Raw genomic sequence first — 57,671 nt, forward strand, 5'->3', positions numbered from 1 at the left:
ACAAAGAATGGTGGGATACGAAAAAGAAGCTGATGGGAGCCAGTTGGCAGCGGGATATGGTGACGAACAAAGAGGATAAGCGTGAATCACTGATGAAACTGGTTGGGCAGGAATTTGTCATCATTGATGACTTCGGCTGGCCGCGCAACCCGGACGGCTATAACAAGCTGGTAAAGCGTGTGGCGCAGAAAGCGGGAATCAGCGACATTCACCCGCACATGTTCCGACATACCTTTGTCAGCCTGCTCATGTCGAATCCTGACATCGGTGTTGCAACGGTTGCAGCTGAAGCAGGTCACGCCCAGCCGAGCACGACTTTAATGATCTACACCCAGCAATACAAAAAACGCCGGGAGTCGATACGCAATCAGTTGAGCCGTGAATTGTACGAAAAATAAAGAATCGCAGCCGTGTTATCTTAAAAAATAACATAGCTGCGTTCTTTTTATGGGCCGTGAGGGATTCGAACCCCCACTGAACCGGTTATGAGCCGGTGGCTTTAACCGTTAAGCTAACGGCCCTTATTATGATGAAGAAGTGCTGTTGATGGCCAAATCGCCAACTCATCGCCAAAGCAGAAATCTTGGCGATGAAGTTCAGCAAAAATCGCGGCACTTCATCATATTTGAAAGTAGAAATGATTGGGTCAGACGGTTATAATCCGTTATGAGCCGCCGACTCTGCCTGGCTGGGCTACCGGCCTACACAGATGTAACTAATATTATACCAGAAAAAGTCCGGTTTGCCAAGGGTGCGCGGGCGAAAAAATAGAAAAAAAGAAAAATTACGCATCCCTCAAATCACCGCGGCAGCGCCAGGTGGCGAAGAGGATGAACACAAAGCAGATGACCCAGGTCGTCGGTTCGCAGAAGCAGACGGCGCGGTAGCCACAGACCGGCACGAGCCAGACAGCAAAAATCACTTTGCCGATCAGCTCCAGGGCGCTGGCCAGCAGCGGCTCAATGGTGTGCTGGATGCCTTGCAGCATATTCCGTAAAATGACCAGCACGGCCATGGGCGGGATGATGGGCACGCTGATTTTCAAGTACAGCAGGGCATTGACAATAATGATTTCGTCGTCGCTGCCGGTCACGCCGCGGATGGCCGCCTCGCCGCAGAGGAAGGTAAACGCCATGATGAACACCCACCACACAAAATAGATGACCAGCGCGGCCTTTACGCTCTGCCAGATGCGGCTGCGCTTGCCCGCACCGAGGTTCTGGCTGCTGAAAGTCGCCACACTGATGCCAAGCGCACCGCCGGGGATAAAGTACAGTTCAGCCAGGCGGCGGGCGGCGGTCTGGGCCGCAATGTAGGCGCTGCCCAGCGCGTTGATGCTGCTTTGCAGGGCCACGCTGCCCAGGTTGTAGATGGCGCTCATCAGGCCCATACTCAGGCCCGCCCAGAACATATGGGTCACGGCATGGCGGGTCGTCTCTTTCAGCTGGGCCGGGCGGAACCGCAGTTCCGGGTAGCTGCGCAGGATGTACCACACGCCCAGCAGGGCGCTGATACCCTGTGCCAGCACGGTGGCGATGGCTGCGCCGCGCACGCCAAGGCCCAGCGGGCCCATAAAGGCCGCGTCCAGCCCGATATTCAGCACGGTGCTGAAGAGTAAAAACAGCAGAGGCGTGATGCTGTTGCCCACGGCGCGCAGCAGCGCGGCCTCCATATTGTAGAGCATCGTCAGCGGGATGCCCAGCAAAATTACGGTCAGGTAGGCGGCGGCACCGTCCCACGTTTCGGCGGGAACCTGCAGCAGAGTCAACAGCGCGCCGCGGCCCAGCAGGGAAGTAGCGGTCAGCACCAGCGAGATGCCCACCGACAGCGTGACCATCCAGCCCACGGCGCGGCGCATGCCATTTTCATCCCCGGCGCCGAAATACCTGCTGACCGTCAGTGCCAGGCCGTTGTTCATGCCGAAGGCAAAGTTCATGATAAGACCGTACAGTGCGGCGGTCGCGCCGATCTGCGCCAGTGCCGCCGCGCCCAGCAGGTGCCCGGCAAGGGCAGTGTCAGTCAAATTGTAGAACTGCTGCAAAAGGTTCGAACAGAACAGCGGCATCGAAAATTGCAGCACCAGGCGGAATGGGTCGCCCTGGGTCATATCCAGCACGCGGCTTTTGTGTGCGGTGGTCATGGGGGTGTACATCTCCTTTATGGGGCTTGCAGGGGTCGATGTCTGGCGTCGCCCCTACGGAAGAACAACTATTCTTTCACAATATTCTTTACCCAGACGCCCTTCTTCACCAGCACAAAGCCGATGGTGCATTTGATGATGTCCATGCCGTTCACAAACAGGTAAATTGTGACGATGTTCAGCCCGCTGAAGCGGGACAGGCAGTAGGCCATCGGCACGGACACAGCCCAGGTAAAGCAGCTGTCAAACAAAAATGTGATGAACGTTTTGCCGCCGGAGCGCAGCGTGAAATACTCGCAGTTGGCAAAGCCGTACAGCGGCATACACAGCGCCGCCATGCGGATCAGCTCGGTCGCAAGCAGGCGGATGGGCTCCTCGGTGTTGTAGATGCGGGGGATAAAGGGCGCACAAACGGCCAGCGCCGCGCCCATAATAACGCAGCTGGCAAGGCTCAGGGTAATCATCCGCCAGGCGGTGCGGCGGGCACCGGTCAGGCGGTCTGCGCCAAGCTCCTGGCCAACGACGATGGCTGTGGCGTTGCCCAGCGAGAGGAACACTTCATTAAAAATCTGTGCAATCGTGTTGCAGATGTTCAGCGCGGCCACGGCCTGGATGCCCCGCACGGAATAGCATTGCAGCAGCACGGCCTGACCTGCGCCCCACATCAGCTCATTGGCAAGCAACGGCATCGACCGGATAAAGATGCTTTTGACCAACACGCCGGGAATGGCAAGGCTGTGGTACACCCCGCGCATAAAGGGGTAGCGGTCGGCGCTGCGGTGGGCGCCGGTCGCGACGATGGCCAGCTCCACAAAGCGGGAAAGCACGGTGGCGATGGCCGCACCGGCCACGCCCAGCCGGGGGAACGGGCCAAGGCCGAAAATCAGCAGGGCGTTAAAGATAAAGTTCACGACCATCGCCAGCATACTGGCTTTCATCGGCAGCACGGTCTGGCCGCTCTCGCGCAGGGTACCGGCGTAGCACTGGGTCAGGCCGAAGGGCACCAGTCCCACAAGCATGATGCGCAGATACCCCCACGCATAGTCCAGCGTGGCGGCGGCATCGGCGGGGGAGGTATCGGCTGAAATATACGCTCCAATCAGCGCTGGCCCGGCAGCCAGAAACAGCATAATGGCTGCCGCTGTGATGGCGGTGGACACCAGCAGTTTAAAGCGGAAAGTGTGGCGCACGCCGTCCATATCGCCGCGGCCGTAAAACTGAGCGCCGAAGATGCCAGCGCCCGAGGTACTGCCCCAAATGGCGAGGTTATACACAAACAGCAGCTGGCCTACCACGGCAACGCCGCTCATGGGCAGGGTGCCCACCTGGCCCACCATGACGTTGTCCAGCAGGGAGACAACGTTCGTCAAGGTGTTCTGCACGATGATGGGCAGCACCACCAGCAGCACATGGCGGTAAAAGGCCCGGTCGCCCAGCAGGCATTCCCGCAGGGTCAGTTTTTCGGTTTTATCCATAAAAGCTCCTTTTTACATTGCACAAAAAAGGCTTCCCTATGGGGGAAGCTTTAAGGGAGCTACTTCCCCACTACATCCCAATGTTTATCGTTGTGGTTCAGCACCTCGCAGCCGTCCTCGGTCACAAGGACGAGATCCTCGACGCGGACGCCGAACTCACCGGGCAGGTAGATACCCGGCTCGATCGAGAAAATCATGCCGGGCTTGGCAACGGCGGTGTTGGCGCTGCTCACGTCGCCCTTCTCGTGGTCGGTCTGGCCGATGAAATGGCCCAGACGGTGGTTGAAGTATTCGCCATAACCCGCTTCGGCGATCAAATCGCGGGCGGCGGCATCCAGGTCGCACAGGCGCACGCCGGGCTTGATAAGTGCCTCGGCGGCTTCGTTGGCGCGGCGCACCAGGTCGTGTACGGCGACCTGCTTCTCTGTGGGCTGGCCGCAGAACCAGGTGCGGGTCATGTCGCTGCAATAGCGGTCCTTCACGCAGCCCATGTCAAACAGCACGCAGTCGCCCTCCTTCAGCACCGTGCCGTCCGGCTCGTGGTGGGGGTCAGCGGCGTTCGCGCCGAAGGAAACGATGGTGGTAAAGCTCGGGCCTTCGCAGCCGTGGGCGCGGAACTGGGCGTCAATGAACTCGGCCACCTCACGCTCAGTCATGCCGACCTTGACGTAGTGCTTCGCAGCCTCGTTGACTTCATCGTTGATGCGGGAGGCCTCACGCATGAGGCGCTGTTCCTCGGCGTCCTTGCAGGCGCGGCAGTCGTCGACGCAATCGCTGGACAGCACGACCTGCATGCCGGGGTGGGCCTCCATCAGCGGGATCAGGAACTTGGCGGGCCACTCTTTGTCGATACCCAGCGGATTCGCGGCGTTGACCACGGCGGCGATCTGGGCGACCGGGGCGTCGGTGTCAGTGTGCCAAACGGTCTTGCAGGGCGGGTTCGAGACATTGAACAGCTTGTTCAAAAACAGCACCGGCTCGCCGTCGGTGGGCAGGTAGAGTGCCAGCAGACGCTCATAGGGTTCCACGGCGACACCGGTCAGATACCACACGCTTTTGGGGTCGCAGACGATCATTTGGGTCAGGCCCTGTGCGCACAGTGCGGCACGAACCCGGTCAATACGTTCCATTTTCATAAGTTCGACAGTCCTTTCGTATGCTTTCCCACTTATAATAGGTAGATGAGCGGGATTTGTCAATATAAAAAATAAGCCCCAAAGTGGGATCTGGTGACGCTTACGCCCTCCGGCGCGTCGGCGGCCATGGGGGCATCTAGGTGAATTGCTCCTTTTCGCAGCTTGACATGGGGCTGCAACTGCCCTATACTGATATCATACAAGTTAAACCCCGGTTTAAGTCGAGGGGTTCTGCAAAAAAAATCAGGAGGCAACTATGGCTTATACGGTGGGCGAAATGGCAAAACGGCTGGGTGTGCCTGCATCGACACTGCGCTACTATGATAAAGAAGGGCTGCTGCCCTTTGTGGGGCGTTCCTCCGGCGGCATCCGCGTGTTTGAGGAAAAGGACTTCGAGTGGCTGCGCATCATTGAGTGCCTGAAAAAGACCGGTATGTCGCTGAAGGATATCCGCGAATACATCGAGCTTGCCATGCAGGGCGACGCGACGATCGCCCAGCGGTTGGAAATGTTCCGCAAGCAGAAGGCCGTGCTGGAAGCCCGCATGGCCGAATTGCAGCAGACGATGGACACGCTGGACTATAAGTGCTGGTTCTATGAGACCGCCAAGGCCCGCGGCACGACAGATGGCATCAGCGATTTGCCGGATGCTGACCTGCCCGAGAACCTGCGCCCGGTGCGTGAACACCTGCGGGAAGTGGCGGAATGATGGCCGAATCAAAACGACCCGGCAGGGGAAAGCACACCTTTGGCCGCGCTGAAGGACAAGGGCTGCACCGACAACTGCGACAGCCCCATCATGGCCTTCTTTGAGGGCATTGTGCCGTTTATTACAACTCACCTGAAAAAATCCCGCCGCGGACGCCATATTTAGTGGCCCGACGGCAGCCAAAACGCCAGAGCACAGCAAAAATTCCGTAAAAATCACGTTTTCGGTGTTAAGCACAGCACATTTCCAAACGCCTCCCCATGTGGGAGACATTTTTTGTGCGGAAAAACGCTCCGCCCCAATAGCACACAATTTGCCCCGCTTAGCCACGTTAAATTTTACAAAATCCCCCTGTAAACCCGCAAAACCGCCCAAAATCGCACCCTGCACCACCGCAAAATATGCACGGTTAAATATTCACCAGAAAACGACTGCAAAATTTGTCGTAAATGCACATATTTTTATAAAATAACGCAGAAATGTGTAAAATAAAATGGCGATGCGACGGCATTATCGAACGGCACACGTTGCAAAGCAACAAAAAACTTTGCGAAAAAGGTACAAACCAGGCAACAAAATGGTTTTTGCTGTTTTGCTGTAACTTTATTGAAATTTGGTAAATTGTATGATATTATAAATTCACAGTAAAAGGACGGTTGAAGTCCTTCTGGAGAAATTGGAGGAATTATAATGTTCGAGAAAATTCGTAAAATGAAGAACAAGAAGGGCTTCACCCTCGTCGAGCTCATCGTCGTTCTCGTCATCCTGGCCATCCTGGCCGCCCTGCTGGTCCCCGCTCTGACTGGCTATATTGACCGTGCTCGCAAGGAAGCGATTGTTGCTGAAACTCGCAGTGTTGTCATGGCAACCCAGACGGTTGTTGCCGAAAAGTATGGCGCTAAGGCGGGTGATGTTACCATTGCTGATGCTGACAAGACGACGATTAAGAACCTGGCGGAGGTAACGGGTACTATTGGTGATATCGCCATTGATAAGGCTACGGGAAGCGATTACAATGGTATGGTTAAATCCGTTGTGTATACCCAGGGTAATTGGACTTGCACTTATACTCAGGGTAAGACTGATGGTACCAATGGTGCTTATGACGTTCAGCCGAAGGCCTGATAAAACACTTGACTGATTTTGTCCCACCGTCTCCCACCGACGGTGGGATTTTTTATGCCCATTTTCCCTTGCCGCACCGTAGGGGCCGGGCATGCCCGGCCCTGCCGTGTAAGGCAAGCATCCGCCCCCGGCAACGGTAGGGGGCGGCGTCCTCGACGCCCCGCAGGCCAGCACCCACCTTCCCGGAAAAACGTAGGGCGGCCGGTTCTCTGGCCGCCGCGGAGGGGGCAAGCCCCCCTCCCTACAAATCCATGGATAAAGGGACACCCACCGCATACTTGCGGGCCGGGCATGCCCGGCCCCTACACCGCAGAGGTGTTTTCAATCGCGCAATTATGGCGCACGGGCCGGGTGCCGCGTTCCCTTATCGCGCACCTTTAAAAGCGCACGCCCTTAAACTTCACTTCAAATTACACCCTTGCAAAATTCGTGCTGATGTGCTACAATTTCATAGCATACCGTTTTAGTGGGAAATCTTCCCGCCACCCCTGCATCACAAAAGGAGAGAGCCGCCCCATGTCCGAACGCCTTGTAGGCATCCTTGTGGATTCCTTTGGTAAAATATTGCTGCCCGGCCTGACCGTCACCATCCCGCTGACCGTCATTTCCTTCACGCTGGCGCTGATCATTGCCGTTGTGGTGGCGCTGGTGCAGTTTGCTCATGTGCCCGTCTTGCAGCAGATCGCCCGGTTTTACATCTGGGTCATGCGCGGCACGCCGGTGCTGGTGCAGCTGTTTGTCGTGTTCTACGGCCTGCCCGGCGTTGGCATCCTTATCGAGCCGTTCCCCGCCGCGGTGCTGGTCTTTTCCATCAATGAGGGCGCGTACTGCGCCGAGACCGTGCGTGCCGCGCTGGAAGCCGTGCCCCAGGGTCAGATGGAGGCCGGCCAGTGCGTCGGCATGAGCTATTTGCAGATCATTCGTCGTATCATCCTGCCGCAGGCCATGCGCACGGCGTTCCCCACGCTGGCCAGCTTTTTGATCGCCATGGTCAAGGATACCTCGCTGGCGGCCAACATCACCGTGACCGAAATGCTCATGACCACCCAGCGCATTGTGGCCCGCACCTATGAGCCGCTGGCGCTGTACATCGAGGTCGGCATCATCTACCTGCTGTTCTGCACTGTGCTGACCCGCCTGCAGGCCGTGGGCGAGAAGTACCTGAACAGCAAGGGCGCGCAAAGGAGTTAAGCTATGCTGGAAATCAGAAATTTGCGCAAGGCTTTCGGTGATTTACAGGTGCTGAAAGGCATTGACCTGGACGTGAACAAGGGCGATGTGGTCGCCATTCTGGGCGCAAGCGGCAGCGGAAAAACCACGATGCTGCGCTGCCTGAACTTTTTGGAGAAGGCAGACGACGGCACGATGACCTTTGACGGCCAGCGCGTGGAGCTGGCCCATGTGACCCGCACCCAGGTCAACGCCCTGCGCCGACGCACCGGGTTCGTGTTCCAGAACTACAACCTGTTCGCCAACAAAACGGCCTTGCAGAACGTCACCGAGGGGCTGATTGTGGCGCGGAAAATGCCGCGCAGGCAGGCCGATGAGATCGCCCGCGCCGCGCTGGTCAGGGTGGGCATGGCCGACCGTGCCGACTACTACCCCAACCAGCTTTCCGGCGGGCAGCAGCAGCGCGTGGCGATTGCCCGCGCCATGGCCGCAGACCCGGAGATTATTTATTTTGACGAACCCACGTCGGCTCTTGACCCGGAGCTGACCGGCGAAGTGTTGGCTGTCATGCGCAGCCTGGCCGAGGAAGGCCGCACGATGCTGGTGGTGACCCACGAGATGGGCTTTGCCCGCCATGTGGCGAACCGCGTGGTGTTTATGGATGGGGGCGTGATTGTGGAGCAGAACACAGCCGAGGCGTTCTTCAACGACCCGCAGCAGCTCCGCACCCGGGAATTTTTGCAGACATACAGACAAAGGAGCCAATTATAATGAAGAACCTTGCCAAACTGACCGCCCTGACCCTGACCGCCGCGCTGGCTCTGACGGCCTGCGGCAGCACCGCCGACAGCGCCGCCCCCGCCGAGAACATGGCGGACACCGCCGCGACCGAGGAGACCGGCGGCGACCTGTTGAGCCAGATCCAGGCCAACGGTACCATCACCGTTGCCATGGAGGGCACCTGGGCACCCTGGACCTACCACGACGAGAGCGACAACCTCGTCGGCTACGACGTTGAGGTCGCAACCAAGATCGCCGAGAAGCTGGGCGTGGAGCCGAAGTTCGTCGAGGGCGAGTGGGACGGCCTGCTGGCAGGTCTGGATGCGGGCCGCTATGATATCATGGTCAACGGCGTGGACATCACCCCCGAGCGCGCCGAGAAATACGATTTCTCGACCCCCTACGCCTACAACCGCACCGCCGTCATCACCCAGAAGGACAACGACAGCATCAAGACGCTGGAAGATTTGAACGGCAAGACCACCGCCAACACGATTTCCAGCACCTACGCCGAGCTGGCCGAGCAGTACGGCGCAACTGTGACAGGTGTGGACGACCTGAACCAGACCTTTGAGTTGCTGTTGAGCGGCCGCATTGATGCCACGCTGAACGCCGAGGTGACCTACTATGATTACATGAAGGAGCACCCCGACGCGAACGCGAAGATCGCCGTGCTGGCTGCGGACGCGAACGAGGTTGCCATCCCGATGCGCAAGGGCGACGAGACCGCCACCCTGCGCGCTGCCATCGACACCGCCATTGAGGAAATGCGCGCCGACGGTACGCTGAAGGAATTGAGCGAGAAGTACTTCGGGACGGATATCTCCACGAATGAATAAATGAAGTATCCCCCGCCGCGTTGAAACGGCGGGGGAATTTTTGTGTGGGGGAGATGGATGGAAAAACGGGAAATTGCCGGAAGGCTGCGGGCCGGGTATGCCCGGCCCGCGCTGCGTACCCGCAGTGGCATTTTGCACAAAGGGATGCGACCTTGTCTTGTGCGCTTTGCACTACATTTTTGGTAATCTTTTTGTTACAATTACAGATTTTGCGCCCAAAACGACAGGTTATGCAAATTTTGTGCCGCAAAGCCCCTTTTCTGCTACAATAAGGTCAGAACAAAGGCGGGGGCCAAAAGCCCCGCCTTAGAAGGAAAAAAGGAATATGACAAAACAACCCAAAGTTCGCAAGCCGCATCCCGTACTGCACGGGATCGGGCTGGCGAGAGCGGCATCTACCGTGACTCTGTCTACACTTGGATGACCGAGCAGGCTCTGCGCGAGACCTACCTGCGCCCCTTCCAGATGCTGGTCGAGGATTATGACGCGGTCGGCCTCATGAGCAGCTACAATCGTATCGGCGCTGTCTGGGCAGGCGGCAGCGAGGCGCTGCTGACCGGCATCCTGCGCGATGAGTGGGGCTTTGACGGCGCGGTCATCACTGACTACTGCGACCACCACAGCTACATGAACGGCGACCAGGCCCTGCGCGCAGGCGGCAGCCTGTGGATGGCGGGCTTCACCGGCGGCGAGATGGCCTATGAGACCGGCTCCAACAGCTATATGCAGGCTTTGCGCCGCGCCACCAAGGAGACGCTGTATATGTACCTGCATGTCCGTGTGACCAACCAGGCTTATGCTGACAGCATCGGCGATACCAGCGTTGTTCGCCACAACTTCACGACTTCTGTGTTCGGCTGGCGTCACCTTGTCGCCCTGATCGACATTGTGGCTGTTCTGCTCTTCGCACTGGCTGTCCGCGGCGTCGTCATTGACGTCAAGCTGCGCAAGGCGGCCAAGGCTGAAAAGAAAAACTAACCCCATGTGAGCAATGCGGGCACACCTGCGTGTGCGCCCACACTGTTATGTGTAAGGAGTGACTACCCCATGAAACACACAGATATTATAACCAAACTAAACCTTGAACAAAAATGCGCTCTGCTGTCCGGTGATACCGTGTTCACGACGCGGGGCTACAAAAACGCGGGCGTGCCGCCCATCACCCTGTCCGACGGCCCCAACGGCGTGCGCAAGCAGGCCGGGGCGGCGGATCACCTGGGGCTGAACCCCAGCGTGCCGGCCACCTGCTTCCCCACAGCCGCCACCGTGGCGTGCAGCTGGGATCCGGCGCTGGGCGAGGAAATCGGCCGGGCCATGGGCGAGGAGGCCGCCGCGCAGGAGGTCGCCGTTCTGCTGGGGCCGGGCCTGAACACCAAGCGCAGTCCCCTCTGCGGCCGCAACTTTGAGTATTTCTCCGAGGATCCCTATCTCTCCGGCAAGATGGCCGCCGCCTACGTGCGCGGCATCCAGTCGGAAGGCATCTCCGCCTGCCCCAAGCACTTCGCCGTCAACAGCCAGGAGCTGCGCCGCATGGCATCGGACTCGGTGGTGGACGAGCGGACGCTGAGGGAGCTGTACCTGACCGGGTTTGAGATCGTCGTCAAAGAGGCGCACCCCAAGGCCCTCATGTCCAGCTACAATCTCATCAACGGCATCTACGCCAACGAGAACGCCCACCTTTTGCAGGATATCCTGCGCGAGGAGTGGGGCTTTGACGGCGCGGTCGTGACCGACTGGGGCGGCAGTAATGACCATGCGCTGGGCGTGAAAAACGGCTCGACGCTGGAAATGCCCGCCCCCGGCGGGGACGCCGTGCGGGAGCTGCTGGCCGCCGTACGGTCCGGCAAAATTATCGAGGCCGATGTGGACGCCCGTCTGGATGAGCTGCTGACGCTGGTGCTGGACACCCACGCCGCCGTAGAACGCCACAGCCGCAGTTTTGACGCCGACGCCCACCATGCGCTGGCCCGCCGCGCGGCAGGGGAGAGTGTTGTGCTGCTGAAAAACGACGATGCCCTGCTGCCGCTGGCCGAGGGCACGCGTGTGGCGGTCATCGGCGACTTTGCCGAGACGCCGCGCTACCAGGGTGCAGGGTCCAGCGCCGTCAACTCCATCAAAGTGGACACCTTCTTGGATTGTCTGAACGACAGCGGTCTGTACAGTGTGGGCTTTGCCCCGGGTTTTGACCGCCAGGGAAAACCCGATGCCGCCAAGCAGGCCGAGGCCGTCGCCCTGGCCGCAGAAGCGGACGCCGTGCTGCTCTGCCTGGGACTGGACGAGATCAAGGAGAGCGAGGGCCTGGACCGCGCCGATATGAAGCTGGCCGACAACCAGATCGAGCTTTTGCAGGCCGTGCGCGAAGCCAACCCCAACACTGTGGTCATCGTGAACGCCGGTGCCTCGCTGGAAACGCCGTGGCTGGCCCACTGCAAAGCGCTGGTTTACGGCGCGCTGGGCGGCCAGGCGGGCGCGGGCGCGATGGTGGACGTGCTGACCGGCAAAATCAACCCCGGCGGCAAGCTGGCCGAGACTTGGGCCAACGCCTACGCCGACACCCCCGCCCGCGACCACTTTGCAGGCCCTGGCCGCACCGTGCAGTACCGCGAGGGACTGTACGTCGGCTATCGCTATTACCAGACCGCCGGGGTGCCGGTGGCGTTCCCCTTCGGCCATGGGTTGAGCTATACACAGTTTGCGTACAGTGACCTGCATGCCGACGCCCACAGCGCGACCCTGACCGTGACCAACACCGGCGACCGCGCCGGGGCAGAGATTGTGCAGCTGTACGTGGCCAAGCCGAATGCTGAAATTTTCCGCCCTGCACAGGAGCTGAAAGCCTTTGCCAAAGTGCAGTTGGCGGCGGGGGAGAGCAAGACCGTGACCCTGACGCTGGACGACAAGGCGTTCCGCTACTGGAACACCCGCACCGACAGTTGGGAGATGGAGGGCGGCACGTATGAGCTTCGCGTAGGGGCAAGCTCTGCGGACATCCGCCTGACCGCTGCGGTCGAGGTCATCGGCACCGACGCGCTGAACCCCTATGCCGGGAAGGCGCTGCCGCACTACCAGAGCGGCAAGGTGCAAACCGTGCCCGATGCCGAGTGGGAGACTCTGCTGGGCCGCCCTATCCCTGACGACCGGGTCGAAATTGACCGCAACATGACGCTGGGCGAGCTGAACCATGGACGCAGCCCCCTGGGCTGGCTGGTCTGGGCGGTGCTGACCGCGCTGCTGAACGCCAGTTACAAAAAAGGCAAGCCGGATTTGAATGTGCTGTTCCAGTACAATATGCCGCTGCGCGCACTGGCCAAAATGACCAATGGTGCCATCAGCATGGGCATGGTGGACGGTATCGTGATGGAAGTGCAGGGCTTTTGGGTTATCGGCCTGGTGCGAGTGATTTTTGAGGCCGTCAAGAACGTGATTTTGAACGCGCAGCTGGAAAACCGTCTGCGCAACAGCTGACAGGAGGTGCAGCCATGCAATTTTGGAATACCTTTGCGGCTAAGCACCCCGCCGCTGCCAAGTGGGTGCGTGAGGGCGGCTTGTTCGTCATCGTGTCAAACTTAATTACGGTGTTCAAATACTTGCTTTTGCAGTTTCTGCCCGCCGCATTCAGCAGCCTGCCGGTCGTGGATTTCGGCTGGCCGGGCATCCCGGTAACGCTCTTTGGCGAGACGTTCCAGTGGAATATCTTAGGGTATGATGCCGCCCACGGCGGCCTGCCCTACTTCTGCGCCTACATGATCGCGATGGTGATTGGCGAGTGCATCAACTTCCCGATCCAGCGCAATTTCGTGTTCCGCAGCAAGGGCAGCCTGGGCAAGCAAATTGCCTGGTATGTGGCGGCGTTCTGCATCATCACCTGCATCGTCAACTCCATCAACTGTGTTTGGGTGGCGGTGGCTGGCCTGCTGGTGCCGGACTTCATCTACAACATCGGCACGACGGTTTTGAACGGCGGCGTGTCCATGGTGATCTTCTTCTTCGTCAATAAGGTGATTTTCCCCGAAGGGGAGAAATAAGAAAAAGGCGCGTGTGCGAAAACTTCTCGCACACGCGCCTTTTCTTGGCTTCCCCCAAGGGGGAAGGCTTTTATTCTACTGCCTCCACCTCTTTGATCATCATCTCGTTCCCCTGCACCAGATGCGTATGTTCGCTCCGGCAGTGGGGGCAGATTCGGCCATACTGCACGGTGGGGTACTGCTGCCCGCAGTCCTCGCAGAGAGTCACGGCGGGGATGGTCTCCACCGCCAGCACCGCGCCGGGTAAAATCTCAGACTTCGCGGCGGCCCACTTCCAACAATCCTGCAGGTAGCTCTCCACCACGCCGGAGACTTCGCCCAGCTGCAATGTCACCCGTCGGATGCGGGATACATCGTTTTGCTTTGCCACATCCTCCACCGTGCGGATGATGTGGAACACAATGCCCAGCTCGTGCATTTACTTCTCCTTTTTGGAGAAACGAATCTTGATTTCCCGCTTCGCCATGTAGGGCAGAATGGCCTTGAACTTGTCCTCGCTCTTGACCATCTTGCTGCACTCGGGCAGGTCGCGGTGCAGATGGATAGCGTCAAACTCGCACTTGGTCGTGCAGACGCCGCAGCCGATGCACTTGTTCGGGTCTACGACGCTGGCACCGCAGCCCAGACAGCGGGCTGTCTCGATTTTGACCTGATCCTCGGTCAGCGTCAGGTGCGCATCCCGGAAGGAACGGTGGGTGTCGATGCTCTCGTCCAGCGCGGCGGTCTGGCGCGGGGCATGGTCGTACTCGCCCAGCGACAGATTGTTCTTGTCCAGCTCGTGGAAATCCCGGCGGTTGCGGCCGATCGTCATGCTGGTGTTGGGCTGCACATAGCGGTGGATGGAGATTGCCCCCTGTTTGCCTGCCGCAATCGCGTCGATGGCAAAGCGCGGGCCGGTATAGACGTCGCCGCCCACAAACACGTCGGGCTGCGCGGTCTGGTAAGTCAGCGCGTCGGCCACGGCACCCTGGCCACGGCCCAGCTCTACGGCCTCGCCGTTCAGCAGGTCGCCCCACTCGATGCACTGGCCGATGCTGAGCACAACGTTCTCGCAAGGCAGGGTGATGGTGTCGTTCTCGTCGTAGGTGGGTGCAAAGCGGCCTTCGGCATTGTAGAGACCGGTGCACTTTTTCAGCACCACGGCGGTGACATGGCCGTTTTCGGCGATAAACTCCTTCGGGCCGTAGCCGCAGGTGATTTTGGTGCCTTCCTCCTCGGCCTCGGCGATTTCCTCCACCGAGGCGGGCATCTTCTCCCGCGGCTCCAGGCAGACCATTGTCACATCGTCGGACCCGCAGCGTAAGGCGACCCGCGCCGCGTCGATGGCGACATTGCCGCCGCCGATGACAACGGTCTTGCCCTGCATCGTATGGCTTTCGTCGCCGCCCACGGTGCGCAGCAGGTGTACGGCAGTCTCAATGCCTGCGGCATCCTCGCCGGGCACGCCCGCCTTGCGGCCGCCCTGGCAGCCGATGGCAATGTAGAACGCCTTGTAGCCCTGCTCGCGCAGCTGGGCCAGCGTCACATCCCTGCCCACGTCCACGCCGCAGCGGATGTCCACGCCCAGCTCCCGCAGTACGTCGATCTCGGCGTCAATGACGTCTTTCTCGAGCTTGAAGGAGGGGATACCGTACCGCAGCATACCGCCGGGACGCTCGTTTTTCTCAAACACGGTGGGCTTGTAGCCCTGGGTCGCCAGGAAGTAGGCGCAGCTCAGGCCCGCCGGGCCGCCGCCGATGATGGCGATTTTCTGCGGCCACGGCCCTTGCAGCGACGGCTGGACGACGTCGGGCACATAGCGGTGCTCGGCGTGCAGGTCCTGCTGGGCGATAAACTTCTTCACGGCGTCGATGGCAACAGCCTGGTCCACGGTGCCGCGGGTGCAGGCATCCTCGCACCGGCGGTTGCAGATGCGGCCGCAGACGGCGGGGAAGGGGTTCTCTTTTTTGATCAGCGCCAGCGCGTCGCGGTAGCGGCCCTGGGCGGCCATTTTCAGGTAGCCCTGCACGGCAATGTGGGCAGGACAGGCCGTCTTGCAGGGGGCCGTGCCGGTGTCATAGCAGTTGATACGGTTCTTGTCGCGGTAGTCGATGGCCCACTTCTCGGGGCCCCACTTTACGGTATCGGGCAGTTCCTGGCGCGGGTAGACGACGCGCCCTTCCTTGGTGCAGAGCTTTTGGCCCAGCTTGACCGCACCGGCGGGGCAGTACTCCACACAGCGGCCGCAGGCTACGCAGTTTTCCGGCGTGACTTTGGCAACGTAGGCCGAGCGGCTCATGTTGGGCGTGTTGAACAGCTGGCTGGTGCGCAAAGCGTTACAGACGTTGACGTTGCAGTTGCAGATGGCGAAAATCTTGTTCTCGCCGTCGATGTTCGTGATCTGGTGTACAAAGCCGTTGTCCTCGGCCTTTTGCAAAATCTGCAGCACCTCGTCGTAGGTGACGTAGTGGCCTTTGTTCGTCTCCACAAGGTAGTCGGCCATGTCGCCGACGCCGATGCACCAGTCGTCGGGGTCGTCGCCGCAGCCCTCGCCCATGGCGGCGCGGGACATACGGCAGCTGCACGGCCCGGCGGCATACTTGCCGTCATACTTTTTCAGCCAGTGGGAGATATGCTCCACGTCTACGGATTGGTTCTCGGTCTCGATGGCCTTTTCCACCGGGATGACGTGCATACCGATACCCGCGCCGCCCGGCGGCACCATGGCGGTGATGTGTTCCAGCGGCAAAAAAGTCATCCGCTCGAAGAAGGCCGTGACCTCGGGGTGGTCGGCGATCTGCTGTTTGTTCATATTGAAAAATTCCGCACTGCCGGGCACGAACATCGGCAGGATGTACTGCTTCTCCCGGCGGGGATTTTCCCAGTTGTATTCCAGTAATCCGACCACAGCCATCTGCTGCAGCAGCGGTTCCAGCTCGTCGGCAGGCTTGCCGGTAGCCTTGACCAGCTCGGGCAGGGTCATAGGCTTGCGGACCTTCATTTTCAATGCAACCTCGGCCATCTCGTCGGTCACGATGGACGCAAGGCCCCAGTATTCGGGGTCGTCCTGGGTCAGCGTGCCCTTTTTGGCAGGGATGCGGTCAGTGATCATCTGGCCCAGCTTGGCGATATTTTCCCGGAACGGCTGGTCCTTCGGGATCCGGAAGGGCAGCTTGCTCTCGTCCAGCGGGAACGCAGTGGGTTTGCTCATGGCGTGCTCCTTTTTATGTTGTTGCTCCGTTTATGCTCCAAAGCCTTCCCCCGAGGGGGAAGGTGGCCCCGCAGGGCCGGATGAGGGGCGGGTGTGCCGCGACTGTCCGGTAAATGGTGGCAATGGCAAACTTGTCCCTCATCAGTCCGCTTCGCGGACAGCTTCCCCCGAGGGGGAAGCCTTTACCTCTGCCACTCTCTGACCTGCTCCCGCAACCAGTCTGCCCATTCGTCGATGCCTTCCCCGGTCTTGGCACAGATGGGGATGACCTTCGCCTTCGGGTTGCGCATGGCGACGTACTCTCGGCATTTGTCCAGATCAAAATCAAAGTACGGCATCACGTCGATTTTATTCACAAGCACGATATCGCATACCTGGAACATCAGCGGGTATTTCAGCGGTTTGTCGTGGCCCTCTGGCACCGACAAAATCATGGCGTTCTTCACTGCGCCGGTGTCAAACTCGGCAGGGCAGACCAGGTTGCCGACGTTTTCGAGAATCGCCAAATCGATGTCCCCGGTGCCCAGACCTTCCAACCCCTGCCGGGTCATTTCGGCGTCAAGGTGGCACATACCGCCGGTATGCAGCTGGATAGACTTTGCCCCGGTCCCGGCGATGGCGCGGGCATCCACATCGGAGTCAATGTCCGCTTCCATCACACCGATGCGCAGCTCATCTTTGAGGGCTGCAATGGTTCTGCGCAGCGTCGTGGTTTTGCCGGACCCCGGTGCGCTCATCAGGTTGAGCAGAAACACCTTCTTCGCTTTCAGGTCAGCCCGCAGCGCGGCGGCCTGCTCGTCGTTGGAAGCAAAGATGCTCTGCTTCACTTCCAGAATTTTTATGTTGTCCATGGGATGCTCCTTATAAAGTGGTATTATTTATATTTTAACATTGTGTATAAAAATCCGCAATCGACGAATCCGCCAAAAAAGAAAGGGCGGGGTGGGTGATTTGACGAAAAAACGAGGCGTTGCGCCCGCACCCTCCCCGTGCTATAATACAAACAAAAACAAGCAAAGGAGACACCCCATGAAATTCTCAGAAATGCCCTATGCCCGCCCGGATCTGGATGCGGTCAAGCAGCAGTTCGCCGACCTGCGCACCCGGCTGGAAAGCGCCAAATCCTACGCCGAGGCCCGCGAAATCTTCCTGGAAGAGGAAACGCTCAACAAACACGTTGACACTGCCGCCCAGCTGGCCAGCGTGCGCAACAGCATTGACACCCGTGACAAATTCTACGACGAGGAGATGAACTTCTGGAATGAGGCCATCCCCCAGCTGCAGGAGTGCCAGAACGCATGGAGCCAGGCTATGCTGGCGTCGCCTTTCCGCAAGGAGTTCGAGGCCGAGTACGGCAGCCTGATGTTCGTCAACGCCGAGATCGCCGACAAGGCGTTCTCGCCCGCCATCCTGGACGAGATGGCCCAGGAAAACAAGCTGACCACCGAGTACGGCAAACTCATCGCGTCGGCGCAGATCCCCTTTGAGGGCGGCGTCTATACCTTGAGCCAGCTCTCGCCCTTCAAGAACGACCCCGACGATGCCCGCCGCCTGGCCGCCTGGAAGGCCGAGGGCGCGTGGTACAAGGAGCATGAGGCCGAGTTTGACGGCATCTATGACAAGCTCGTCCACCTGCGCGACACGATGGGCAAAAAGCTTGGCTATGAGGGTTACACCACCCTGGGCTACTACCGCATGGGCCGCAACTGCTACACGAAGGCTGACGTAGAAAAGTTCCGCGCCGCCGTGGTCAAGTATATTGTGCCGCTGGCCGACAGCATCTACCGTGAGCAGGCCAGGCGTCTGGGCAAGCAGTACCCGATGAACGCCGCCGACAACGCCTTGATGTTCCGCAGCGGCAACCCGCGCCCGGCGGGCGACGCCGACGCCATCCTCAAGCAGGGCAAGAAGTTCTATGAGGAACTTTCCCCCGAGAGTGGTGTGTTCTTCAACAAAATGCTGGATGACGAGCTGCTGGATGTGCTGTCCACCCCCGGCAAGGCGGGCGGCGGCTACTGCACTAGCCTGGGCGATTACGAAATGCCGTTCATTTTTGCCAACTTCAACGGCACGCAGCATGACGTCGAGGTCGTGACCCACGAGGCAGGCCACGCCTTTGCTGCCTACATGAACCGCGACCGCATCCCGTACTCCTACGTCTGGCCCAGTATGGAGGCCTGCGAGGTCCACTCCATGTCGATGGAGTTCTTCGCCTGGCCCTGGGCCGAGGGCTTCTTCGGTGCGGACGCCCGCAAGTTCCGGTACAGCCATCTGGCGGGCGCACTGACCTTCATCCCTTACGGCACGATGGTCGACCATTTCCAACATATCGTTTATGAGCACCCAGAGCTGACCCCGGCCCAGCGCCACGAGGAGTGGAAGAAGCTGGCCGCCATCTACCAGCCCTGGATGCGCCTGGACGGCGAAATTCCCTTCTACGGCGCGGGCGAGTACTGGCAGCGCCAGATGCATATTTACCAAAGCCCCTTCTACTACATTGACTACTGCCTGGCGCAGACCGTCAGCCTGCAATTCTGGGCAATGCTGCAAAAGGATCGCGCCGACGCCTGGGCACACTACATGGCCTACACCAAGCAGGGCGGCAGCCGCACCTTTACCGAGCTTTTGAAGAACGCGGGCCTGACCACCCCCTTTGAGGAAAGCTGTCTGCGCAGTGTCAGCGAGACAGCCAAACAGTGGCTGGACAACTATGACCTGGCAGGTATCGTGTGATGGCCGACCGCGAGAAAAAGAAGAAGCGCGCCTATCTCGATGACTTTGAAAAAGACCTGAACGGCAACTACCGGTACCGCGGGGCACACTACCGCTATGCAGGTGAGATCCCGCGCGGCAAGGCGCTGGCCCGGCTGTGGGCTTTGTGCGGCGGCGGTGCGGCGCTGACCGTGGCGGCGGGCGTTTTGCCCGGGGCCACGGCCCGCGCACCGCTCTACCTGGAGCTGCCCTACATGGCAGCGCTGGTACTGGCGTTGTACGCCGTGGTGGTACTGGTGCGCACAACGCGCGGCGGCGACCCGATGCGGGCTTACATCCACGAGCAGACTGTGCAAAAATTGCCCTTTTTGTGTGTGGCCTCTGCCGTCTTGTGCGGCGTGGCTGCTGCGGGGCAGGAGGTGGCATTGTTTGCGAATGAAGGACAACTGCTTGGCACACACGGTGTTTTTATACTTTTTGAAATCGCCGCCTGTGCCGCATTTGCCGCCGCGGCGGGGATTGTCAAAAAGATGTCGTGGAATAGAGAAGAATAATTATACATTACATAAGGGCGTGCCCTGCCGGGAGGCGGGGCACGTTTTTTGTGCGCAGAGGAAAGGCTTCCCCCAAGGGGGAAGCTGCCCGCGGAGCGGACTGATGAGGGACGGCCTTGCCGTGATTGCCCTTTTACGGCGCAGCATCGGCAAACGCACCCCTCATCCGACCTCGCTTCGCCCGGTCACCTTCCCCCAAGGGGGAAGGCTCAAACCAACCCTTCCAAAATTCCTATCCAAATTTCGTCAAAAGGTACAAAAGTGTGATTTTCGGTTGACTTTTTTGCGATTTTACGGTATGCTAAAAACTAGGTCATCATCGACAAGTGTGCGCTGTAAAGAAACAACAGGGTTCAGAAAGGGGTACCCCTTTCTCGTATTACGCTCTTGGGGAGCGTAATAATGATTTGTAGGTGAGGGCAAAATATAGGAGGTTTTACACATGAAAAACACCAAGCAAGTCATTGCACTGGCATCTGCTGCCGCACTCAGCGTCAGCGTGCTGGCTGGCTGCGGCGGTGCTGCGTCCGACGCGACCAGCGAGAGCACCAGTACTGCTACTGCCGAAGCATCCAACACGGCCGCTTCTGATGGCACCCTCGTTCTGGCAGAGACCGGCTTTGAGGGCAAGTTCAGCCCCTTCTTCGCCGCTTCTGCTTCCGACCAGGATGTCATTGACCTGACCCAGCTCGGTCTGCTCGGCGCTGACCGTAAGGGCGAAATGATCCTGAACGGCATCGAGGGCGAGACCCGCGAGTACAACGGCACCGACTACACCTACTACGGCACCTCTGACTGCGTTGTCACCGAGAATGACGACGGCACCGTCACCTATGACATCAAGCTGCGCGACGACCTGAAGTTCTCTGACGGCGAGCCTGTCACCATCGACGACGTCATCTTCTCGATGTATGTTTTCCTCGATCCTACGTATGACGGCTCTGTAACCATGTACTCCACCCCCATCGTGGGTCTGGAGGAGTACCGCAATTCTATGTCCACCCTGTCCAAGCTGATCGCTGAGGCCGGCGAGGACAACACCGACTACACCAACTTCACCGAAGAACAGCAGAAGGCTTTCTGGGATGCTGTCAATGACGGCGGCGTGAAGTTTGCCCAGGAGATCGTTGACAATATGATGGCCAACGGTGCTACCGATGTTGCCTCCGCTGCTGCCGGCTGGGGCTTCGATGGTCTGGCTGCCGATGCCACCGCCAAGGACTTCTTCCTGGCTATCGGCGAGCAGTACGACTGGAGCTTCTCCGCTATGGAGGCCGAATCCGCCGGTTCTGCCCTGTCTGAGTTGATCCCCGAGGATGTCTACGCATACTCCACCACCGGTGTCAATGTCGGCAATGCAGTTGCCAACGTTGCCGGTATCGTCAAGACCGGTGATTACAGCATGACGCTGACCACCAGCGAGCTGTCCACCACCATGATCTACCAGCTGCAGATGCCCATTGCCCCCCTGCACTACTACGGCGATGAGAGCCTGTACGACTACGACAACAACTCCTTTGGCTTTGTCAAGGGTGATCTGAGCGGCGTCCGCTCCAAGACCAGCACTCCTCTGGGCGGCGGTATGTTCACCTTCTCCAAGTACAGCGACGGCGTTGTCTACCTGGATGCCAACCCCGACTACTTCAACGGCGCACCGAAGGTTGCCCACGTCAACATGAAGGAGACCCAGGAGGCCGATAAGATCACCGGCGTTCAGGCCGGCACCATCGACATCTCCGATCCTTCCTACTCTCTGGAGGTTGCTGACCAGATCGCCGACATCAACGGCGTCGAGGGTGAGGACGGCCCCGTCATCACCACCCGCCTGAAGGATTACCGCGGCTACGGCTACATCGCCCTGAGCGCCAAGAACGTCAACGTCGGCGGCGACCCTGCCTCCGAGGCTTCCAAGGACCTGCGCAAGGCCATCATGACCGTCATCGCCGCTTACCGCGATGAGGGCATCGACTCCTACTACGGCGATACCGCCACCGTTATCAACTACCCCATTTCCAACACCTCTTGGGCTGCTCCCTCCGTCACCGACGACGGCTACCAGATCGCCTACTCCACCGACGTGGACGGCAACGAGATCTACACCTCCGACATGAAGAGCGAGGACAAGTACGCCGCCGCTCTGCAGGCTGCCCTGGGCTACTTCGAGGCTGCCGGTTACACCGTCGAGAACGGCCAGATCACGGCTGCCCCCGCCGGTGCCAAGATGGAGTATCAGATCAACATCGGTGCTTCCGGCAATGGTGACCACCCCTCCTTCCAGACCCTGACCAACGCTGCTGCCGCCCTCAAGACCATCGGCTTCACCCTGACTGTCAACGATATGGCCAACGCTTCTGACCTGTTCGCTTCCTATCAGTCCGGCGCTGCCGAGGGCTGGGTCGCTGCCTGGCAGTCCACCAATGACCCCGATATGTTCCAGCTGTACCACAGCCAGGGCGCTACCAACTACTACACCATCAACGATGCCGACCTGGATGAGCTGATCATGGCTGCCCGCCAGACCACCGACCAGGAGGCCCGCAAGGCCATGTACAAAGAGGCCATGGAGATCATCCTGGATTGGGGTGTCGAGCTGCCCGTCTACCAGCGCAGCGAGGCTACCATCTTCTCCACCGAGCGTGTCAACATCGACACCATCGCGAAGGATCAGACCCCATACTGGACCTACAAGTCTGAGCTGAACAACCTCGAGCTGAACTAAGTTCAACTTACCGTTGTGAAAGCAGGTGACCGCCCGCCAAGGGCGGTTGCTTGCTGTATTGGACGAACCGAGGAAAGGGGGGAGCGGGCAGCCTGTGCGGGCGCATATAGAATGCGCCCCTACGAATGCGCTGCCCTGTAGGGGCCGGGCATGCCCGGCCCTCTGCCCGGCGGTAATCGCCAGTCTTCCCCTATACCACTAATATGGTCGTCCCACTCCCACGCAAGGCGTCGTCCCTGCGTGGGATGGGGATGCCCACATTACGGCATTTCCCTGCAAAATAAACGCGGTCTAACCGTGCAAGGAAGGAACGAAAACTCTTGCGAAATTACATCATCAAGCGTATCGCGCAGTCGGTATTGATCCTGTTCTGTGTCATGTTCATTATCTACGCGCTGATCCGCAGCCTGCCCAGCTCCTTTGCCGAGACGATGGCAATGCAGCTGGCCCAGGCCCCCGGTGCCAAACCCTATGAGGAATGGCTGGCCCAGCTCAATGCGGCCTACGGCCTTGACCTGGACATTATCCCCGGCTTCTTCACCTGGCTGAGCAAGGCCATCGTCGGCAACTTCGGCGACAGCTGGAAGTGGAACGTGCCCGCCACCCAGAAGTTTACCGAGGTCATCGGCCTGTCTGTCATCATGGGCGGCATCTCCTTTGTGCTGTCCATCGTGATCGCCGTGCCCCTCGGCGTGCTGGCTGCTACCAAGCAGTACAGCCGCACGGACTACGTCATCACGGCTGCGGCGCTGGTCGGTATTTCGCTGCCCACCTTCTTCTTTGCTACGCTGCTCAAGCTGCTGTTCTCGGTCAAGCTCGGCTGGTTCGATCTGTACGGCCTCGTCGGCCGTGACTATGCCCAGCTGGACGCCTGGGGGCAGTTCTGCGATAAGGCCAACCATCTGGTGCTGCCCATCGCAACGCTGGTCATCGTCTCCATCGGCGGCTATATGCGCTACACCCGCACGAATATGCTGGAAGTGCTGAACGCGGACTACATCCGCACCGCCCGCGCCAAGGGCCTGTCGGAGCATACGGTCATCTACAAGCACGCCTTCCGCAACACGCTGATTCCCCTTGTCACCATCATCGGTGGCAGCCTGCCCGGCCTGTTCAGCGGTGCCCTTATCACCGAGACGCTGTTCTCCATCCCCGGCATCGGCTATATTTCCTACCAGTCCATGGTCGCAGGCGACATCCCCTTCACGATGTTCTACCTGTCCTTCATGGCGGTGCTGACGCTGGCCAGCAACCTGCTGACCGATATCCTGTACGGCGTGGTTGACCCGCGCGTGCGCATTTCTTAAAGAAAGGAGACTGCACACCCATGAGCGAAAACACGCAGAACCAGAACCCGAAGCAGGAGCAGTACTCCCTGAACGATGACCGCCGCGTCAAGGTTTTGTCTCCCGGCGCACTGGTCGCCAAGCGGTTCTTCCGCAACCGTCTGGCCGTCGTCGGTCTGTCCATCCTGATTGCAATGTTCCTGTTCTCCTTCGTCGGCGGCCTTGTCAGCCCCTACGGCCAGGACGAGCAGTTCTTCACCTACACCCAGATGTCCAAGGAGTTCGTCGGCGTCACCCGCAACGACACGATGCGTTTTGTCGTGGCCGACGGCCAGAACTTCGGTTCCATCGCCCAGAGCAAGGCCCTCGAAGCCGTGAAGAAGGGCAGCACCGAGTTCAACTATAAGGATACTGACTACACCGTCGATATCCAGAGCGACGACTTCTATGTCGTCTACCAGGGCAGCGACGTCATGGGCTATGCCAGCCGCGACCTCGTCAACGAGGCCGACGGTGCGCCGAAGTTCAGCTTTGACGTCAAGCTGGCCGCCCTGACTGCCATAACGGCAGGGGAGAGCGACTTTACCGCCGACGGCGTGGACTACACGCTGAACAAGGACGGCGAGATCGCCGCCAATGGCGAGCAGCTGGGTTATGTCAGCCGCTTTGTCGTCTCCGCCGCCGATTCCAGCGTCGTCGTTACCCGCGACTTCAAGGATCGCCTGGAAGAGGCCATCAACGAGAAGGCCGATAAGTTCAACTACACCGACGCCGGGGGGAACGAGGCCGAGTACGATATCGTCTACGATGCCTCCACCAAAGTTTGGTCCGTCAAGCAGATGACCGAGACTTACGTCTACGACCGCTACGCCAGCCCCAGCAAGGCGCATTGGCTGGGCACCGACACCAACGGTATGGATATGCTGACCCGCCTGATGTACGGCGGCCGCGTCTCGCTGATCATCGGCTTCATCGTCGTCGTCATCGAGGCATCCCTGGGTATCCTGATGGGCGGTATCTCCGGCTACTTCGGCGGCTGGATCGATAACATCATTATGCGTGTCGTCGATGTTTTCTACTGCATCCCTTCGATGCCGGTCATCATCATCATCGGCGCGGCCATGGACGCCATGCGTGTGGATTCCTGGAAACGTATGCTATACCTGATGCTGATTCTCGGCTTCCTGGGCTGGCCCAGCATTGCCCGCCTGGTACGCGGCCAGATCCTCTCCCTGCGTGAGCAGGAGTTCATGCTGGCCACCGAGGCCTGCGGCATCAAGGTCTGGCACCGCATTTTCCGCCACCTGATCCCCAACGTTATCCCGCAGCTCATCGTTACCTGCACGATGGGCCTGGGCTCCACCATCCTGACCGAGGCCACCCTGTCCTTCCTGGGCCTGGGCGTCAAGTATCCGTTCGCCTCCTGGGGCAACATCATCAACGATGTCAACAACGCCTACGTTATGACGAACTACCTGTTCATCTGGATCCCCGCCGGTATCTGCCTGCTGCTGACCGTTCTGGGCTTCAACTTTGTGGGCGACGGTCTGCGCGATGCGTTTGACCCCAAGATGAAACGCTGATTGGAAGGAGAAACACACGATGGCTAAAAATCAGGACGGATATCTTTCCGCCAAAGAGTCGCGGCGTATCTCCAAGGAAAACCGCCGCATCACCGACCAGTACGAGAAGCGCCGCAAGCGCCGCAACGTGCCCGAGAGTGAGTACACCACCCAGATGAAGGACCCCGCCAACGCGGTGGAGTTCGATGACCTGCACACCTATTTCTTCACCGACACCGGCGTCGTCAAGAGCGTCGACGGCGTTTCGTTTGAAGTGCCCATCGGCAAGACCGTCGGCGTCGTCGGTGAGTCCGGCTGCGGCAAGTCTGTCACCAGCCTTTCCCTGATGCAGCTGCTGCAGCGCCCCCAGGGGCAGATCGTCGAGGGTGCCATTCGGCTGAACCTCGGCAATGACAAGGCCTACGACATTGCCAAGACCCCGACCGACAAGATGCAGGGCCTGCGCGGCAACTATATCTCGATGATCTTCCAGGAGCCTATGACGAGCCTGAACCCGGTGTTCCGCATTGGCGCACAGATCGAAGAGGTCATTGCCCTGCACGAGGGCGAGGGCAAGACAAAAGAGGACATCAAGAAGCGCACCATTGAAATGCTGGAGATGGTCGGCATTGCCAACAGTGAGGGTGTCTACGCGATGTACCCCCACGAGCTGTCCGGCGGTATGCGCCAGCGCGTCATGATCGCCATGGCGCTGGCCTGCAACCCGAAAATCATCATTGCCGACGAGCCGACCACCGCGCTGGACGTGACGATCCAAGCCCAGATCCTGGACCTGCTGCGCAACCTGAAGGATCGCATCAACTCGTCCATTATGCTGATCACCCACGACCTGGGCGTTATCGCCGAAATGGCCGACTATGTCGTTGTCATGTATGCGGGCCGCGTGGTCGAGAAGGGCACGGTGGAGGAAATTTTTGCCCACCCGAGCCACCCTTACACCATTGGCCTGATGGCGTCCAAGCCGGTCGTCGGCAAAAAAGTGGACCGCCTGTACTCCATCCCCGGCAAGGTGCCTAACCCGGTCAATATGCCGGATTACTGCTACTTCAAGGACCGCTGCGAAATGCAGCTGCCCTGCTGCAGCGGCGAGTACCCCTGCGAGATCAGCCTGTCCCCCACGCACAAGGTCAGCTGCTACCGCTACTATGAAGAAAACAGAAAGGCGGGTGAGTGACGTATGGCAAAGAAGGAAAAACTTCTGGTTGAAAACGACTACACCCCCGTCACCTACGACCCTCAATATATTCTGATGGTCAACCACCTCAAAAAGTATTTCCCCATCAAGGGCGGCCTGCTGTCCCAGACTGTGGGCTATGTTAAGGCTGTGGACGGCGTTACCTTCAACCTGCGCCGCGGCTGCACGATGGGCCTGGTCGGTGAGTCCGGATGCGGAAAATCCACGACCGGCCGTACCATTCTGCGCCTGGGCGGTGAAAAGACCGGCGGCCAGGTGCTCTTCAACGGCAAGGAAGTCTACGACATGACCCCGGCCGAAATGCGTGCGCTGCGTACCCAAATGCAGATCATCTTCCAGGATCCGTTCTCCAGCCTGTCCCCGCGCCTGCCGGTCGGTGAAATTATCGGCGAAGCTGTGCGCGAGCACAACCTGGTGCCGAAAAACGAATTTAACGATTATATCGACCAGGTCATGGACGACTGCGGTCTGCAGCCCTACCACAAGACCCGCTACCCGCACGAATTTTCCGGCGGCCAGCGCCAGCGTATCTGCATTGCCCGCGCCCTGGCGCTGAACCCTGAGTTCGTCGTCTGCGACGAGCCGGTCTCCGCGCTGGACGTTTCGATTCAGGCGCAGATCATCAACCTGCTCAAGAGCCTGCAGGAAAAGCGCAACCTGACCTATCTCTTTATCTCCCACGACCTGTCCGTCGTCGAGCATATCTCGGACACGGTGGGTGTTATGTACCTGGGCAACCTGGTGGAGTACGGCGAGACCGACGATATCTTCGCCCACCCGCTGCACCCCTACACCAAGGCACTGTTCTCGGCCATCCCCATCCCGGACCCGACGGTCAAACGCGAGCGTATCGTGCTGCAAGGCTCGATCCCGTCCCCGGCCAACCCGCCGTCCGGCTGCAAGTTCCACACCCGCTGCCCTTACGCCACCGAGCGCTGCAAGACCGAAGCACCGAAGCAGCGTGAGGCCGAGCCGGGCCATTACGTGGTCTGCCACCTGTACGACAAATGAGGAAGCACGACGATTTTGAGGACGATGGCCGCACCATCGCCGATATGAGTGATATCGGCCCTGCGCCGATGCTGCGCCCCCACCGCCGCAAGGCGGGCGCCCCGCCCCCAGAACCGGCCAACGACCGCCCATGGGAGCAAGCCCCTGACTGGACCGCCAAGGAAAAGTTCTGGGCCGTGCTGGGTGCCATGAAAGCAACCCTGCTGATTGCCGGGGTCTACCTGGCGGGGCTGGCAGTGCTGCTGCTCATCCTGTTCCTGCTGTGGAAATAATGGCATAAAACTCCAAAAGGCACACACCGATTTTGCGTCGGTGTGTGCCTTTTTCGCAATTTGCGCGATGTACAGCTTATTTTTTGATGTAATGCTCCACGATTAGCTTCTGCGCCGGGGGTGTGAACTGCAAAACCGAGTAGGGCGTGCCGCGGGCGCTGACGCGGTCCTCGCTGCGCAGGCCGGCATCTACACCGGCGGGGGTGGGCACGTAATAAAAGCCCTTGGTGGGGAGTTTTTCCATGGCAATCAACCGCTCGTCCAGCAGCCAGCCCTCCATATCCTTGATGGTGGGGGCTTTCATGTCGGGCGCGGCAACGGCGGCCAGCGCCTCCTTCATTTCGGCAGGGGAGAGGGCGTCCTGGTAGGCAAACGCCGCGGCGCGTTCCTCGGTCAGACAGAATGCGGCCTTGGTGGCCTTGCTGCCGGGCTTGGCGGTTTTCGCGGGCGTTTCCGGTGCGGGCTTCGGATCGGGGGCGTCCAGGCTCAGCACCGCGTCGGGGTGGTCGGCGCGGTAGGCGTCGATGACCGCAAAGAACTGGTCGGCATACTTCTCGTACTTGCGCTCGCCCATGCCGTAAATACCGATCATCCCTTCCACCGTTGCGGGGGCATGCAGGCACATATCGGCCAGCGATTTGTCGCCGAACACGACGTAGGGCGGCAGCCCCTCGCGCTGGGCGATCTCGAACCGCAGGGTGCGCAGCTGTTGGTACAGCTCCAACCCGGCCTTGGTCAGGGCGTCCATCACGCTGCGCTTTTTGGGGCGCTGCACCCGCTCCGGCTCTTGCCGGGGCGGCAGCTTGACCAGCACTTGCGCCCCGGGCTGCTTCAGCGGCGTGATATCGCCCATTCGCAGCACGGCGTACTGGTCGTCGGTCTGCACCAAATATCCATCTTCCAACAGCTGGGCCAGCAGCCGGTCCAGCACATCCCGGGGCAGGTCCTTCAGCTGGCCGTAGCTCTTGTAATTCGTCGCGCCGATCTCTTTCAGCCGGGCGCGGTTAGCCCCCTGCAAGGTGCCAAAGACGATGGCCTTGCCAAACCGGCCCCGCGTCTCGGCCACGCAGTTGATCATCCACTTGGCCGCGGCGGTCAGGTCGGCCTGTTCATACACATTGTTGCAGCTGCCGCAGTTGCCGCAGGGCGCGGCGGGGTGCTCACCGAAATATTCCAAAATATAGTTGCGCAGGCAGGCCGTTGTCTTGCAGTAACGCTCCATCGTCTGCAACCGCTGCAAGTCGCGCTGGCGCAAAAGCTCGGCGTCCTCGTCGTCGGAGTCCGAAAAATCCTTGCGGTCCAGCAAAAACTTGTTGATGACCACATCCTGCGCCGAAAAGAGCAAAACGCACTGGGACGGAAGTCCATCGCGCCCGGCGCGGCCTGCCTCCTGGTAATAATTCTCCATGCTTTGGGGCATGTTGTAATGCAGTACGAACCGCACGTTGGATTTGTCGATGCCCATGCCGAAGGCGTTCGTCGCCACGATGAGGGGGGCTTTGTCGTAGATGAAATCGTTCTGGTTCTTCTTGCGCGTCTCGGCGGCCAGACCCGCGTGGTACTTGGTGGCGGCAAAGCCGTAGTCGGCCAGCAGGGCTTGCAGCTTGTCCACATTTTTGCGGGTGGCACAGTAGATGATGCCGCTCTCGCCCGGGTGGTCGCGCAGGTATTGCAGCACAAAATCATCCTTGCGGTGGGTCTGCTCCACCTGAAAGTAGAGGTTCGGCCGGTCAAAACCGGTGACAAGCAGCTCCGGGTCATGCAGCCGCAGCGTGCAGATGATATCGTCCCGCACCTCCCGCGTGGCAGTGGCCGTAAAGGCGGACAGGATGGGGCGTTCCGGGAGGCTGTCCACAAAATCAAGGATTTTTAAGTAGCTCGGGCGGAAATCCTGGCCCCACTGGCTGATGCAGTGGGCCTCGTCCACTGTGACCATCGAGATATCCGCCGCCGCAGCAAAGCTGCGGAACGCGCCGCTTTCCAGCCGCTCGGGCGCAACGTAGATGATTTTATAGCTGCCCTCGGCGGCCAGGTTCAGCGCACGGCTGATTTGGCTTTCTGACAGGGAAGAATTGATGTATGCCGCTCGGATGCCCGCCGCGTTCAGCGCCTTGACCTGGTCCTGCATCAAGGAGATCAGCGGCGAGATGACCAGCGTGATGCCCGGCAGCAGCAGCGCCGGGACCTGGTAGCAGATAGATTTGCCCGCGCCGGTGGGCATGATAGCCAGCGCGTCCCGCCCGGCCAGGATGGCGTCCACAATTTCAGCCTGCCCGGGGCGGAAGGAATCATAACCGAAATAGCGTTTCAGCGCCTCCAACGGTGTCATGCAGTGTGCCCCCCCTTTACAGTAGTATTCTAAGGCGACACCGCACAATTCCCGCCTTACGGCTTAAGCACCGCTCCGGCGGCTGCGGCACGGCATCTGCGTTGCCAAAATGCTCGATAAGACATCCAGTATTATCTGCGCTTTTGGCTTAGCAGCTGCCGCACCTCGCTCGCCGTATCGGCACTTAGAATTATGCGGTATTGCCCTAAGTATACCCCGATTTTCCGTCAGTGTAAAGCTAGTTGGGGGCCAGGCTTTGCCGCAGCTGGGCGCGGTACTCGGTTGGGGTAACGCCGTACAGTGCGCGGAAACTCTTTAAAAAACTGCTGTAATTTGTAAAGCCGCTGGCATTGCAGGCGTCCAGCACGCTGGCCCCGGCCGCAATGGCGTTTCGGCAGTGCTGCATCCGCAGGTTGGTCAGGTAGCCGTGTACGCTTTCCAGCGTGTACTCCTTGAACACGCGGGACAGATGCTCCCGGCTTGTGTAGGTATACTTGGCCAGCTGTGCCACGGTCAGCCCGGGGTCGGTGTAGTGGGTTTGCAGGTAGTCAACGGCCTTGGCAATCAGCAGACTGGTGGCCGAGGGCGGCGGTGCAGCGTTGCGCCGGGTGATGACATGGCTGGCGAGCAGAATCAGCTCTGTTACCTCGCAGCATTGCACGATGGGGCGTATCCTTTCGTCCAGCGAGACAGTCTGTGCCATCCGTTCCAGCAGGCCGCGGAAATCCCAGTGCAGGACGGCGTTTGCATCCAAGATGATGGGGTCGCGATTCCATGCGCGGTGGGGCAGACCGCTCTGCTGCCAGGCTCGATCCCAGATGCCCGGCGCGATCTGCACAACGAGCCGCTCCGAAGTATCCGCCGTGATGTTGAACTTGCAGGAGTGGTACATTTCGCCGGGGAACAAAATCAGCTCGCCCAGGTGTAAATCGTAGACGCTGCCGCCGACGGAATAGCGGACACTGCTGCCCGCCACCGGCAAAATCAGCTCATAGTAGGGGTGGGAGTGGACGACCGACTGGCTGTTGACCTGGTTTGTGTACCAAGCCACCACTACGTCACCGCCCTGCAGGGCGGCGCTGGCGACCTTCTGTGTCAGAACAGAATCTACATAGTGCGGAACTTTTTGGATAATCATGGCGTCGGCCCTCCTGCAATTTTTGTCCTTAAAACGATTATATCACATTTTGCAACATTCGTGCCACAAATGCAGAAGAAATTTCATGAATAATTTGTTATTATAAGGTCGAAACAGGGCGAATAACTTATAGATGCACAAAAATTATATCAGATTTTTGTGCATGTTGCCTATTTGCGCCCGAACCACCGCATCGCAAAGAAAGGGGAAAATCTATGAAAGTGTGCTACACCGGTGGCGCAGTCACCGACCACGGCAGCTACTATGCTGTGGCTACTAACGCCGTGGAACTGCGCATCTGGTTCCTGACCGACGACATCCTGCGCATCCGCGCGGGCTTTGACGGCGATTGGGACGAAGCCTCTTACAGCCTGACCATGACGGCGTGGGACTCCCGCACCGACGAACTGATGAAGGACTGCCGCAAGCGCGTCCAGCCCGCCGAGGCTGCGCTGACCGACGGCGGCAAGCAGGCCGTCATCCAGGGCAAGCGGCTGAAAGTCGTCATCGAGAAAGCGCCGTTCCGCATCATGGTTTATGATAAGGACGGGAGCCTGCTGCACGCCGATATTCCCGACCTGGCCTACCGCGAGGACAGCAACCACCGCCGCATCCATGCCAGCCAGATCGAGGCTGACGACTGCTTCTACGGCTTTGGCGAGAAATCCGGCGAGATCAACAAGGCCGAGAAATACATGAACATGGCCCCCGGCGACGCCATGGGCTACAACGCCAAGGAGACCGACTCCCTCTACAAGCATATTCCGTTCTACATCCGCCTGAACCGCGGCACCAGGCAGGCTGTGGGCTATTTCTACCACAACACGGCCGAGTGTGATTTCAACATGGGCCGCGAGAAGCGCAACTACTGGCACCGCTATTCTTCCTACCGCACCGATGCGGGCGACATTGACCTGTTCCTGATTGCCGGCCCGTCCATCCGCGAGGTCATCGAGCGCTACACCGACCTGACCGGCAAGAGCGTCATGCTGCCGAAAGCCGCGCTGGGCTATCTGGGCAGCTCGATGTATTATCCCGAGCTGCCCGAGAACAGCGATGACGCCGTGCTCGACTTCATCGACACGACCCGCGAGGAGGGCATCCCCGCAGACGGCTTCCAGCTGTCCAGCGGCTACTGCGCGGTCGAGACGCCCGAGGGCATCAAGCGCTGCACCTTCACTTGGAACTACAAGCGGTTCAAGAACCCGGCAGACTGGTTCGCCCAGATGGAAAAGCGCGGCATTGTCGTCTCGCCCAACATCAAGCCCGGTATGCTGCTGGTCCACCCGCTGCTGGACGAGATGAAACAGAAGGGGATGTTCCTGCCCGCCTCCGACGACAACACCGGTGTGGATGGTCTGGCCGTCGGCACCTGGTGGGGCGGCCCCGGGCTGTTTGTTGACTACACGAAGGAATCCACCCGTCTGCACTGGAAGCAGTACATCAAGGACGCACTGCTCAAGTACGGCTGCCGCTCCATCTGGAACGACAACTGCGAGTATGACTCCCTCGTCGATAAGGACGCGAAGGTCTACTTTGAAGGCAAGGGCAGCACCATCGGCACGATGAAGCCGGTCATGAGCAACCTGATGTGCCAGCTGTCCAACGAGGCTATCGAGGAATACGACCCCGACTGCCGTCCCTTCTCGGTCTGCCGCTCTGGCCACGCCGGCATCCAGCGGTATGCACAGGTCTGGGCCGGCGACAACCTGACCTGCTGGGATACCCTGAAATACAACATTGCAACGATCTTGGGCATGGCGCTCTGCGGCGTTTCCAACCACGGCTGTGACGTCGGCGGCTTCTACGGCGTTGCGCCGGAGAGCGAGCTGTTCGTGCGCTGGGTGCAGAACGGCATCTTCATGCCGCGTTTCTCCATCCACTCCACCAACACCGACAACACCGTCACCGAGCCGTGGATGTACAGCGATAAAAAGCAGTACATCAGGGACGCCATCAACTTCCGCTACAAGCTCAGCCCGACGCTCTATTCGCTGATGGAGCGTGCTCACGAGAACGGCCTGCCCATCTGGCAGCCGACGTTCAGCGTGTTCCAGAACGACCCGGCCACCTACGACGAGGGTGTGGACTTTATGTTCGGCGACTCGCTGCTGGTCGCAAACGTGGTCGAGAAGGGCCAGACCGTCCGCCCGGTCTACCTGCCCAAGACCGAGAACGAAGCCGAGCGGTTCTACGACTTCTACACCCGCGAGGCTTACGCCCCCGGCCAGACGATTGAAGTGCCAGTGGACATCGCCAGCATCCCGCTGTTTGTGCGTAGCGGCGCCATCATCCCGATGAGCGGCAACGCCCTGCATAACCTGATGACCGAGAAAACCACGGCCCTGGATATTCTGATGGCCCCGGACGTTGACTCTGCGTTCACCCTGTACGAGGACGACGGCCGCACGAACGACTACCGTAAGGGTGCATACCTCAAGACGAAAATCGACGTCAAGGCAGGCGTCAAGACGGTCGTGACCTTCACGAACGAGGGTAGCTACGAGACCGCCGTGGAGAGCATGGCGCTTGACATGATCCACCGCGAGAAGTCCCCGTTCTATGTGCAGGTCGACGGCAAGGAGCTGCCGCATTTCCTGCACCGCCGCAAGTTTGAGGAAGCCGAGAGCGGCTGGTATTACAGCCAGCGCCTCAAGAGCGTGCAGATTAAGTACCCCAACCCCAAGAAAAACCACGAGGTGCTTGTCTCGTTCGAGCAGTTTGATTTGATTGGGATGTAAGGGGGAAGCGGCGGTGAGGAATCCCTCCGCCCTCGCTTTGACAAGGGAGGCTTTAAAGGCCCCCTTGTCAAAGGGGGCTGTCCGCGAAGCGGACTGGGGGATTCCCCGCTGCACCTGCCCGCAGCGACCACATATATCAGAAGGAGAAAATTATGTTCAAGAAAATTGCAGCCCTGGGTGCTGCGGCGGCGCTGTGCGTCGGGCTTATGTCTGGCTGCGGCGCTGCCAGCACCACGGCCACCAACGGTTACAGCGCCGAGAACCCGCTGGTGCTGACGCTGGCCCACGGCCTGTCCGAGACGCACACCGTCCATATCGCCATGACCCAGTTTGCGGAGGAGGTCAACGAAAAGACCGATGGCCGCATTCAGGTCAAGATCTTTCCCAACGGCCAGCTTGGCAGCGAGAACGAAAACCTCGAGCAGCTGCAGGCGGGTGTTATCGCCATGACGAAAGTCTCGGCCCCCGGCCTGGCCACCTACAACGAGGCCTGCCCTATATCTTCAATGACACCGCCGACTTCTACAACGTCATGGACTCCCAGGAGATGCAGGACTTCTTCCTCTCGACCGGCGACGACGGCTTTGTCACGCTGACCTACTACACCTCCGGCGCACGTTCCTTCTACACGAAGGACAAGGCCATCCGCACCCCGGCAGACCTCAAGGGCCTGAAGATCCGCGTGCAGGATATGAAGAGTCAGACCGATATGATGAGCTACCTCGGCGGCATCCCGGTCGCCATGTCCTACGGCGATGTCTATACCTCGCTGCAGACCGGCATCATCGACGGCACCGAGAACAACGAGACGGCCCTGACCACCGGCAAGCACGGCGAGGTCTGCAAGGTCTACTCTGTTGACCAGCACGCCATGATCCCCGATGTCCTCATCATGAGTGAGAAGGTCTGGAAGACCATCAGCCCGGAGGATCAGCAGATTCTTCTTGAGGCTGCCCACGATTCCACCGACGCCCACAAGGTCATGTGGGACACCGCCGTGGAGGAGGCCGTCAAGGAGGCCCAGGAGACCATGGGCGTCGAATTCGTCTACGACGTCGACAAGGAAGCCTTCCGCGAGGCGACCCAGCCCATGATCGAAGCCTACGAAGAAGAGTATCCCGGCGTCAAGACGCTGATGGATACCATTGAAAAGGCAAGAGGGGAGGAGTAAGTCATGAAAAACACCTTCGCAGCCATCAAATACTGGATGGATAAAATTCTCAGCATCGCCTGTGCGATTCTGCTTTCCTTCATGACCATTCTGGTGCTTATCCAGGTGTTCTCCCGCTATGTGCTCAACAGCCCGGTCGCCTTTACCGAGGAGCTTGTCCGTTACAGCCTGATTTGGACCGGCTTCATCGGCGCGGCCTACGCCTTCTCCACCCGCGAGCATATGTCGCTGACCCTCGTCCGCGACAAGTTCACCGGCAAGGCCCACACCGCCCTGCTGGTGGCCATCGACGGCCTGATCCTCCTGATGGCGATCTTTGTTTTCACGATCGGCGGCTTTAAGCTGGCTGTCTCTGCCAGCCGCGAGTTCTCGGCGCTGCTGGGCATCCCCCGCAGTCTGGTTTACGCCATCGCCCCGATTTCCGGCGTGTTCATTGTGATTGCGCAGATCATCAACATCTATGAGGACATCACCGGCGAAAAAGTAGAATCCAAGGAGGGTGCAGACAAATGAGTATCACCATGACCACCGTTATCCTTTTCGCTGTGTTCGGCGTGCTGCTGTTCCTCGGCGTGCCCATCTCCATCAGCATTGTGGCGTCCTCCATCGTGACCGCTATGTCCACCCTGTCCTGGGATCAGATCACCTTTATCACGATGCAGAAGATGAACTCCGGCGTGGAGAGCTTCTCTCTGCTGGCCGTACCGCTGTTTATTCTGGCCGGCAACATCATGAACAACGGCGGTATCGCCAAGCGCCTGGTCAACTTTGCCCAGCTGTTCGTCGGCAAAATTCCCGGCTCTATGGCGCAGGCCAATATTCTGGGCAATATGCTGTTTGGCGCGCTGTCCGGTTCTTCCGTCGCCGCTGCGTCCGCCATGGGCGGCTGCATCAGCCCCATTGAGGAGGAAAACGGCTACGACCCTGCCTACTCCGCCGCTGCCAACATTGCCTCTGCCCCCACGGGCCTGCTGATTCCCCCGACCTCCGCTTTCATCGTCTACTCCACCGTCGCGGGCGGTGTCTCCATTTCCACCCTGTTCATGGCCGGTTATATCCCCGGCATCCTGATGGGTCTGTGCTGCATGGTCGTCGCTTTCATCGGCGCGAAGAAGGCCGGCATGAAGGCCACCGGCTTTGACCGCAGCCAGAGCGTGCTGAAAACCGTTTGGGACGCGGTTCCGTCCCTGCTGCTCATCGTTATCGTCATCGGCGGCATCGTCTCCGGTGTCTTTACCGCCACCGAGGGCGCAGGCATCGCGGTTCTGTACTGCCTGATCCTCTCCATCATCTATAAGAGCATCGACTTCAAGGGCTTCCTGAATATCCTGCTCAACTCCGCCAAGACGAGCGGCATCATCCTGTTCCTGATCTCCGCTTCCTCTGCCATGTCCTTCGTCATGGCGTACTCCGGCATCCCGGCGGCTATCTCCAACGGTTTGATGAGCCTGACCGACAACAAGTATATCATCTTCCTGCTGATGAACATCATCCTGCTGGTTATCGGTATGTTCATGGACATCACCCCGGCTATCCTGATTTTCACCCCGATTTTCCTGCCCATCGCCACCAGCTTTGGCATGACCGAGATCCAGTTCGGCGTTATGCTGATCTTCAATATGTGCCTGGGCAACATCACCCCGCCGGTCGGCTCTGTCCTGTTTGTCGGCTGCGGTATCGGCCATGTCTCCATCGAGCAGGTCACGTCCAAGCTCATCCCCTACTTTGTGGCACTGGTGGCCGCCCTGCTGGCTGTCACCTACATCCCCGCGCTGTCCCTGGGCCTGCCCAGCCTGATGGGCCTGATTTGAGCGCAGCTTAACAGCTGACTAAAATACGCAGCCCCCGCAGAAGGTTGACCTTTCTGCGGGGGCTGCGCTGTTTTTAGGGCGTTATATACATTGTCTGCCCGCTCTCCACGGCCTGGGGCAGCCCGGCGGGGAAGGTGCAGCCCACTGCCAGCGAGACCGTGCACCGCTCTCCGGGCGTGAGCAGCGGCGGCGCGATCTCCAACGGGCAAACGGTGAAAAACTTGTGTAAACAGCCCCTTGCGTTTCTGCCCGTATTGTGTTATACTCTACACCGTAAAATTGAATACGACAGCAGGTGCCTTTTTGCGCGGTTCCGCCGCACAGAAAAGGGTAAAAGGGAAGCGGGCGCAAATCCCGCACGATCTCGTCACTGTGATAAGGAAGCCTGCCGCCAGGGTGCGTTTGCACCGGTCACTGGGCATCAGCCCGGGAAGGCGGCGGTGGGTGTTGATCTTTCAGCCAGGAAACCTGCCCGCTGCCGGGTACGGGGGCGCACAGCTCCAAATCACGAGGAATTGGTTGTACCGCAAAGAACCTGCTGAAAGTACGGGGTCTTTTTGTGTTGCCATTCTGCACGCAAAAAGGCCTCGTTTTTTGATAGGTGTGTTTTGCTGTGCCTTTCCGTGCCATGCAACGTTTTCAACAGGAAAGGAAGCAAACACATGAGAAAACGCAACCACAAAAAGCCTGCTGCCGTGCTGGCAGCCCTGGCCCTGACCACCGCACTGCTGGCTGGCTGCGGCAGCACCGCCGCTACCACCGAGAGCACGGCTGAGAGCACCGCTGCCAGCGAGAGCGAAGCCGTAAGCAGCGAGGAAACCGCAGATGAGGGAGATGCCGACGAAGTGGCCGCGAAAAACTGCGCCGATCTGATCGACGCCATCTATGTGCAGGAGCGCACCGACGACACCGACGCCCAGTGCGAGGCCGCCAAGGCTGCCTGGGACGCCCTGACCGACACCCAGAAGGAAATGGTCGAGGGCGAAAATGCCGACCCCGAGTATTTCGGCCGTGACACCGGCGACGCCGGCAACGACGACCCCCGCAACGAGGATGAGATCGGCGAGAACGAGCTGCTGGTCGTCAGCTTCGGAACCTCCTTCAACGGCAGCCGCGCCGCTGACATCAAGGGCATCGAGGATGCCTTACAGGCCGCTTACCCCGATTGGAGCGTGCGCCGCGCCTTCACCGCGCAGATCATCATTAACCATGTGCAGGCCCGCGACGGCGAGAAAATCGACAACATGGGCCAGGCTTTGGATCGCGCCGTTGCCAACGGCGTTAAGAACCTGGTCGTCCAGCCCACCCATCTGATGCACGGCGCCGAGTATGACGAGATGTGCGAGGCCGTTGAGCAGTACAAGGACAAGTTCGAGAGCGTTGCCATCGCCGAGCCGCTGCTGGGCGAGGTTGGCGAGGATGCCACCGTCATCAACGCCGACAAGGAGGCTGTTGCCGCTGCCATCACCGCCGAGGCTGTCAAGGTCGCCGGGTATGACGATGCCGCTGCTGCCGCTGCTGACGGCACCGCCTTTGTGTTCATGGGCCACGGCACGTCCCACACCGCCAAGATCAGTTACAGCCAGATGCAGACCACCATGCAGACCTTGGGCTATGACAATGTGTTCATCGGCACTGTCGAGGGCGAGCCGGAGGACACCGCCTGCGACGCTGTCATCGAGAAGGTCAAGGAGGCCGGTTACACCAAGGTCATCCTGCGCCCGCTGATGGTCGTTGCCGGTGACCACGCCAACAATGACATGGCCGGCTCTGACGAGGATTCCTGGCTGAGCCAGTTCAACGCCGCTGGCTGCTTTGACAGTGTCGACACCCAGATCGCCGGTCTGGGCGAGATCGCCGATGTCCAGCAGCTCTACGTTGATCACACCAAGGCAGCTATCGACTCCCTGAACGGTTAAGTTTGATACATTCTGCCCGAAGGGAACGCCTTCGGGTAGTTTTTTGGTTTGGGGGATAGAAAGCCATTTTCGGTGGAGAGGGGAGGGATTCATCCCGCCCGCGCCGTATGCCGTTATTGCTCGATTTCCCCGTGTGCCGCCCATGCGCGGCTCCTGCCGTGCGGTGTTCCCTTAATTTATATATGTTAGAATAGAGACAGGAAGGTAACCATGAAAAAACGCCAACTCGCATCCATCACACTGGCCGCCCTGCTGCTGGCGGGCTGCGGCGCATCCGCATCCACCACCGCCGAGAGTGCATCCGCGGCTGCCTCCACCGTGGAGACTGCCCCCGAAGCCACCGAGGCCCCCGCCGCAACCGAAGCCCCTGCCGCCGCCCTGCCCGACGGCGTTTACACCGCCGAGTTCAAGACCGACAGCAGTATGTTCCATGCCAGCGAGGCCGTGGACGGCATGGGTACCCTGACTGTGGAAAACGGCGTTATGACGTTCCACGTCAGCCTGCAATCCCAGAAAATCGTCAACCTGTACCTTGGCATGGCCGCCGACGCCCCCGACCACGAGAGCGACTGGCTGCAGCCCACCGTTGACACCGTGACGTACTCCGACGGCACCAGCGACGAAGTCTACGGCTTTGATATCCCGGTGCAGGCCGTGGATACCGACTTCCAGCTGGCCATCCTGGGCACCAAGGGCACCTGGTACGACCACACCGTCAGCGTGGCCGATGCCCAGCCCGCCGCGGACGAAACCGCCGCCCCCGCTGAGACGCCCGCCGACGGCAGCTATACCTGTGCCGTGACGCTGGAAGGCGGCAGCGGCCGCGCTACCGTCGAAAGCCCTGCCGCCCTGACCGTGGCCGACGGCGCGATGACCGCCACCATCGTGTGGAGCAGCCCGAACTACGACTATATGCTCATCGACGGTGAAAAGTACCTGCCCACGAACACCGAAGGAAATTCCACGTTTGAGATCCCTGTCACCGCACTGGACACGGCGCTGGCCGTCACGGCAGACACTGTCGCCATGAGCACCCCGCACGAGATCGACTACACGCTGACTTTTGACAGCGCAACGCTGACTGCAGCCGAATGAAGCGCACTTTACTTTTGACCCTGCCCGCCCTGCTGCTGGCAGGCTGCGCGGCGGCATCGGAACCAACAAAAACCGACGCACTTGCGATAGAAAGCCGCTACCCTCTCGATTATGCGCAGCAGTTCACGGTGGACGAATGCGCGGGCGGGTACAGCCTTATCACCATCGACGGCAGCCGCTATCTGGTCGTACCCGAAGGGGCCGCCGTGCCCGCCGAACTGGACGACGACATTGTCGTTTTGCAGCAGCCTATCGAGAATATCTACCTCGTTTCTTCCTCCGCCATGGACCCCATCATCAGCATTGGTGGGCTGGGGGCGGTGGCACTCTCCGGCACGCAGGCCGAAAACTGGTATCTCGACGCTGCCCGCACCGCCATGGAACAGGGGCAAATTGTCTACGCGGGCAAGTACAGCGCCCCGGATTACGAGACGATTTTGGCCGCCGACTGCGGCCTTGCCATCGAAAACACGATGATCTACCACACCCCCGAGGTGAAGGAGCAGCTGGAAAAATTCGGTGTGCCGGTGCTGGTCGAACGCTCAAGCTACGAGAGCGGTCCGCTGGCCCGCATGGAATGGGTCAAGCTCTACGGCATTTTGCTGGGCAAAACCAACGAAGCAGAGCGTGTTTTTGCGGATGCCGAGCAGCGCATCGCCCCTTTGGCGGACGAAGCCCCCACCGGCAAGACCGTCGCGTTTTTCTCCATCACCTCCAACAACCTTGCCACTGTGCGCAAAGGCGGCGATTACGTTGCCGAAATGATCAAGATGGCGGGCGGCAGTTACGCCTTTGCCGATTTGACCGATAGCGGCAACAACCTGGCGACCGTGAATATTTCGCTGGAAGATTTCTACGCCGGGGCCAAGGATGCCGACGTGCTGATTTATAACAGCACGATTGAGGGTGAACTACGCTCTATCGATGAATTGATTGCCAAATGCCCGATGCTGGCCGACTTCAAGGCTGTGCAAAGCGGCAATGTCTGGTGTACCGCGCAGAGCCTTTTCCAGCAGAGTATGGAACTGCCGGATTTGATCCTGGACATGAATAAGGTGTTCACCGAGGGCAACCCCAATGCCGATGAATTGAAATTTTTGACGAAACTGCAATAAGGACGATACCATGCACACCCGAACACGCCTGACAATCGCATATTTCGCCATGGCGGCGGCCCTGCTGGCACTGTTTGCACTCAATCTCTTCTGGGGCAGCGTGGCGCTTTCCCCGGCGCAGGTCGTGGCCGCACTGCTGGGCCGCACCCCCGATGCGCTGACCGCCAACATCCTGTACCAGCTGCGGCTGCCCCGGGCGGTTATGGTCGTGCTGCTGGGCGCGGCTTTGTCGGCGGCGGGCTACCTGCTGCAAACATTCTTTGCCAACCCCATTGCGGGGCCGTTCGTTATGGGCATTTCCAGCGGGGCCAAGTTGGCCGTCGCGCTGACGATGGTCGTGTTCCTCAACCGCGGGCTGCTCACCAACTCATGGACGCTGATTCTGGCGGCTTTCGCCGGGGCCATGGCGGCCATGCTGTTTGTGCTGGCTGTGGCGCGCCGCGTGCAGCGGATGAGTATTCTGGTCATCTGCGGCGTCATGATCGGCTACATCTGCTCGGCGGTCACGGATATCGTCGTGGCCTTCGCGCAGGATTCCAACATTGTCAACCTTCACAACTGGTCGATGGGCAGCTTCTCTGGCATGACCTGGGGCAACGTCACCACGGCAGCGGCCATTGTGCTGCCCTGCCTGGCAGCGGCGTTCCTGCTCTCCAAGCCGATGGCTGCCTACCAGATGGGCGAAAGCTACGCCGCCAGCGTCGGTGTGCCGGTGCGGGTGTTTTCGGTGGTGCTGGTGCTGCTGTCCAGTTTGCTGGCGGCCTGCGTCACGGCGTTTGCCGGGCCGATATCCTTTGTGGGTATCGCGGTGCCGCATTTGGTAAAACAAACGCTGGGCAGTGCAAAACCGCTGTATGTGCTGCCCGGCTGCGCTCTGGGCGGCGCGGCGTTCTGCCTGCTGTGTGACCTGATCGCCCGCAGCCTGTTTGCGCCGACAGAACTGTCGATCAGCTCGGTCACGGCGGTGTTCGGTGCGCCGGTGGTCATCTGGCTGCTGGTGTGCCGCCACAGCGGGGAGGGAGCAGCATGAGCTATTGCGAAACACAGGCCCTCGCCATCGGCTATGGCGCACCGCTGCTGCGGGACATTGCCCTGCACGCTGAGCGCGGCAAGATACTGGCCCTCATCGGCCCCAACGGCGCGGGCAAGTCCACCTTATTAAAGACGCTGGCGGCGCAGCTGCCCACACAGGGCGGTGCGGTGCTGCTGGACGGGCAAAACCTGGCCGCCTACACCCCCAACGCCCGCGCCCGCAAGCTGGCGCTGATGCTGCCCCACACGGCCCGCACCGAACTGACGACCTGCTTTGACGTGGCTGCTGCCGGGCGCTACCCTTACACCGGGCGGCTGGGTGTGCTCTCTGCCGCCGACAAACAGCAGGTGCGGGCCGCGCTGGAACTGGTGCAGGCCGCACCGCTGGCTGACCGGGATTTTACCAAGATCAGCGACGGCCAGCGCCAGCGCGTGCTGCTGGCCCGTGCCGTCTGCCAGCAACCGGAGATTTTGCTGCTGGATGAGCCTACGTCGTTTTTGGACGCAAAAGGCAAAGCGGAGCTGATGGCCATACTGCAAACGCTGGCCCATGGAAAAAACGTCGCTATCATCGTGACGCTGCACGAGTTGGAACTGGCGCAAAAGCTGGCCGATGCCGTCGTCTGCGTTGCGCCGTCCGGGGTATCCGGCGTGCTGACGCCGCAGGAGGCCTTTGCCGAGCAGAACATCCGCAGACTGTTTGATTTGACTGCCGAACAGTACGCCATGCTGTTTAAAAATGGTGATACAAAGCCAAAGTTTGAGCACTATATCCGCAGCGGGCAAAAGCTGCTGCGCTGCGGCTACACCACCGGCACCTGTGCGGCGCTGGGGGCGGCGGGGGCGGCGCGGCTGCTGCTGACCGGCCATGTGCCGGAATCTGTCGGCCTGCGCACCCCCAAGGGCATCGTGGTCGAGGTCGCGCCGCAGTTCTGCCGCCCCACGGCGGACGGCGCAGAATGCGCCATTGTCAAGGACGGCGGCGACGATATCGACGCCACCACCGGCCTGCCGGTCGTTGCCGCGGTCACGCTGCTGCCGGATGCGCCGCGCACTGTCACCATCGACGGCGGCGCAGGTGTGGGCCGCGTGACAAAGCCCGGGCTGGATCAGCCGGTGGGTGCGGCAGCCATCAACCATGTGCCGCGCCAGATGATCACCGAGGCGCTGCTGCGGGAGGCTGACGCCGTGGGCTATGGCGGCGGCTTCGCGGTCACTGTCTCCATCAAGGGCGGCGCGGCTGCGGCCAAGCGCACCTTCAACCCGCATATCGGGGTCGAGGGCGGGCTGTCTGTGCTGGGTACCAGCGGTATCGTTGAGCCGATGAGCCAGCAGGCGCTTTTGGACACGCTGCAAATCGAAATCCATCAGGCCGCGCTGAAAAGCCGCCGCCTGATCCTGGCCCCCGGCAACTATGGGCTGGATTATCTGGCTGCGCATATGCCGGAGTTGGCCAGAATTCCCGTCGTCAAAATCTCAAATTTTGTCGGTGAAGCGCTGGATATGGTGGCAACCGAACACTTTGCGGAAGTGCTGCTCGTCGGCCATGTGGGCAAGCTGGTCAAGCTGGCGGGCGGCATTATGAACACCCACTCCAAACAGGCTGATTGCCGCACTGAGCTGTTCTGCGCCCATGCGGCGCTCTGCGGGGCGGATGCGGCCACCTGCCGCGCCCTGATGGACGCAGCAACTACCGACGCATGCCTGGAAATTCTGGACGCTGCCAACCTGCGCGAGCCGGTCGTGGCAAGCCTACTGGATGCCATCCAAACGCATATAGACCGCCGCGCGGCGGAGGCGTTTCGGGTGGGGGCGGTGCTGTTCTCCAACCAGGCGGGGCCGCTGGGCCAGACAAAAACCGCCGATACACTGTTGAAAACGTGGAAAGGAGCCTGACATGGTACATTTTGTGGGGGCTGGCCCCGGCGCACCGGATCTCATCACCCGGCGCGGTGCGGCGCTGCTGCAAACGGCGGACTGCATCATCTACGCGGGCAGCCTAGTCAACCCGGCGCTGCTGGGGCTTGCAAAGGCGGACTGCGCCATTTACAACAGCGCGGAAATGACGCTGGAACAGGTGCTTTCCGTGATGAAAGAGAACGAAACAGCGCACAAAACAACCGTACGGCTCCACACGGGCGACCCCTGCTTGTATGGCGCAATTCGTGAGCAGATGGACGCATTGGACGCCGCAGGCATTCCCTATGACGACACCCCCGGCGTGTCCAGCTTTTGCGGCGCGGCGGCGGCACTGAATGCCGAGTACACACTGCCCGGTGTCAGCCAGACCGTCATCATCACCCGGATGGAGGGCCGCACCCCGGTCCCGGAGGGGGAGCGGCTGGCCGCGCTGGCCGCCCATGGGGCCACGATGGTGATTTTCCTCTCCATCGGCCTTGTGGAAAAAGTCCAGGCCGCGCTTCTGCAGGGTGCGTATACGGTACAGACCCCCGCCGCCGTCGTCTACAAGGCCACCTGGCCGGAACAAAAAATCGTACATTGCACCGTTGGAAATTTGGCGCAGAGCACCCGCGAGGCCGGCATCACCAAAACCGCGCTCATCGTCGTGGGGGACTTCCTCGCCGCGCGGTACGATCGCAGCAAGCTCTACGACCCGGCGTTCACCACTGCGTTCCGCAGGGGGACCGACGCATGATTTGCGCGTATATCGCCTTCACGGCGCGGGGGCTGGCGTTGGCGCAGCGGCTGGCGGCCGCGTGCCCTGGCAGTGTGGCCCGCGGCGGCGCAGACGGCGTGCCGCTGGCCGACTGGACGGCCCGGCAGTTTGCACAAAGTGATGCACTGATTTTTGTGGGGGCTGCCGGAATTGCGGTGCGGGCCATCGCGCCCCATTGCCGCAGCAAGGCCGCTGACCCTGCCGTTGTGGTACTGGACGAGGGCGGTCAGTTTGCTATCCCGCTGTTGTCTGGGCATCTGGGCGGCGCAAACGACCTGGCACGGCTGCTGGCGGCGGTTTGCGGCGCGGTGCCGGTCATCACGACGGCCACCGATGGGCGCGGCGTTTTTGCTGTGGATGAATGGGCCAGGCGCCAGAACTGCGCCGTGGCCGAGCCGGAGCGCATCAAGAAAATCAGCGGCGCACTGTTGGCGGGTGAGCCGGTGCGCTATGCCGCCGATTGGCCCATTCAGGGTACCCCGCCCGCAGGTGTGATGCCCACCGACACCGCCGACTGCGCAGATTTTGCGCTGACGCTGACGCCCCGGGGCGAAGCCTTGCACGTCGTCCCACGCATTGCGGCGCTGGGGATCGGCTGCAAGCGCGGCACATCAGCGGAAAAGCTGGAAGCCGTGTTTGCGGCGTTCTGTGCGGAACATCGTCTGGCCCTGCAGGGCATTATGCAGGCCGCCAGCATCGATTTGAAACGGGATGAGCCGGGCCTGGCGGCGTTCTGCCATGCCCACGGCTGGCCCATGGACTTTTATACCGCCGATGAACTGCGCACGGCACCGGGGAATTTTACGGCGTCCAATTTTGTGCAGAGCGTCACCGGCGTGGACAATGTCTGTGAACGCGCGGCGGTGCTGGCGTCGGGCGGTGAGTTGCTGCTCCCGAAGTGGGCGCACGACGGCGTGACCTTCGCGGTGGCATGTGCGCCCTTTGCCCCGGACTGGAGATGGAAAAATGATGAACCGTAACCTTGTGTATGTGGTGGGCCTGGGCCCCGGCAGCGCGCAGTTTTTGACCGCCCAGGCCCGGGCCGCGCTGCAAAATGCCGATGTGCTCTGCGGCTACACGGTCTACATCGATCTGGTGCGGCCGCTGTTCCCTGAAAAAGAGGTCTACGCCACCGGCATGACGCGGGAAATCGACCGCTGCCGCTGGGCGTTGGAAAAAGCGCAGCGCAGTAAAACAGTGGCGCTGGTCTGCTCTGGCGACGCGGGGGTCTACGGCATGGCAAGCCCGCTGCTGGAGCTGGCAGGGAACTACCCGGACGTAGAAGTCGAAATCGTCCCCGGCCTGACCGCGGCATTGAGCGGCGGGGCCGTGCTGGGCGCACCGCTGGCGCATGATTTTTGCGTCATCTCGCTGTCCGACCGGCTGACGCCCTGGGCAGTGATTGAAAAGCGGCTGGCCTGCGCGGCGGCGGGGGACTTCTGCGTGGCGCTCTACAATCCGTCGTCCAGGGGCCGCGCCGACTACCTTGCCAAGGCCGTGCGCGTCCTGCTGGCAAACGGCAAGCACCCCGAGATGGTCTGCGGCATTGTGCGCAACATAGGCCGTGACGGCCAGACCGCAAGGCTGCTGACATTGGCCGAACTCGAAAGCACGCCGGTGGATATGTTCACGACGGTGTATATAGGAAACGATGCTACGCAGAATTTGCGCGGCAGAATGGTGACGCCCAGGGGGTATCACGGCGTATGAATGTGGTAATTTTCAGCGGCACGACCGAGGGCCGCGCTCTCTCCTGCCAGGTGGCGGCGCTGGGCGCGGCGGTCACGGTCTGCGTGGCGACCGATATCGGTGCCGAGGAGCAGGGAAACACCGAGGGCATCACAGTCTGCGCCGGTCGGCTGACCGCTGACGAGATGGCGGCATTGCTGCGCGGTGCGGCGCTCTGCGTTGACGCGACCCATCCCTATGCCACGGAGGCAACGCGCAACATCCGTGCAGCGGCCCAGGCTGTGGGGGTGGAATATCACCGCCTGTTGCGCCCGGCCAGCGCCCTGCCGGCGGGCAGTGTGACACTGCAAACCGCCGCCCAGGCCGCCGCCTACCTGGCGGACAAACCCGGAAATGTCCTGCTGACGACCGGGGCCAAGGAACTGCCCGCCTTCGCGGTGCTGGACCCGGCGCGGCTGTACCCCCGGGTGCTGCCGACGCTGGCAGGCATCACTGCGTGCGAAGCGGCGGGCATCCCGCATCGCAATATCCTTGCGATGCAGGGGCCGTTTACCCAGGAACTGAACGCCGCGCTGCTGCGCCAGTTCCGCATCTCCTATATGGTTACGAAGGACGGCGGGTTCGCAGGCGGCTTTGCCGAAAAGGCCGAAGCCGCTGCGCAGTGCGGCGTACAGCTCATCGTGCTGCGCCGCCCGGAGGAGCAGGGCGAGAGCGCCGAAACGATTTTACAGCGATGCAGGGAGATTTTATGAGGATCACATTGGTGGGCATGGGTAGTGGGGCACCCGGAGGCCTGACGGTGCGCGGGCTGGCCGCACTGCAAGGCGCGGGGCTGATCATTGGGGCACGCCGCCTGCTGCAAAACCTGCCCGATGGATGCACCGACAACCGAACCGCCCTCTACAAAACGGACGAAATTTGCGCACTGCTGCAAGAGGCCGGCTGCGAGCGGGCGGCGGTCGTTTTCAGCGGGGACACCGGGTTTTACTCCGGGGCGGGGGCACTCTGCCGTGCATTGGACGCCGCAGGTACCCCCTATACGGTGGAGCCGGGCGTGTCCAGCGTGCAGCTGCTGGCGGCGGCACTGGGCCGCCCCTGGCAGGATTGGCAGCTCGTATCGGCCCACGGCTGCGCCTGCGATCCGGTAGCTGCGTGCCAAAAGGGCGTGCCAACGTTCTTCCTGACAGGCGGCAGTGAGACGCCCGCGACACTCTGCGCCCGGCTGGCAGCAGCCGGGTACGGCGAGGTCATAGCGACCGTGGGGGAAAACCTCGGCAGCGATGCCCAGCGCCTTGTGACCGACACAGTGGCCGCGTTGGCGCAGCAGCAGTTCGCGCCGCTGAGCGTGCTGCTGGCGGAGCGCTGCCCCGCGCCGCCGCGCCGCGCCCCCGGCCTGCCGGATGAAGTGTTTCTCCGCGGCAAAACGCCGATGACCAAGCAGGAGGTCCGCGCCGCCGTGCTGGCAAAGCTGGCCGTGCGCCCGAACGATACCCTGTGGGATGTGGGTGCGGGCACCGGCAGTGTCAGTGTGGAAATGGCGCTGGCTGCGCCCGAAGGCCGCGTTTATGCCGCTGAATGTGACGCCGATGCGTGTGAGCTGGTTTGCCAGAACCGCGCAAAATTTGCCGTGCAAAATTTGCACCTTACCCAAGGGCTGGCGCCGGAAGCCCTGGCCGATTGGCCTGCCCCGGACGCCGTGTTCATCGGCGGGAGCAAGGGCAATCTGCGTGCCATCGTGGACGCTGCGCTGGCGGCCAACCCTGCCGCGCGGCTCTGCATCAGCGCCATTGCGCTGGAAACTTTGCAGCAGGCCGTCGCCGCACTGACCGCCCATGGCCTGACTGCCCAGGTTACGCAGATTGCCGTCAGCCGCAGCAGGGCGGCGGGCAGCCTGCATCTGCTGATGGCAAATAACCCGGTATTTTTGATCGCGAGGGAGTAATATGCTGCAACTGGTCCTGGCCGCGCCGCGCTCCGGCAGCGGAAAAACAACGGCTGCCTGTGCATTGTTGGCAGCCATGCAGGCCCGCGGGCTGGCTCCCTGCGCCTTCAAATCCGGGCCGGACTACATCGACCCGATGTTCCACCGCGCCGTGCTGGACGTGGAAAGCCACAACCTGGATCTGTTTTTCTCAAAACCGGAAACGGTGCGGGAACTCTACGCCCGGCACGCGGCGGGCCACGGCGCGGCGGTCGTCGAGGGGGCCATGGGCTACTATGACGGCCTGGGCGGTGTGGCCGACACGGCCAGCGCGTGGCACCTGGCGGATACGTTGAATCTGCCTGCCCTGCTCGTCGTGCGGCCTAAAGGGGCCAGCCTGACGCTGGCGGCCGAGCTGCGGGGGCTGATGGCGTTTCGCACACCGCACCATATCGCAGGAATTTTGCTCAACGACTGTAAGGAAAGCCTGTACAAAATGCTGCGCCCCATGCTGGAAAAAGAGACCGGCCTGCCGGTTGTGGGCTGCCTGCCGCCGCTGCCCGAGGCTGCCATTGAGAGCCGCCATTTGGGGCTGAAAACCGCCGCTGAAATTACGGACTTGCAGCGCAAAATTGCACTGCTGGCAGACGCCGCCCAGCGCGGCATCGATTGGGCGCTTTTGGAAAAGCTCTGCGGCCGCCCCGCCCCGGCCGCCATACCACAGAATTTTCCCGCCGCCCGGGTGCGCATCGCCGTGGCGCAGGATGCCGCGTTCTGCTTCACCTATGCGGAAACGCTGGAAGCCTTGCGGGAAAACGGCGCGGAGCTGTGCTTTTTCAGCCCGCTGACAGATGCAGCCTTGCCGGAAAACATCGCTGGGCTGTACCTGCCGGGCGGCTACCCCGAACTGTACGCCGCCCAGCTGGCCGCCAACGCGCCGATGCGCCGCGCTATAAAAAACGCAGTAGAGAGCGGCTTGCCCACCGTGGCCGAGTGCGGCGGCTTTCTCTATCTGGGGCAAACGCTGGAGGATGCCAACGGCACGCCCCACCAAATGGCGGGCGTGCTGCCCGGACAGGGGATTAAAGTTGGACGGCTCATGCGGTTTGGCTACGCAACGTTGACTGCCCGCACTGACAGTATGCTGTTTGCGGCGGGAGAGCACATCCCGGCCCACGAGTTTCACCACTGGGATTCCACTGCCAACGGAGACGCGCTGACTGCCGCCAAGGCTAATGGGCGGCAATGGGCGTGTGGGTTTGCCAATGCACATATCTACGCTGGATTCCCACATCTGTACTGGGCGGGGACACCGCTGCCGCAGCGCTTTGTGTGCGCCGCCGAACATTATATAAAGGAACGACCATGACCGAAACGGAACTAAAAAACCTGCTTAAAACCGTGGCCCCGCCCGACGAGGCCGCCCGCGCCGCCGCACACGCCCACTGGGCCGCGCTGGCAAAACCGCTGGGCGGACTGGGCCAGTTAGAAACGATGGTCGAGGCTGCCGCCGCGCTGACCGGCGACCCCGCGCCCGATTTCACCCGCCGTGCCGTGCTGGTGCTTTGCGCCGACAACGGCGTTGTGGCGCAGGGGGTCAGCCAGACCAACGCCAGTGTGACTCGGGCGGTGCTCGAAAACCTGACCGCCCGCCGCACCAGCGTCTGCTGTATGGCGGCTGCGGCCCATTGCGAGGTCGTCCCTGTGGACATGGGCATTGCGGGTGTACCTGTGCCCGGCGCGGTGGATCGCCGCGTGGCCCCGGGCACGCGGGACTTTACCCAAGGCCCGGCTATGACCCGCGAACAGGCTGTACAGGCTGTCGCGGCGGGTATTGAATTGGTGCGCACCCAGAAGCAGAACGGCGTGCGGCTGCTGGCTACTGGGGAAATGGGCATCGGCAACACGACGACGTCCAGCGCGGTGGCGGCGGTGCTGCTGGGCCGCCCGGCTGCAGAGATGACAGGGCGCGGCGCGGGCCTGTCCGACGAGGGGCTGCACCGCAAGATTCATGCGATCGAGCGCGGCATTGCGGTCAACCACCCCAATGCCGCGGACCCGCTGGGCGTGCTGGCTGCGTTGGGCGGGTTCGATGTCGCCGGGTTGTGCGGCGTGTTTTTGGGCGGTGCGCTGGAAAAAATCCCTGTCATCATGGACGGCTTCATCAGCGGTGTGGCGGCGCTGTGCGCGGTGCGGCTGTGCCCGGCTGCGGCCAAGGCCGTGTTTGCCAGCCATGCTTCCAGCGAACCCGCCGCCCGGCTGGTGCTGGATGCGCTCCACAAAAAGCCGCTGATCACCGCAGATTTGCACCTGGGCGAGGGCACGGGCGCGGTGGCCAGCCTGCCGCTGTGGGATATGGCGCTGGCCGTCTACAACCACTGCTATTCCTTCACGGAGGGCGGCATTGCGCCGTACACCCCGCAATGCTGACGCTGGTCATCGGCGGTGCGGCCAGCGGCAAAAGCGCCTTTGCGGAGTCTCTCTGCCTGCGTGCTCCGCTGCCCCGCACCTACCTTGCCACGATGCAGGTGTGGGATGCCGAGTGCGCCGCCCGCGTTGCCAAACACCGCGCCATGCGGGCCGAAAAGCAGTTTGACACGGTGGAATGCCCGCTGCACCTCGACCGGCTGACCCTGCCCAGGCGCGGGACCGTACTGCTGGAGGACCTGGGTAACCTGGCCGCCAACGAGCTGTACGACCCAGACGGTGCAGGGGAAAACGCGGCCGCTGCGATTTTGCACGGTATTGAGAATATTGCGCAGCAATGCGAAAATTTGATTCTCGTCTCCAATGAAGTATTCAGCGGCGGGGCCGATTACGCGGGCGATACCGACCGCTATCTGCGCACGCTGGCCGCCGTCAACAACGCGGCGGCTGCCCGCGCCGACGCCGTGGTGCGGGTCGTGTGCGGGATACCGGTCTATTATAAAGGAAGCGAAAGATGATGACAGCTTTGCAGACCATCGCCGTGGCGTTTGCCATGTTTTCCGCCCTGCCGATGCCGCAATTCGACTGGAACGCAAAAAATATGCGGTACGCGCTCTGCGCTTTCCCGCTGGTGGGGGCTGTGTGCGGGGCGCTGTGGTGTCTGTGCGGTATGCTGCCGCTGCCCGCGCTGGCCCGCGCGGCTGGCTTCTGCCTGGTGCCGGTCTGGGTCACGGGCGGCATCCACCTGGACGGCTACGCTGACACCTGCGATGCCCTGTCCAGCTACGGCGACACGGCCAAGAAGCTGGAAATTTTGAAAGACCCCCACTGCGGGGCGTTCGCGGTCATCCGGCTGTGCAGCTACTTTGCAGAGTATTTTGCGCTGTGCGGCTGTGTGCAGTTTACCCCGCGCGTAGGGGCGCTCTGGGCGCTGGCGCTGGTGGGGGAGCGGGCGCTGTCGGGCTTGGCCGTGGCGGCGTTCCCGCTGGCGAAAAACACCGGCCTTGCCCACACCTTTGCCACAGCGGCGGACAGGGTGAATGTGCGCCGTGCGCTGGCGGTGCTGTGCGCTGCGCTGGCGGCGGCGCTGCTGGCCCTGGGCGGCTGGGCACTGGTGCTGGCGGCGGCGGGCGTGTTTGTGCGGTATTATTTCGTCGCCAAAAAGCAGTTTGGCGGCACCACAGGCGATTTGGCCGGGTGGTTTTTGCAAAAATGTGAGATCTGGATGCTGGCGGCGCTGGCTGCCTGCCAGTGGCTGGGGGTGCTGTAAATGTTGTTCATCACCGGACCGCTGTACAGCGGGAAACGTACCTACGCACAAAAGTTTGGCGGGCGGCAGATTTATGAGGTGCAGACACGCGCTGCCGATGCCGCCAACCTGGCGGTGCTGGCTGACGAACTGGCTGCCTGCGACGTGGTGACTGCCACCGAGGTGGGCGGCGGTGTTGTGCCCATTGACCCCGCAGACCGCGCCGCACGGGAGGCGGCGGGCCGCCTGGCCTGCCTGCTGGCCGCGCGGGCAGACTGCGTTGTGCAGATGTTCTGCGGCCTGCCCACGGTTCTGAAAGGAGAACTTCCCGAATGCTGATTTACTTTTTACGGCACGGTTTAACGGACTATAATGCCCAGAAGCGCTACCAGGGCCAGCGGGATATCCCGCTCTCGGCGCAAGGGCTGGCCCAGCTGCGCAAAGCGGATATCGACCCAAAGGTCGTCTATATTTCTACCTTACAGCGCACAAAACAGACAGCGGAGGTGCTGTTCCCGCATGCAAAGCTCGTGCCGGTGGATGCCCTGAAGGAGATGTGTTTCGGCAGCTTTGAGGGACGCAATTATGTCGAGATGGAGCATGACCCTGATTACCTGGCTTGGGTCGCCGCCAACTGCGAAAGCCAATGCCCCGACGGCGAGCGCAAGGCCGAATTTTCCGACCGCATCTGCAAGGCGTTTGCCGCGCTGGTGGACAAGGCTCTGGCCGACGGCGAGGAACTGCTGGTCATCCTGGCCCACGGCGGCACCCAGATGGCCGCGCTGGAGCGTTACGCCCTGCCGCACAAGGACTATTATGAGTGGTGCGGCCCCAATGCGGGCGGCTATGTGCTGGACACCCGCGACTGGCCGACGCAGCATATTTTGCACTTGGTCAAGACCGTACAGTACACCAAGGAGGGCACATGTTGATTTTTTGGGCGGTGCTGGGCGGTTTTTTGCTGGATGCCGTTTTCGGCGATCCGGTGTGGCTGCTGCACCCGGTCGTGCTGATGGGGCGGTGCATCACGGCGCTGGAAAAGCGCCTGCGTGCCGCCCTGCCCAAAACGCCACAGGGTGAGCTGGCGGGCGGCTGCATTGTGGCGGCGGTGCTGCCGCTGGGGACACTGGCTGTGACCGGGCTTTCCTGCTGGGGTGCATCAAAAATCCATCCGCTGCTGGGGCTGGTGCTGCAAATGTTCTGGTGCGCCCAGGCGCTGGCGGCGCGTGATCTTGTGCGGGAGAGCATGAACGTGTACAGGGAACTGCAAAGGGGCGACCTGCCCGCCGCCCGCAAGGCCGTGGCGCGTATTGTGGGGCGAGACACCCAGAACCTGACTGCCGATGGCGTGACGAAAGCTGCCGTAGAGACAGTGGCCGAGAACGCCAGCGACGGTGTGATCGCACCGCTTTTGTATATGCTTATCGGTGGTGCACCGTTGGCGCTGACCTACAAGGCCATAAACACGATGGATAGTATGCTCGGCTACAAAAACGAGAGATATCTCTATTTTGGGCGCTGTGCCGCCAAATTGGACGACGCTGCCAACTGGTTGCCCAGCCGCCTGGCCGCCCTCTTGTGGGTCTGCGCGGCGGCCTTGACCGGCAGCAGCGCGGCGGGGGCATGGCACATCTGGCGGCGGGATCGCTGCAACCACGCCAGCCCCAACAGCGCCCAGACCGAGAGCGCCTGCGCCGGGGCCTTGGGCGTGCAGTTGGCAGGGCCAGCCTACTATTTTGGCGAGTATTACGATAAACCGACGATCGGCGACCCACTGCGCCCGGTGGAACCGCAGGATATTCTGCGGGCTGACCGAATGATGTACGCCGAGAGTACGCTGGCGCTGGCCTTGGGACTGGCCGTGCGGGCGCTGTTTGTGTTTGGATTGTGAGGCAACAAAAATGAAGTTGGTACATGGCGGAGACTGGGCGGGCTACCGGGCAGAATTTGGCCGCGATGCGCTGGATTTTTCGGCCAATGTCAGCCCACTGGGCCTGCCTGCGGGCGTGGCGGCGGCCATCACGGCGGCGCTGCCAATGGCAGACCGCTACCCGGATCCGTTGTGCCGCGACCTGCGGACGGCGCTGGCAGAGGCTGAGGGCGTACCCGCCGAACAAATTTTGTGCGGCAACGGGGCAGCGGATTTGATTTTCCGCCTGGCGCTGGCCCTGCGCCCGCGCCGCGCGCTGCTGCCCGCGCCCACCTTTGCCGAGTATGCCGCCGCGCTGGATACCGTGGGCTGTACGGTGCAGCGTGTGTTTTTGCAGGAAGAAAACGACTTTGCCGTGGCGGATGACTTTGTGGATGCCGTGACCGACGATATCGACGCTGTCTTTTTGTGCCAGCCCAACAACCCTACCGGACAGGTCACACCGCCGGAACTGGTGCAAAAACTGCTGCGCCGCTGTGCCGCCTGCGGCGCGGTGTTGGTGGTGGACGAGTGCTTTTTGGACTTTTTACCCGACCGCGATGCACTGACTGCTAAACGATTTTTACACGATGCATCGAATCTTATCATCCTAAAGGCCTTTACCAAGCTCTACGCCATGGCGGGCGTGCGGCTGGGGTACGTACTGTGCAGGAATGCCGTGCTGATGGACAAAATGCGTGCGGCGGGGCAGCCGTGGGCGGTGTCCAGCCTTGCGCAGGCGGCAGGGCTGGCAGCGCTGGGCGAGACTGCCTACGCCGACCGTGTGCGGAACCTCATTGCCGAGGAACGCCCCAAGCTGGCAGCGGGACTGCGTGCCCTGGGGTTGTACGTGGTAGGGGGCCGGGCCAACTACCTGCTGTTCCAGGCCCCTGCCGACTTTGGCGAAACCCTGCGCCGGCGCGGTGCGGTCGTGCGCAGCTGCGCCAACTACCCGGGTTTGGATGGCAGCTGGTACCGTACCGCTGTGCGTACCAACGCCGAAAATCAAAAGCTGTTGCAAATCATGGGGGAGGTGCTGGCGTGAGCAAAGCAAAATGTATCATGGTGCAGGGCACGATGAGCGGCGCAGGGAAAAGCCTGCTCTGCGCCGCACTCTGCCGCATTTTTGCCCAGGATGGCTACAAGACGGCACCGTTCAAAAGCCAGAACATGGCGTTGAACAGCTTTGTGACCCGCGACGGGCTGGAAATGGGCCGCGCCCAAGTCGTGCAGGCCCAGGCCGCGGGCGTGGAGCCGGATGTGCGGATGAACCCGATTTTGCTCAAACCCAGCAGTGACATTGGCAGTCAGGTCATCGTCAACGGCGAGGTGCGCGGCGATATGCCCGCACAGGAATATTTCCGCCATAAAAAGGCGCTGATCCCCGATATTCTGCGTGCCTACGACAGTCTGGCCGAGGAATTCGATGTCGTTGTCATCGAGGGCGCGGGCAGCCCAGCCGAGATCAACCTGAAGGCAGACGACATCGTCAATATGGGGCTGGCGAAGCTGGTGAACGCCCCGGTGCTGCTGGCCGGGGATATCGACCGGGGCGGCGTGTTTGCGCAGCTGTACGGTACGGTGGAACTGCTGGAACCCGATGAGCGGGCACGGATCAAAGGACTTATCATCAATAAATTCCGCGGGGATGTGGAGATCCTGCGCCCTGGTCTGACGATGCTGGAAGAAAAGACCTGCCTGCCGGTGGTAGGCGTAGTGCCGTATCTGAAAGTGGATATCGAGGACGAGGACTCGCTCTCGATGCGGCTGGAACAAAAAAGTACCGTAAAACCGTTGGATATCGCCGTTGTGCGATTGCCGCATATATCGAATTTCACCGATTTTATACCACTGGAGCAGCACCCGCTGCTGAGCGTGCGGTACGTGCAGACCGCGCGGGAGCTGGGTGTGCCTGATTTAGTCATTTTGCCCGGCACGAAAAACACGGTGGGGGACCTGCTTTGGCTGCGGCAGTCCGGACTGGAGGCCGCGCTGCTGAAACTGGCGGCAGGCGGCACGCCGATATTGGGCGTCTGCGGCGGCTACCAGATGTTGGGCCAAACGCTGGACGACAGCCAGGGCACCGAGAGCGGCCGCCCGCAAACGCTGCGCGGGCTGGGACTGCTGCCGACACAGACAATTTTTACCGCCGACAAGCGCCGCGCCCAAATCGAAGCCAGCGCCGCCGCGCCCTTTGCGGGGGCCGCGCTGACCGGGTACGAAATCCACACAGGCCGTACTGCCGTGCAGGGGGCGCCGTTCTGCACCCACGCCGACGGCACATCCGAGGGCTGTGTGCAGGGCACGGTGTTCGGGACCTATCTGCATGGCCTGTTTGACAGCGGTGAGCTGACCGAGCGGCTGGCGGCGTATCTCTGCGCACGCAAGGGGATTGCCCCCGAGGCCGCCGCGCCCATTCCGATGGCCGCCTACCGCGAACAGCAATTCGACCTGCTGGCCGACGGTGTGCGCCGCGCCCTGGATATGGACGCTGTCTACGCAGCCATAGGACTTGTAAACCCGAAAGGAGACAAAAAATGACGCCGCAGCATCATTTGCCCGCTGATATTGAGCGCACGAGCATGGGCATCATCACGGCGGAACTGGCCACGCGGGGATTGCAAATCCCGGAGGAAAGCGCCGCTGTTGTCAAGCGGGTCATCCACACCACAGCGGATTTTGACTATGCCGAAAATCTGCACTTCACCCCCGGCGCGGTGGCGGCGGGCATGGCCGCCGTGCGCAGCGGAGTGACGATCATCACCGACACAAATATGGCGCTGGCAGGCATCACCAAGCCCGGACTGGCGCGGCTGGGCGGGCAGGCGCTCTGCTTTATGGCGGACCCCGCTGTGGCCGCAGCGGCCAAGCAGGCAGGCACGACCCGCGCCGTGGTCGCCATGCACAAGGCCGCACGGGACTACCCCGGCGCGGTGCTGGCTGTCGGCAACGCCCCCACGGCGCTGCTGACCATCGTGGAAGAAATCGAAAACGGCCTGCGCCCGGCGCTGGTCATCGGCGTGCCGGTGGGCTTTGTGAACGTGGTAGAAAGCAAGGAACGCCTTTTTGCCGTCTGCACGCAGTATGGCGTGCCCGCCATTGTGGCCATGGGCCGTAAGGGCGGCAGCAACGTTGCCGCCGCCATCTGCAATGCACTCATCTACTCCGCCGCCGAGATGCTCGACCCTGCGGCAAGAGGATGGCAGTAATACACTTTCTACCCCCGGTGTTTCCCTACAACCGAAAATTTTGGCGCGGAGGAGGCGTTTTGCCTCCTCCGCTTTTTTGTTTCCCTATAAAATCCGTCAGCGTTTCTCCGGCTTCCTGCCTGAATTTTGCAGAAAGGTGCTGCCGGATAAAGTTGGACACGGGAATGGTACTTTAGTATCCTGCTGCTGCGGCACGGCATCTGCGTTGCCAAAATGCTCGATAATGTCGGGTTGCGGTACCCGCATCGTGCTTCGGGGACAAAAGCCCCTCGCACTCTGCGACCGCTGCCCCTGCTTCGGTTCGCTGTATCCGCCACT

At 61.0% G+C, this 57,671-nt stretch carries 49 protein-coding genes, 1 tRNA gene, 1 pseudogene and 1 riboswitch; of the genes and pseudogenes, 42 read left to right on the forward strand and 9 right to left on the reverse strand.

Annotated features, from left to right (window positions below):
- The coding region (locus GPK89_RS01475; RefSeq protein WP_215691164.1) for a tyrosine-type recombinase/integrase at positions 1-398 on the forward strand (398 nt) is incomplete at its 5' end.
- A 50-nt stretch (positions 399-448) separates the two neighbouring features.
- Here the strand turns inward: GPK89_RS01475 and GPK89_RS01480 are convergent.
- From GPK89_RS01480 to GPK89_RS01495, 4 genes are all read right to left on the reverse strand, one after another.
- A tRNA-Ile gene (locus GPK89_RS01480) sits at positions 449-521 on the reverse strand.
- A 263-nt stretch (positions 522-784) separates the two neighbouring features.
- The gene (locus GPK89_RS01485) at positions 785-2,140 is read right to left on the reverse strand and encodes an MATE family efflux transporter (RefSeq protein ID WP_215691166.1); all 1,356 of its coding nucleotides are present in this window, start codon (positions 2,138-2,140) and stop codon (positions 785-787) included.
- Between the two features lie 68 nt (positions 2,141-2,208).
- Positions 2,209-3,615 carry an MATE family efflux transporter gene (locus GPK89_RS01490; RefSeq protein WP_215691168.1) on the reverse strand — a complete coding sequence of 469 codons (1,407 nt, stop codon included), beginning with the start codon at positions 3,613-3,615 and terminating at the stop codon, positions 2,209-2,211.
- Between the two features lie 59 nt (positions 3,616-3,674).
- Positions 3,675-4,751, reverse strand: coding sequence for a M24 family metallopeptidase (locus tag GPK89_RS01495; RefSeq protein ID WP_215691170.1), 1,077 nt, complete (start codon positions 4,749-4,751; stop codon positions 3,675-3,677).
- A 256-nt stretch (positions 4,752-5,007) separates the two neighbouring features.
- On the opposite strand from GPK89_RS01495, the gene GPK89_RS01500 reads away from it, so the two are divergent.
- The 9 genes from GPK89_RS01500 (at position 5,008) to GPK89_RS01535 (ending at position 13,399) form a co-directional block, all read left to right on the forward strand.
- Positions 5,008-5,460 carry a MerR family transcriptional regulator gene (locus GPK89_RS01500; protein ID WP_215691172.1) on the forward strand — a complete coding sequence of 151 codons (453 nt, stop codon included), beginning with the start codon at positions 5,008-5,010 and terminating at the stop codon, positions 5,458-5,460.
- 39 nt (positions 5,461-5,499) lie between these two features.
- On the forward strand, positions 5,500-5,625 hold the full coding sequence (locus GPK89_RS16485; RefSeq protein ID WP_275951415.1) for a hypothetical protein: 126 nt from the start codon (positions 5,500-5,502) through the stop codon (positions 5,623-5,625).
- Positions 5,626-6,150: 525 nt separating this feature from the next.
- Positions 6,151-6,585: a type II secretion system protein gene (locus tag GPK89_RS01505; protein WP_252261394.1), complete on the forward strand. Its 435-nt coding sequence runs from the start codon at positions 6,151-6,153 to the stop codon at positions 6,583-6,585.
- 516 nt (positions 6,586-7,101) lie between these two features.
- A complete protein-coding gene (locus GPK89_RS01510) occupies positions 7,102-7,776 on the forward strand; it encodes an amino acid ABC transporter permease (protein ID WP_215691173.1) in 675 nt (224 codons plus the stop codon).
- Between the two features lie 3 nt (positions 7,777-7,779).
- Positions 7,780-8,526 carry an amino acid ABC transporter ATP-binding protein gene (locus GPK89_RS01515; RefSeq protein ID WP_215691174.1) on the forward strand — a complete coding sequence of 249 codons (747 nt, stop codon included), beginning with the start codon at positions 7,780-7,782 and terminating at the stop codon, positions 8,524-8,526.
- Positions 8,526-9,374, forward strand: coding sequence for an amino acid ABC transporter substrate-binding protein (locus GPK89_RS01520; RefSeq protein ID WP_215691175.1), 849 nt, complete (start codon positions 8,526-8,528; stop codon positions 9,372-9,374). Before GPK89_RS01515 ends, GPK89_RS01520 begins: the two co-directional genes overlap by 1 nt.
- Positions 9,375-9,767: 393 nt before the next feature.
- Positions 9,768-10,352 (forward strand): glycoside hydrolase family 3 N-terminal domain-containing protein, encoded by a 585-nt coding sequence (locus GPK89_RS01525; RefSeq protein ID WP_302412569.1) that lies wholly within the window; start codon positions 9,768-9,770, stop codon positions 10,350-10,352.
- Positions 10,353-10,421: 69 nt separating this feature from the next.
- A complete protein-coding gene (locus GPK89_RS01530) occupies positions 10,422-12,839 on the forward strand; it encodes a glycoside hydrolase family 3 C-terminal domain-containing protein (RefSeq protein WP_215691182.1) in 2,418 nt (805 codons plus the stop codon).
- A 14-nt stretch (positions 12,840-12,853) separates the two neighbouring features.
- Positions 12,854-13,399 carry a GtrA family protein gene (locus tag GPK89_RS01535; RefSeq protein WP_215691184.1) on the forward strand — a complete coding sequence of 182 codons (546 nt, stop codon included), beginning with the start codon at positions 12,854-12,856 and terminating at the stop codon, positions 13,397-13,399.
- 70 nt (positions 13,400-13,469) lie between these two features.
- Here the strand turns inward: GPK89_RS01535 and GPK89_RS01540 are convergent, their stop codons facing one another.
- From GPK89_RS01540 to hypB, 3 genes are all read right to left on the reverse strand, one after another.
- A complete protein-coding gene (locus tag GPK89_RS01540; RefSeq protein WP_215691186.1) occupies positions 13,470-13,817 on the reverse strand; it encodes a hydrogenase maturation nickel metallochaperone HypA in 348 nt (115 codons plus the stop codon).
- Positions 13,818-16,589 (reverse strand): FAD-dependent oxidoreductase, encoded by a 2,772-nt coding sequence (locus tag GPK89_RS01545; protein ID WP_215691188.1) that lies wholly within the window; start codon positions 16,587-16,589, stop codon positions 13,818-13,820.
- A gap of 182 nt (positions 16,590-16,771) precedes the next feature.
- Complete coding sequence (hypB, locus tag GPK89_RS01550) at positions 16,772-17,440, reverse strand: hydrogenase nickel incorporation protein HypB (RefSeq protein ID WP_215691190.1); 669 nt, start codon at positions 17,438-17,440, stop codon at positions 16,772-16,774.
- Positions 17,441-17,618: 178 nt separating this feature from the next.
- Between hypB and GPK89_RS01555 the strand changes: the two genes are divergently transcribed.
- The 8 genes from GPK89_RS01555 to GPK89_RS01590 all read left to right on the forward strand — a co-directional run bounded on the left by GPK89_RS01555 (position 17,619) and on the right by GPK89_RS01590 (position 27,921).
- Complete coding sequence (locus tag GPK89_RS01555) at positions 17,619-19,322, forward strand: M3 family oligoendopeptidase (RefSeq protein WP_215691192.1); 1,704 nt, start codon at positions 17,619-17,621, stop codon at positions 19,320-19,322.
- Entirely contained in the window at positions 19,322-19,855 is a 534-nt protein-coding gene (locus GPK89_RS01560; RefSeq protein ID WP_215691194.1) for a hypothetical protein, read from the forward strand. Before GPK89_RS01555 ends, GPK89_RS01560 begins: the two co-directional genes overlap by 1 nt.
- Before the next feature lie 442 nt (positions 19,856-20,297).
- Entirely contained in the window at positions 20,298-22,574 is a 2,277-nt protein-coding gene (locus GPK89_RS01565; RefSeq protein WP_215691196.1) for an ABC transporter substrate-binding protein, read from the forward strand.
- A gap of 320 nt (positions 22,575-22,894) precedes the next feature.
- Positions 22,895-23,881, forward strand: coding sequence for an ABC transporter permease (locus GPK89_RS01570; RefSeq protein WP_215691198.1), 987 nt, complete (start codon positions 22,895-22,897; stop codon positions 23,879-23,881).
- Positions 23,882-23,901: 20 nt separating this feature from the next.
- Positions 23,902-25,443, forward strand: coding sequence for an ABC transporter permease (locus GPK89_RS01575; protein ID WP_215691200.1), 1,542 nt, complete (start codon positions 23,902-23,904; stop codon positions 25,441-25,443).
- Positions 25,444-25,597: 154 nt separating this feature from the next.
- Complete coding sequence (locus GPK89_RS01580; RefSeq protein WP_346344820.1) at positions 25,598-26,617, forward strand: ABC transporter ATP-binding protein; 1,020 nt, start codon at positions 25,598-25,600, stop codon at positions 26,615-26,617.
- A 75-nt stretch (positions 26,618-26,692) separates the two neighbouring features.
- Entirely contained in the window at positions 26,693-27,649 is a 957-nt protein-coding gene (locus GPK89_RS01585; protein ID WP_346344821.1) for an ABC transporter ATP-binding protein, read from the forward strand.
- A complete protein-coding gene (locus GPK89_RS01590; protein ID WP_215691206.1) occupies positions 27,646-27,921 on the forward strand; it encodes a hypothetical protein in 276 nt (91 codons plus the stop codon). Before GPK89_RS01585 ends, GPK89_RS01590 begins: the two co-directional genes overlap by 4 nt.
- A 76-nt stretch (positions 27,922-27,997) precedes the next feature.
- On the opposite strand, the gene recQ is transcribed toward GPK89_RS01590, so the two are convergent.
- A complete protein-coding gene (gene recQ, locus GPK89_RS01595) occupies positions 27,998-30,250 on the reverse strand; it encodes a DNA helicase RecQ (protein WP_215691208.1) in 2,253 nt (750 codons plus the stop codon).
- Between the two features lie 238 nt (positions 30,251-30,488).
- On the reverse strand, positions 30,489-31,388 hold the full coding sequence (locus GPK89_RS01600; RefSeq protein ID WP_215691210.1) for an AraC family transcriptional regulator: 900 nt from the start codon (positions 31,386-31,388) through the stop codon (positions 30,489-30,491).
- Between the two features lie 215 nt (positions 31,389-31,603).
- On the opposite strand from GPK89_RS01600, the gene GPK89_RS01605 reads away from it, so the two are divergent.
- From GPK89_RS01605 to GPK89_RS01720, 24 genes and pseudogenes are all read left to right on the forward strand, one after another.
- Complete coding sequence (locus GPK89_RS01605; protein ID WP_215691212.1) at positions 31,604-34,129, forward strand: TIM-barrel domain-containing protein; 2,526 nt, start codon at positions 31,604-31,606, stop codon at positions 34,127-34,129.
- A gap of 320 nt (positions 34,130-34,449) precedes the next feature.
- A pseudogene (locus tag GPK89_RS01610) lies at positions 34,450-35,300 on the forward strand (TRAP transporter substrate-binding protein).
- Positions 35,301-35,303: 3 nt separating this feature from the next.
- Positions 35,304-35,813, forward strand: a complete 510-nt coding sequence (locus GPK89_RS01615; protein WP_252261395.1) for a TRAP transporter small permease — start codon at positions 35,304-35,306, stop codon at positions 35,811-35,813.
- Positions 35,810-37,111, forward strand: coding sequence for a TRAP transporter large permease (locus GPK89_RS01620; protein WP_215691214.1), 1,302 nt, complete (start codon positions 35,810-35,812; stop codon positions 37,109-37,111). The genes GPK89_RS01615 and GPK89_RS01620 overlap by 4 nt, the downstream gene beginning before the upstream one ends.
- Before the next feature lie 276 nt (positions 37,112-37,387).
- Positions 37,388-37,601, forward strand: a riboswitch (cobalamin riboswitch).
- Positions 37,602-37,773: 172 nt separating this feature from the next.
- The gene (locus GPK89_RS01625) at positions 37,774-39,030 is read left to right on the forward strand and encodes a sirohydrochlorin cobaltochelatase (RefSeq protein ID WP_215691216.1); all 1,257 of its coding nucleotides are present in this window, start codon (positions 37,774-37,776) and stop codon (positions 39,028-39,030) included.
- 210 nt (positions 39,031-39,240) lie between these two features.
- Positions 39,241-40,125: an iron transporter gene (locus GPK89_RS01630; RefSeq protein WP_215691218.1), complete on the forward strand. Its 885-nt coding sequence runs from the start codon at positions 39,241-39,243 to the stop codon at positions 40,123-40,125.
- Positions 40,122-41,240 (forward strand): ABC transporter substrate-binding protein, encoded by a 1,119-nt coding sequence (locus GPK89_RS01635; protein WP_215691219.1) that lies wholly within the window; start codon positions 40,122-40,124, stop codon positions 41,238-41,240. The genes GPK89_RS01630 and GPK89_RS01635 overlap by 4 nt, the downstream gene beginning before the upstream one ends.
- Before the next feature lie 10 nt (positions 41,241-41,250).
- Positions 41,251-42,270 carry a FecCD family ABC transporter permease gene (locus tag GPK89_RS01640; RefSeq protein WP_215691220.1) on the forward strand — a complete coding sequence of 340 codons (1,020 nt, stop codon included), beginning with the start codon at positions 41,251-41,253 and terminating at the stop codon, positions 42,268-42,270.
- Entirely contained in the window at positions 42,267-44,168 is a 1,902-nt protein-coding gene (gene cbiD, locus GPK89_RS01645; RefSeq protein ID WP_215691221.1) for a cobalt-precorrin-5B (C(1))-methyltransferase CbiD, read from the forward strand. Before GPK89_RS01640 ends, cbiD begins: the two co-directional genes overlap by 4 nt.
- Before the next feature lies 1 nt (position 44,169).
- The gene (cobM, locus tag GPK89_RS01650; protein WP_215691222.1) at positions 44,170-44,928 is read left to right on the forward strand and encodes a precorrin-4 C(11)-methyltransferase; all 759 of its coding nucleotides are present in this window, start codon (positions 44,170-44,172) and stop codon (positions 44,926-44,928) included.
- Positions 44,925-45,929 (forward strand): cobalt-precorrin 5A hydrolase, encoded by a 1,005-nt coding sequence (locus tag GPK89_RS01655; protein ID WP_215691223.1) that lies wholly within the window; start codon positions 44,925-44,927, stop codon positions 45,927-45,929. The genes cobM and GPK89_RS01655 overlap by 4 nt, the downstream gene beginning before the upstream one ends.
- Complete coding sequence (cobJ, locus tag GPK89_RS01660) at positions 45,919-46,659, forward strand: precorrin-3B C(17)-methyltransferase (protein ID WP_215691467.1); 741 nt, start codon at positions 45,919-45,921, stop codon at positions 46,657-46,659. Before GPK89_RS01655 ends, cobJ begins: the two co-directional genes overlap by 11 nt.
- Entirely contained in the window at positions 46,656-47,390 is a 735-nt protein-coding gene (cobK, locus tag GPK89_RS01665; protein WP_215691224.1) for a precorrin-6A reductase, read from the forward strand. Before cobJ ends, cobK begins: the two co-directional genes overlap by 4 nt.
- Entirely contained in the window at positions 47,387-48,580 is a 1,194-nt protein-coding gene (cbiE, locus tag GPK89_RS01670) for a precorrin-6y C5,15-methyltransferase (decarboxylating) subunit CbiE (RefSeq protein ID WP_215691226.1), read from the forward strand. Before cobK ends, cbiE begins: the two co-directional genes overlap by 4 nt.
- Position 48,581: 1 nt before the next feature.
- A complete protein-coding gene (locus tag GPK89_RS01675) occupies positions 48,582-49,928 on the forward strand; it encodes a cobyrinate a,c-diamide synthase (protein ID WP_215691228.1) in 1,347 nt (448 codons plus the stop codon).
- Positions 49,925-50,989 (forward strand): nicotinate-nucleotide--dimethylbenzimidazole phosphoribosyltransferase, encoded by a 1,065-nt coding sequence (cobT, locus tag GPK89_RS01680; RefSeq protein WP_215691229.1) that lies wholly within the window; start codon positions 49,925-49,927, stop codon positions 50,987-50,989. Before GPK89_RS01675 ends, cobT begins: the two co-directional genes overlap by 4 nt.
- Positions 50,983-51,504 carry a bifunctional adenosylcobinamide kinase/adenosylcobinamide-phosphate guanylyltransferase gene (locus GPK89_RS01685; RefSeq protein ID WP_215691230.1) on the forward strand — a complete coding sequence of 174 codons (522 nt, stop codon included), beginning with the start codon at positions 50,983-50,985 and terminating at the stop codon, positions 51,502-51,504. Before cobT ends, GPK89_RS01685 begins: the two co-directional genes overlap by 7 nt.
- Positions 51,504-52,256 carry an adenosylcobinamide-GDP ribazoletransferase gene (locus GPK89_RS01690; protein ID WP_215691468.1) on the forward strand — a complete coding sequence of 251 codons (753 nt, stop codon included), beginning with the start codon at positions 51,504-51,506 and terminating at the stop codon, positions 52,254-52,256. Before GPK89_RS01685 ends, GPK89_RS01690 begins: the two co-directional genes overlap by 1 nt.
- Entirely contained in the window at positions 52,257-52,574 is a 318-nt protein-coding gene (locus GPK89_RS01695; RefSeq protein WP_215691231.1) for a bifunctional adenosylcobinamide kinase/adenosylcobinamide-phosphate guanylyltransferase, read from the forward strand.
- On the forward strand, positions 52,568-53,167 hold the full coding sequence (locus GPK89_RS01700; RefSeq protein WP_215691232.1) for a histidine phosphatase family protein: 600 nt from the start codon (positions 52,568-52,570) through the stop codon (positions 53,165-53,167). The genes GPK89_RS01695 and GPK89_RS01700 overlap by 7 nt, the downstream gene beginning before the upstream one ends.
- On the forward strand, positions 53,161-54,126 hold the full coding sequence (gene cbiB, locus GPK89_RS01705; protein ID WP_430750590.1) for an adenosylcobinamide-phosphate synthase CbiB: 966 nt from the start codon (positions 53,161-53,163) through the stop codon (positions 54,124-54,126). The genes GPK89_RS01700 and cbiB overlap by 7 nt, the downstream gene beginning before the upstream one ends.
- A 10-nt stretch (positions 54,127-54,136) precedes the next feature.
- On the forward strand, positions 54,137-55,189 hold the full coding sequence (gene cobD / locus GPK89_RS01710; RefSeq protein ID WP_215691233.1) for a threonine-phosphate decarboxylase CobD: 1,053 nt from the start codon (positions 54,137-54,139) through the stop codon (positions 55,187-55,189).
- A complete protein-coding gene (locus GPK89_RS01715; protein ID WP_215691234.1) occupies positions 55,186-56,685 on the forward strand; it encodes a cobyric acid synthase in 1,500 nt (499 codons plus the stop codon). The genes cobD and GPK89_RS01715 overlap by 4 nt, the downstream gene beginning before the upstream one ends.
- Positions 56,682-57,353, forward strand: a complete 672-nt coding sequence (locus GPK89_RS01720) for a precorrin-8X methylmutase (RefSeq protein WP_215691235.1) — start codon at positions 56,682-56,684, stop codon at positions 57,351-57,353. Before GPK89_RS01715 ends, GPK89_RS01720 begins: the two co-directional genes overlap by 4 nt.
- Positions 57,354-57,671 lie beyond the last annotated feature (318 nt).

It is taken from the genome of Gemmiger formicilis (genome assembly GCF_018784445.1).
In the GTDB taxonomy this organism is placed as follows: domain Bacteria; phylum Bacillota; class Clostridia; order Oscillospirales; family Ruminococcaceae; genus Gemmiger.

Bases quoted from the DNA above. Each gene is read 5' to 3' on its own strand.
- GPK89_RS01485 (WP_215691166.1), bottom strand. From the start codon at position 2,140: ATGACCACCGCACACAAAAGCCGCGTGCTGGATATGACCCAGGGCGAC.
- GPK89_RS01490 (WP_215691168.1), bottom strand. From the start codon at position 3,615: ATGGATAAAACCGAAAAACTGACCCTGCGGGAATGCCTGCTGGGCGAC.
- GPK89_RS01495 (WP_215691170.1), bottom strand. From the start codon at position 4,751: ATGAAAATGGAACGTATTGACCGGGTTCGTGCCGCACTGTGCGCACAG.
- GPK89_RS01500 (WP_215691172.1), top strand. From the start codon at position 5,008: ATGGCTTATACGGTGGGCGAAATGGCAAAACGGCTGGGTGTGCCTGCA.
- GPK89_RS01505 (WP_252261394.1), top strand. From the start codon at position 6,151: ATGTTCGAGAAAATTCGTAAAATGAAGAACAAGAAGGGCTTCACCCTC.
- GPK89_RS01510 (WP_215691173.1), top strand. From the start codon at position 7,102: ATGTCCGAACGCCTTGTAGGCATCCTTGTGGATTCCTTTGGTAAAATA.
- GPK89_RS01515 (WP_215691174.1), top strand. From the start codon at position 7,780: ATGCTGGAAATCAGAAATTTGCGCAAGGCTTTCGGTGATTTACAGGTG.
- GPK89_RS01520 (WP_215691175.1), top strand. From the start codon at position 8,526: ATGAAGAACCTTGCCAAACTGACCGCCCTGACCCTGACCGCCGCGCTG.
- GPK89_RS01530 (WP_215691182.1), top strand. From the start codon at position 10,422: ATGAAACACACAGATATTATAACCAAACTAAACCTTGAACAAAAATGC.
- GPK89_RS01535 (WP_215691184.1), top strand. From the start codon at position 12,854: ATGCAATTTTGGAATACCTTTGCGGCTAAGCACCCCGCCGCTGCCAAG.
- GPK89_RS01540 (WP_215691186.1), bottom strand. From the start codon at position 13,817: ATGCACGAGCTGGGCATTGTGTTCCACATCATCCGCACGGTGGAGGAT.
- GPK89_RS01545 (WP_215691188.1), bottom strand. From the start codon at position 16,589: ATGAGCAAACCCACTGCGTTCCCGCTGGACGAGAGCAAGCTGCCCTTC.
- hypB (WP_215691190.1), bottom strand. From the start codon at position 17,440: ATGGACAACATAAAAATTCTGGAAGTGAAGCAGAGCATCTTTGCTTCC.
- GPK89_RS01555 (WP_215691192.1), top strand. From the start codon at position 17,619: ATGAAATTCTCAGAAATGCCCTATGCCCGCCCGGATCTGGATGCGGTC.
- GPK89_RS01560 (WP_215691194.1), top strand. From the start codon at position 19,322: ATGGCCGACCGCGAGAAAAAGAAGAAGCGCGCCTATCTCGATGACTTT.
- GPK89_RS01565 (WP_215691196.1), top strand. From the start codon at position 20,298: ATGAAAAACACCAAGCAAGTCATTGCACTGGCATCTGCTGCCGCACTC.
- GPK89_RS01575 (WP_215691200.1), top strand. From the start codon at position 23,902: ATGAGCGAAAACACGCAGAACCAGAACCCGAAGCAGGAGCAGTACTCC.
- GPK89_RS01580 (WP_346344820.1), top strand. From the start codon at position 25,598: ATGAAGGACCCCGCCAACGCGGTGGAGTTCGATGACCTGCACACCTAT.
- GPK89_RS01585 (WP_346344821.1), top strand. From the start codon at position 26,693: ATGGTCAACCACCTCAAAAAGTATTTCCCCATCAAGGGCGGCCTGCTG.
- GPK89_RS01590 (WP_215691206.1), top strand. From the start codon at position 27,646: ATGAGGAAGCACGACGATTTTGAGGACGATGGCCGCACCATCGCCGAT.
- recQ (WP_215691208.1), bottom strand. From the start codon at position 30,250: ATGACACCGTTGGAGGCGCTGAAACGCTATTTCGGTTATGATTCCTTC.
- GPK89_RS01600 (WP_215691210.1), bottom strand. From the start codon at position 31,388: ATGATTATCCAAAAAGTTCCGCACTATGTAGATTCTGTTCTGACACAG.
- GPK89_RS01605 (WP_215691212.1), top strand. From the start codon at position 31,604: ATGAAAGTGTGCTACACCGGTGGCGCAGTCACCGACCACGGCAGCTAC.
- GPK89_RS01615 (WP_252261395.1), top strand. From the start codon at position 35,304: ATGAAAAACACCTTCGCAGCCATCAAATACTGGATGGATAAAATTCTC.
- GPK89_RS01620 (WP_215691214.1), top strand. From the start codon at position 35,810: ATGAGTATCACCATGACCACCGTTATCCTTTTCGCTGTGTTCGGCGTG.
- GPK89_RS01625 (WP_215691216.1), top strand. From the start codon at position 37,774: ATGAGAAAACGCAACCACAAAAAGCCTGCTGCCGTGCTGGCAGCCCTG.
- GPK89_RS01630 (WP_215691218.1), top strand. From the start codon at position 39,241: ATGAAAAAACGCCAACTCGCATCCATCACACTGGCCGCCCTGCTGCTG.
- GPK89_RS01635 (WP_215691219.1), top strand. From the start codon at position 40,122: ATGAAGCGCACTTTACTTTTGACCCTGCCCGCCCTGCTGCTGGCAGGC.
- GPK89_RS01640 (WP_215691220.1), top strand. From the start codon at position 41,251: ATGCACACCCGAACACGCCTGACAATCGCATATTTCGCCATGGCGGCG.
- cbiD (WP_215691221.1), top strand. From the start codon at position 42,267: ATGAGCTATTGCGAAACACAGGCCCTCGCCATCGGCTATGGCGCACCG.
- cobM (WP_215691222.1), top strand. From the start codon at position 44,170: ATGGTACATTTTGTGGGGGCTGGCCCCGGCGCACCGGATCTCATCACC.
- GPK89_RS01655 (WP_215691223.1), top strand. From the start codon at position 44,925: ATGATTTGCGCGTATATCGCCTTCACGGCGCGGGGGCTGGCGTTGGCG.
- cobJ (WP_215691467.1), top strand. From the start codon at position 45,919: ATGAACCGTAACCTTGTGTATGTGGTGGGCCTGGGCCCCGGCAGCGCG.
- cobK (WP_215691224.1), top strand. From the start codon at position 46,656: ATGAATGTGGTAATTTTCAGCGGCACGACCGAGGGCCGCGCTCTCTCC.
- cbiE (WP_215691226.1), top strand. From the start codon at position 47,387: ATGAGGATCACATTGGTGGGCATGGGTAGTGGGGCACCCGGAGGCCTG.
- GPK89_RS01675 (WP_215691228.1), top strand. From the start codon at position 48,582: ATGCTGCAACTGGTCCTGGCCGCGCCGCGCTCCGGCAGCGGAAAAACA.
- cobT (WP_215691229.1), top strand. From the start codon at position 49,925: ATGACCGAAACGGAACTAAAAAACCTGCTTAAAACCGTGGCCCCGCCC.
- GPK89_RS01685 (WP_215691230.1), top strand. From the start codon at position 50,983: ATGCTGACGCTGGTCATCGGCGGTGCGGCCAGCGGCAAAAGCGCCTTT.
- GPK89_RS01690 (WP_215691468.1), top strand. From the start codon at position 51,504: ATGACAGCTTTGCAGACCATCGCCGTGGCGTTTGCCATGTTTTCCGCC.
- GPK89_RS01695 (WP_215691231.1), top strand. From the start codon at position 52,257: ATGTTGTTCATCACCGGACCGCTGTACAGCGGGAAACGTACCTACGCA.
- GPK89_RS01700 (WP_215691232.1), top strand. From the start codon at position 52,568: ATGCTGATTTACTTTTTACGGCACGGTTTAACGGACTATAATGCCCAG.
- cbiB (WP_430750590.1), top strand. From the start codon at position 53,161: ATGTTGATTTTTTGGGCGGTGCTGGGCGGTTTTTTGCTGGATGCCGTT.
- cobD (WP_215691233.1), top strand. From the start codon at position 54,137: ATGAAGTTGGTACATGGCGGAGACTGGGCGGGCTACCGGGCAGAATTT.
- GPK89_RS01720 (WP_215691235.1), top strand. From the start codon at position 56,682: ATGACGCCGCAGCATCATTTGCCCGCTGATATTGAGCGCACGAGCATG.